This is a genomic window from Rhodococcus sp. 06-470-2 (assembly GCF_002258235.1).
Classification (GTDB): Bacteria; Actinomycetota; Actinomycetes; order Mycobacteriales; family Mycobacteriaceae; genus Rhodococcoides.
The window spans coordinates 1-57275 of record NZ_NOYB01000044.1 but is presented as its reverse complement, the minus strand read 5'-3'; the positions used below and the strand labels follow the sequence as shown (position 1 = coordinate 57275).

Annotated in this window: 54 protein-coding genes and 1 pseudogene (1 of these 55 running past the window's edge); 29 read left to right on the top strand and 26 right to left on the bottom strand. The window is 65.0% G+C overall.

Going from position 1 to position 57275, the window contains the following annotated elements:
* A protein-coding gene (locus CH276_RS25480; RefSeq protein ID WP_094629389.1) for an iron-containing redox enzyme family protein crosses the window boundary here: on the bottom strand, window positions 1-116 show its 5' portion. The gene continues 892 nt to the left of window position 1, outside the view; only the first 116 of its 1008 coding nucleotides appear in the window; its start codon is at window positions 114-116; its stop codon lies beyond the left edge, outside the window.
* 124 nt (window positions 117-240) lie between these two features.
* Here CH276_RS25480 and CH276_RS25475 point away from each other — a divergent pair, with 124 nt between their 5' ends.
* A complete protein-coding gene (locus CH276_RS25475; RefSeq protein WP_094629388.1) occupies window positions 241-1422 on the top strand; it encodes a zinc-dependent alcohol dehydrogenase in 1182 nt (393 codons plus the stop codon).
* Between the two features lie 65 nt (window positions 1423-1487).
* Here the strand turns inward: CH276_RS25475 and CH276_RS25470 are convergent, their stop codons facing one another.
* Window positions 1488-2441: a hypothetical protein gene (locus tag CH276_RS25470; RefSeq protein WP_094629387.1), complete on the bottom strand. Its 954-nt coding sequence runs from the start codon at window positions 2439-2441 to the stop codon at window positions 1488-1490.
* A 212-nt stretch (window positions 2442-2653) separates the two neighbouring features.
* Between CH276_RS25470 and CH276_RS25465 the strand changes: the two genes are divergently transcribed.
* A complete protein-coding gene (locus tag CH276_RS25465) occupies window positions 2654-3046 on the top strand; it encodes an OsmC family protein (RefSeq protein WP_032398274.1) in 393 nt (130 codons plus the stop codon).
* 39 nt (window positions 3047-3085) lie between these two features.
* Window positions 3086-3922, top strand: a complete 837-nt coding sequence (locus CH276_RS25460; RefSeq protein WP_094629386.1) for a YihY/virulence factor BrkB family protein — start codon at window positions 3086-3088, stop codon at window positions 3920-3922.
* On the opposite strand, the gene CH276_RS25455 is transcribed toward CH276_RS25460, so the two are convergent.
* The 4 genes from CH276_RS25455 to CH276_RS25440 form a co-directional block, all read right to left on the bottom strand.
* Complete coding sequence (locus tag CH276_RS25455) at window positions 3870-4694, bottom strand: CDP-alcohol phosphatidyltransferase family protein (protein WP_094629385.1); 825 nt, start codon at window positions 4692-4694, stop codon at window positions 3870-3872. The genes CH276_RS25460 and CH276_RS25455 overlap by 53 nt on opposite strands.
* A gap of 13 nt (window positions 4695-4707) precedes the next feature.
* The gene (locus CH276_RS25450; RefSeq protein WP_230596994.1) at window positions 4708-4938 is read right to left on the bottom strand and encodes a hypothetical protein; all 231 of its coding nucleotides are present in this window, start codon (window positions 4936-4938) and stop codon (window positions 4708-4710) included.
* Window positions 4939-5023: 85 nt separating this feature from the next.
* Window positions 5024-7345, bottom strand: a complete 2322-nt coding sequence (locus CH276_RS29130; RefSeq protein ID WP_254923935.1) for a glycosyltransferase — start codon at window positions 7343-7345, stop codon at window positions 5024-5026.
* On the bottom strand, window positions 7342-8277 hold the full coding sequence (locus tag CH276_RS25440) for a WcbI family polysaccharide biosynthesis putative acetyltransferase (RefSeq protein WP_254923934.1): 936 nt from the start codon (window positions 8275-8277) through the stop codon (window positions 7342-7344). The genes CH276_RS29130 and CH276_RS25440 overlap by 4 nt, the downstream gene beginning before the upstream one ends.
* Window positions 8278-8445: 168 nt before the next feature.
* Between CH276_RS25440 and CH276_RS25435 the strand changes: the two genes are divergently transcribed.
* From CH276_RS25435 to CH276_RS25415, 5 genes are read left to right on the top strand one after another with little or no spacing between them, the layout of a single operon-like run.
* Window positions 8446-9531 (top strand): glycosyltransferase, encoded by a 1086-nt coding sequence (locus tag CH276_RS25435; RefSeq protein WP_094629383.1) that lies wholly within the window; start codon window positions 8446-8448, stop codon window positions 9529-9531.
* On the top strand, window positions 9528-10637 hold the full coding sequence (locus CH276_RS25430; protein ID WP_094629382.1) for a glycosyltransferase: 1110 nt from the start codon (window positions 9528-9530) through the stop codon (window positions 10635-10637). Before CH276_RS25435 ends, CH276_RS25430 begins: the two co-directional genes overlap by 4 nt.
* Entirely contained in the window at window positions 10634-11641 is a 1008-nt protein-coding gene (locus CH276_RS25425; RefSeq protein WP_094629381.1) for a glycosyltransferase, read from the top strand. Before CH276_RS25430 ends, CH276_RS25425 begins: the two co-directional genes overlap by 4 nt.
* Window positions 11638-12468: a galactosyltransferase-related protein gene (locus CH276_RS25420; protein ID WP_094629380.1), complete on the top strand. Its 831-nt coding sequence runs from the start codon at window positions 11638-11640 to the stop codon at window positions 12466-12468. The genes CH276_RS25425 and CH276_RS25420 overlap by 4 nt, the downstream gene beginning before the upstream one ends.
* Before the next feature lie 34 nt (window positions 12469-12502).
* Window positions 12503-13525: an LLM class flavin-dependent oxidoreductase gene (locus tag CH276_RS25415; RefSeq protein ID WP_094629379.1), complete on the top strand. Its 1023-nt coding sequence runs from the start codon at window positions 12503-12505 to the stop codon at window positions 13523-13525.
* Between the two features lie 42 nt (window positions 13526-13567).
* Here the strand turns inward: CH276_RS25415 and CH276_RS25410 are convergent, their stop codons facing one another.
* Window positions 13568-14764 (bottom strand): esterase/lipase family protein, encoded by a 1197-nt coding sequence (locus CH276_RS25410; RefSeq protein WP_045196069.1) that lies wholly within the window; start codon window positions 14762-14764, stop codon window positions 13568-13570.
* A gap of 348 nt (window positions 14765-15112) precedes the next feature.
* Here CH276_RS25410 and CH276_RS25405 point away from each other — a divergent pair, with 348 nt between their 5' ends.
* On the top strand, window positions 15113-16372 hold the full coding sequence (locus tag CH276_RS25405; RefSeq protein ID WP_176459441.1) for a PucR family transcriptional regulator: 1260 nt from the start codon (window positions 15113-15115) through the stop codon (window positions 16370-16372).
* Window positions 16369-17097: an EAL domain-containing protein gene (locus CH276_RS25400; protein ID WP_094629377.1), complete on the top strand. Its 729-nt coding sequence runs from the start codon at window positions 16369-16371 to the stop codon at window positions 17095-17097. The genes CH276_RS25405 and CH276_RS25400 overlap by 4 nt, the downstream gene beginning before the upstream one ends.
* Window positions 17098-17179: 82 nt before the next feature.
* Here the strand turns inward: CH276_RS25400 and CH276_RS25395 are convergent, their stop codons facing one another.
* Window positions 17180-17377, bottom strand: coding sequence for a CsbD family protein (locus tag CH276_RS25395; RefSeq protein ID WP_027496220.1), 198 nt, complete (start codon window positions 17375-17377; stop codon window positions 17180-17182).
* A 120-nt stretch (window positions 17378-17497) separates the two neighbouring features.
* Between CH276_RS25395 and CH276_RS25390 the strand changes: the two genes are divergently transcribed.
* On the top strand, window positions 17498-17959 hold the full coding sequence (locus CH276_RS25390; RefSeq protein WP_094629376.1) for a hypothetical protein: 462 nt from the start codon (window positions 17498-17500) through the stop codon (window positions 17957-17959).
* Window positions 17960-18025: 66 nt separating this feature from the next.
* On the opposite strand, the gene CH276_RS25385 is transcribed toward CH276_RS25390, so the two are convergent.
* The 3 genes from CH276_RS25385 to CH276_RS25375 all read right to left on the bottom strand — a co-directional run bounded on the left by CH276_RS25385 (window position 18026) and on the right by CH276_RS25375 (window position 21290).
* Complete coding sequence (locus CH276_RS25385; RefSeq protein WP_032397614.1) at window positions 18026-18574, bottom strand: Dps family protein; 549 nt, start codon at window positions 18572-18574, stop codon at window positions 18026-18028.
* A gap of 79 nt (window positions 18575-18653) precedes the next feature.
* Window positions 18654-19721 (bottom strand): TerC family protein, encoded by a 1068-nt coding sequence (locus CH276_RS25380; RefSeq protein WP_032397613.1) that lies wholly within the window; start codon window positions 19719-19721, stop codon window positions 18654-18656.
* Window positions 19722-20075: 354 nt separating this feature from the next.
* Entirely contained in the window at window positions 20076-21290 is a 1215-nt protein-coding gene (locus tag CH276_RS25375) for a PucR family transcriptional regulator (protein ID WP_094629396.1), read from the bottom strand.
* 177 nt (window positions 21291-21467) lie between these two features.
* Here CH276_RS25375 and CH276_RS25370 point away from each other — a divergent pair, with 177 nt between their 5' ends.
* Complete coding sequence (locus CH276_RS25370) at window positions 21468-22910, top strand: amino acid permease (RefSeq protein ID WP_094629395.1); 1443 nt, start codon at window positions 21468-21470, stop codon at window positions 22908-22910.
* On the top strand, window positions 22907-23806 hold the full coding sequence (locus tag CH276_RS25365; RefSeq protein WP_032397612.1) for a universal stress protein: 900 nt from the start codon (window positions 22907-22909) through the stop codon (window positions 23804-23806). The genes CH276_RS25370 and CH276_RS25365 overlap by 4 nt, the downstream gene beginning before the upstream one ends.
* A 10-nt stretch (window positions 23807-23816) precedes the next feature.
* Here the strand turns inward: CH276_RS25365 and speB are convergent, their stop codons facing one another.
* Window positions 23817-24776: an agmatinase gene (speB, locus tag CH276_RS25360; protein WP_032397611.1), complete on the bottom strand. Its 960-nt coding sequence runs from the start codon at window positions 24774-24776 to the stop codon at window positions 23817-23819.
* A gap of 117 nt (window positions 24777-24893) precedes the next feature.
* Here speB and CH276_RS25355 point away from each other — a divergent pair, with 117 nt between their 5' ends.
* From CH276_RS25355 to CH276_RS25345, 3 genes are read left to right on the top strand one after another with little or no spacing between them, the layout of a single operon-like run.
* Window positions 24894-25526 (top strand): helix-turn-helix domain-containing protein, encoded by a 633-nt coding sequence (locus CH276_RS25355; protein WP_094629375.1) that lies wholly within the window; start codon window positions 24894-24896, stop codon window positions 25524-25526.
* A complete protein-coding gene (locus CH276_RS25350; protein ID WP_094629374.1) occupies window positions 25523-26374 on the top strand; it encodes a carbon-nitrogen hydrolase family protein in 852 nt (283 codons plus the stop codon). Before CH276_RS25355 ends, CH276_RS25350 begins: the two co-directional genes overlap by 4 nt.
* The gene (locus CH276_RS25345; RefSeq protein WP_094629373.1) at window positions 26371-28056 is read left to right on the top strand and encodes a flavin monoamine oxidase family protein; all 1686 of its coding nucleotides are present in this window, start codon (window positions 26371-26373) and stop codon (window positions 28054-28056) included. The genes CH276_RS25350 and CH276_RS25345 overlap by 4 nt, the downstream gene beginning before the upstream one ends.
* Window positions 28057-28061: 5 nt before the next feature.
* Here CH276_RS25345 and CH276_RS25340 read toward each other — a convergent pair whose 3' ends face one another.
* Together CH276_RS25340 and CH276_RS25335 are read right to left on the bottom strand one after the other, a co-directional pair.
* A complete protein-coding gene (locus CH276_RS25340) occupies window positions 28062-28772 on the bottom strand; it encodes a YoaK family protein (RefSeq protein ID WP_094629372.1) in 711 nt (236 codons plus the stop codon).
* Between the two features lie 28 nt (window positions 28773-28800).
* Entirely contained in the window at window positions 28801-30297 is a 1497-nt protein-coding gene (locus CH276_RS25335; RefSeq protein ID WP_094629371.1) for a PucR family transcriptional regulator, read from the bottom strand.
* A 130-nt stretch (window positions 30298-30427) separates the two neighbouring features.
* On the opposite strand from CH276_RS25335, the gene gabT reads away from it, so the two are divergent.
* Together gabT and CH276_RS25325 are read left to right on the top strand one after the other, a co-directional pair.
* On the top strand, window positions 30428-31792 hold the full coding sequence (gabT, locus tag CH276_RS25330) for a 4-aminobutyrate--2-oxoglutarate transaminase (protein ID WP_094629370.1): 1365 nt from the start codon (window positions 30428-30430) through the stop codon (window positions 31790-31792).
* A 1-nt stretch (window position 31793) separates the two neighbouring features.
* A pseudogene (locus CH276_RS25325) lies at window positions 31794-33245 on the top strand (NAD-dependent succinate-semialdehyde dehydrogenase).
* 84 nt (window positions 33246-33329) lie between these two features.
* Here the strand turns inward: CH276_RS25325 and CH276_RS25320 are convergent.
* From CH276_RS25320 to CH276_RS25300, 5 genes are read right to left on the bottom strand one after another with little or no spacing between them, the layout of a single operon-like run.
* Window positions 33330-34562 (bottom strand): NADP-dependent isocitrate dehydrogenase, encoded by a 1233-nt coding sequence (locus CH276_RS25320; RefSeq protein WP_094629369.1) that lies wholly within the window; start codon window positions 34560-34562, stop codon window positions 33330-33332.
* Window positions 34563-34603: 41 nt separating this feature from the next.
* On the bottom strand, window positions 34604-35725 hold the full coding sequence (locus CH276_RS25315; protein WP_094629368.1) for an ABC transporter substrate-binding protein: 1122 nt from the start codon (window positions 35723-35725) through the stop codon (window positions 34604-34606).
* Window positions 35726-37489, bottom strand: a complete 1764-nt coding sequence (locus CH276_RS25310) for an ABC transporter permease (protein ID WP_094629367.1) — start codon at window positions 37487-37489, stop codon at window positions 35726-35728.
* Window positions 37486-38601, bottom strand: a complete 1116-nt coding sequence (locus CH276_RS25305) for an ABC transporter ATP-binding protein (RefSeq protein ID WP_094629366.1) — start codon at window positions 38599-38601, stop codon at window positions 37486-37488. The genes CH276_RS25310 and CH276_RS25305 overlap by 4 nt, the downstream gene beginning before the upstream one ends.
* 28 nt (window positions 38602-38629) lie before the next feature.
* Window positions 38630-39664: an Ldh family oxidoreductase gene (locus CH276_RS25300; RefSeq protein WP_094629365.1), complete on the bottom strand. Its 1035-nt coding sequence runs from the start codon at window positions 39662-39664 to the stop codon at window positions 38630-38632.
* A 173-nt stretch (window positions 39665-39837) separates the two neighbouring features.
* On the opposite strand from CH276_RS25300, the gene CH276_RS25295 reads away from it, so the two are divergent.
* Window positions 39838-40755 carry a LysR family transcriptional regulator gene (locus CH276_RS25295; protein ID WP_094689137.1) on the top strand — a complete coding sequence of 306 codons (918 nt, stop codon included), beginning with the start codon at window positions 39838-39840 and terminating at the stop codon, window positions 40753-40755.
* A 49-nt stretch (window positions 40756-40804) separates the two neighbouring features.
* Here the strand turns inward: CH276_RS25295 and CH276_RS25290 are convergent, their stop codons facing one another.
* Both CH276_RS25290 and CH276_RS25285 read right to left on the bottom strand, forming a co-directional pair.
* The gene (locus CH276_RS25290) at window positions 40805-41920 is read right to left on the bottom strand and encodes a Glu/Leu/Phe/Val family dehydrogenase (RefSeq protein ID WP_094629363.1); all 1116 of its coding nucleotides are present in this window, start codon (window positions 41918-41920) and stop codon (window positions 40805-40807) included.
* 168 nt (window positions 41921-42088) lie between these two features.
* Window positions 42089-42568: an Lrp/AsnC family transcriptional regulator gene (locus tag CH276_RS25285; protein ID WP_094629362.1), complete on the bottom strand. Its 480-nt coding sequence runs from the start codon at window positions 42566-42568 to the stop codon at window positions 42089-42091.
* Window positions 42569-42702: 134 nt separating this feature from the next.
* Here CH276_RS25285 and pdhA point away from each other — a divergent pair, with 134 nt between their 5' ends.
* The 4 genes from pdhA to CH276_RS25265 are packed head-to-tail and all read left to right on the top strand — an operon-like array spanning window position 42703 to window position 48304.
* Window positions 42703-43785, top strand: coding sequence for a pyruvate dehydrogenase (acetyl-transferring) E1 component subunit alpha (gene pdhA, locus CH276_RS25280; RefSeq protein ID WP_094629361.1), 1083 nt, complete (start codon window positions 42703-42705; stop codon window positions 43783-43785).
* Window positions 43782-44777 carry an alpha-ketoacid dehydrogenase subunit beta gene (locus CH276_RS25275; protein ID WP_032397600.1) on the top strand — a complete coding sequence of 332 codons (996 nt, stop codon included), beginning with the start codon at window positions 43782-43784 and terminating at the stop codon, window positions 44775-44777. Before pdhA ends, CH276_RS25275 begins: the two co-directional genes overlap by 4 nt.
* Before the next feature lie 48 nt (window positions 44778-44825).
* Window positions 44826-46118, top strand: a complete 1293-nt coding sequence (locus CH276_RS25270) for a dihydrolipoamide acetyltransferase family protein (RefSeq protein WP_094629360.1) — start codon at window positions 44826-44828, stop codon at window positions 46116-46118.
* A 38-nt stretch (window positions 46119-46156) separates the two neighbouring features.
* Window positions 46157-48304, top strand: a complete 2148-nt coding sequence (locus tag CH276_RS25265; protein WP_094629359.1) for a thiamine pyrophosphate-dependent enzyme — start codon at window positions 46157-46159, stop codon at window positions 48302-48304.
* Between the two features lies 1 nt (window position 48305).
* On the opposite strand, the gene CH276_RS25260 is transcribed toward CH276_RS25265, so the two are convergent.
* On the bottom strand, window positions 48306-49775 hold the full coding sequence (locus CH276_RS25260; RefSeq protein ID WP_094629358.1) for an MDR family MFS transporter: 1470 nt from the start codon (window positions 49773-49775) through the stop codon (window positions 48306-48308).
* Between the two features lie 147 nt (window positions 49776-49922).
* Between CH276_RS25260 and CH276_RS25255 the strand changes: the two genes are divergently transcribed.
* Complete coding sequence (locus tag CH276_RS25255; protein ID WP_032397596.1) at window positions 49923-50540, top strand: TetR/AcrR family transcriptional regulator; 618 nt, start codon at window positions 49923-49925, stop codon at window positions 50538-50540.
* 68 nt (window positions 50541-50608) lie between these two features.
* On the opposite strand, the gene CH276_RS25250 is transcribed toward CH276_RS25255, so the two are convergent.
* Window positions 50609-51754, bottom strand: a complete 1146-nt coding sequence (locus CH276_RS25250; RefSeq protein ID WP_094629357.1) for an NAD(P)/FAD-dependent oxidoreductase — start codon at window positions 51752-51754, stop codon at window positions 50609-50611.
* Window positions 51751-52242: an Lrp/AsnC family transcriptional regulator gene (locus CH276_RS25245; protein ID WP_094629356.1), complete on the bottom strand. Its 492-nt coding sequence runs from the start codon at window positions 52240-52242 to the stop codon at window positions 51751-51753. Before CH276_RS25245 ends, CH276_RS25250 begins: the two co-directional genes overlap by 4 nt.
* Before the next feature lie 172 nt (window positions 52243-52414).
* Between CH276_RS25245 and CH276_RS25240 the strand changes: the two genes are divergently transcribed.
* Genes CH276_RS25240 through CH276_RS25230 form a run of 3 tightly spaced genes read left to right on the top strand, consistent with a single transcriptional unit; the run spans window position 52415 to window position 54324 of the window.
* Window positions 52415-52987, top strand: coding sequence for an antibiotic biosynthesis monooxygenase (locus tag CH276_RS25240; protein ID WP_094629355.1), 573 nt, complete (start codon window positions 52415-52417; stop codon window positions 52985-52987).
* Between the two features lie 25 nt (window positions 52988-53012).
* Window positions 53013-53783: a tyrosine-protein phosphatase gene (locus tag CH276_RS25235; protein ID WP_094629354.1), complete on the top strand. Its 771-nt coding sequence runs from the start codon at window positions 53013-53015 to the stop codon at window positions 53781-53783.
* A gap of 16 nt (window positions 53784-53799) precedes the next feature.
* Complete coding sequence (locus CH276_RS25230) at window positions 53800-54324, top strand: peroxiredoxin (protein ID WP_032397591.1); 525 nt, start codon at window positions 53800-53802, stop codon at window positions 54322-54324.
* Between the two features lie 13 nt (window positions 54325-54337).
* Here the strand turns inward: CH276_RS25230 and CH276_RS29125 are convergent, their stop codons facing one another.
* Entirely contained in the window at window positions 54338-54460 is a 123-nt protein-coding gene (locus tag CH276_RS29125; protein WP_254923930.1) for a hypothetical protein, read from the bottom strand.
* 82 nt (window positions 54461-54542) lie between these two features.
* On the opposite strand from CH276_RS29125, the gene CH276_RS25225 reads away from it, so the two are divergent.
* Window positions 54543-55670 (top strand): class I SAM-dependent methyltransferase, encoded by a 1128-nt coding sequence (locus tag CH276_RS25225; RefSeq protein WP_094629353.1) that lies wholly within the window; start codon window positions 54543-54545, stop codon window positions 55668-55670.
* Between the two features lie 4 nt (window positions 55671-55674).
* Here CH276_RS25225 and CH276_RS25220 read toward each other — a convergent pair whose 3' ends face one another.
* On the bottom strand, window positions 55675-56100 hold the full coding sequence (locus CH276_RS25220; RefSeq protein WP_032397589.1) for a hypothetical protein: 426 nt from the start codon (window positions 56098-56100) through the stop codon (window positions 55675-55677).
* 197 nt (window positions 56101-56297) lie between these two features.
* On the opposite strand from CH276_RS25220, the gene CH276_RS25215 reads away from it, so the two are divergent.
* Entirely contained in the window at window positions 56298-57146 is an 849-nt protein-coding gene (locus CH276_RS25215) for a Bax inhibitor-1/YccA family protein (RefSeq protein WP_032397588.1), read from the top strand.
* Window positions 57147-57275 lie beyond the last annotated feature (129 nt).

Genomic DNA, 57275 nt, shown 5'->3' with positions numbered 1-57275 from the left:
CCGGTCGGCACACCCGCGGCCAGCGACCGGGTGACGGCTTCCGAGATCGGCCCGCAGGGGGTGGGTAGGGCGGGAGATCGAGCGGTGGACGGATCGACGGAGAACAACGCGGTCATAGTGGTGGCTACCCGCTGCCGGGCGGTACCAACCACTCAGGCATATGTGTTTGTGACCTGTCACAACAGGCAATGCGCAATGCAGCGACATCGAACTTCGAAGTCGCTTCGATGGAAGGACGTCATGCGCGCAGTGACCTGGCAGGGCAAGAGAAAAGTCAGCGTCGACACCGTTCCCGATCCGCGGATAGAACTTCCGACGGACGCGATCGTGAAGATCACGACCACCAACATTTGCGGCTCGGACCTGCATCTGTACGAAACGCTCGGAGCCTTCATGGACGAAGGTGACGTTCTGGGGCACGAGCCGATGGGCATCGTCGAGGAAGTCGGCTCGCAGACAGGCGATCTGGCAGTCGGAGACCGAGTGGTCATTCCGTTCCAGATCTCGTGCGGACACTGCTACATGTGCAATTCGAGCCTGTACACCCAGTGCGAGACCACACAGGTTCGCGAACAGGGAATGGGCGCGGCACTGTTCGGCTTCTCCAAGCTCTACGGTCAGGTCCCCGGTGGGCAGGCCGAGTACCTCCGCGTGCCGCAGGCGCAGTTCACGCACATCAAGGTGCCGGAGGGACCGCCGGATTCGCGATTCGTATACCTCTCCGACGTACTGCCCACCGCCTGGCAGTCGGTCGAGTACGCGGCGGTTCCCGACGGGGGATCGGTGACGGTTCTCGGTCTCGGGCCCATCGGCGACATGGCAGCACGCATCGCGCAGCACAAGGGCGCACGGGTGATCGCCGTCGACCTGGTCCCCGAGCGCCTCGCCCGCGCCGCGGCACGGGGTATCGAGACGGTGAACCTGGCCGAGCACAGCGGTGGCGTCGGCGACGTCATTCGTGAGATGACCGACGGCAGGGGTACCGATTCCGTCATCGATGCGGTGGGCATGGAGGCGCACGGATCTCCGGTCGGCAAACTCGCTCAGCAGATCGTCGGCATGCTCCCCGATGCCGTTGCTGCGCCGATGATGCAGAAGGCCGGTGTCGATCGACTGGGCGCGCTGTACTCTGCGATCGACATCGTTCGACGCGGCGGAACCATCTCGATCATCGGTGTGTACGGCGGTATGGCCGATCCGCTGCCGCTGATGACCATGTTCGACAAGCAGATTCAGCTCCGCATGGGCCAGGCGAACGTCAAGAGGTGGGTGGACGACATCATGCCGCTGCTCGGCGACGACGACCCGCTCGGTGTCGATTCGTTTGCCACGCACGAGCTTTCGCTCGAAGAAGCCCCGCACGCATACGAGATCTTCCAGAAGAAGCAGGACGGTGCCATCAAGGTGTTGCTCAAACCCTAGCGGGTTGCTTCGAATACAGCGATGCGGCCCGGAAGTTCACGGGCCGCATCGGTATTCGCAGAAGGTCAGTCGATCGAGATGACATCCTTGGCGATTGCTGCCACGCGCGTCTGTCCTGCGGACACGACTCCGTGGCGGTTCTTGTGTGCCTCTTCGTACGCCACGACGGTGCGAACATCGGTCGGGTTCGTGAGGTCCTTGATGGCGGCAACGGCGTCCGAGACGTTCAGGTCGTCGTAGTCCGCGATCGGCAGCTCGTCGGCGTCCAGGGTTCCGCTGGCCGACCGTGCGGTGTGGATCGCGTCGGCGACGGTGTCGACTCCCTCGCTACGAGTGACGTCCTCGGCTGCCTCGAGTGCTGCATCGCGGCTCGCCGTCAGCGTCTTGACTGCCACGTCACCGGCGTGAGCTCCGCGGCCCAGCAGAGCGGCGAGGCGATCCGGGGTGGCTCGGGCTGCGTCCAGTGCGCGGTCGAGACCGCGTGCCGACCAGGTTGCCGGAGCATTGACGATCTTGACTGCGGTGCCCGTAGCGGCCTGGAACGGAGTGCGGCGCAGCGCTGCGGGTCCGCCGAGTGCGTCTTCGGCGAGCACGGTTTCGAGCCACTCCACCGTTGCGCTGTGTGCTGTGGCCAGCCGGGTGGCCAACGCGACGACGGTGGGCTCGTTCGCTGCCGTGGCCAGTGCCTTGATGTACTTGGCGCGGCCCAGCAGCTGCTGCTCGAGTGCGAGATCGCCCAGCAGGGCCTCGTCGAACGGCTGCGCCTGCTCCGCGACCGTCTTGACGGCGGCGAGTGTGCGCCCCAGGAACGGTGCGACCAGTTCGGGCAGTCCGCCGAGTCCGCGGATTGCTTCTTCGATGGCTGCCGCGCGCTCACGGCCGTTCGCGGCGTTCTGAGTCAACTCCCTGCGTACCGCCTCGGTGCGCGCCTGAACGACGCGAGTTTCCGCGATCTGGATTTCCGTGTTCGTCAACTGCAGTGCAACACGCAACTGCGCGATCAACGTGGATGTGCTCATGGTGCTCCCCTTTCGGTTCGGTGGTCGTTTGCTCTGGCCGATGCCTGTGGGTCACAGCGTGATGCTCGGCCCTGACAGCAGCGTTACCCGTCGGTAGGTTCGGTCAAACTGATGTATCCGATGTGTGAACATCGACACGTACCCCTCGGTCTCGACCCCGGCGCGTGGACTCCGCCGGTTTCGATCGGCTGCCGAGTGGACATCCGACGTCGATGAACACCGAGCTGTACACAGCAACTGTCTCTGCCACCGCGACGGGAGTCACCTCCGACGACGGGGTTCTGTCCCTCGGTGTGCGAGAACCGAAGCAACTCGGAGGGCCGGGGGAGCACACCAACCCCGAGCAACTGATGGCTGCCGCTCTGTCGAGCTGCCTGGTCGAGTCTCTGCGTATCGCGCTCGGAACCGTCGGCGGTAGCGTCGACGACCTCGCAGTGAAGGGCACCGTCGTACTCACCGACTCGGATGCATCCGGCTACGACGCCACGTTCGCCCTCGCAGTATCTCTTCCCGGCACCGACGATCCCGAAGCGGTACTGGCGCAGGCAACCTCGATCTGCCCGTTTCTCAAGGTCATCGATGGTGTGGACATCACCCTTGAATGACACCGTTGCGGTCGGCGCGTTACTCGGTGCTCGCGCGAGATGACCTCGATACGCACAAGGGCCACGCGCGCAGTCGGCGCGATCAAAGCCGGGTTCGCCCGCGAGGACACCACCTTGATCGCGGGCGGCTTGACCTTCTACGCCGTCATCGCTGTGGTGCCGCTACTGCTGCTGACCATCCGCGCCTGCACCCTGTTGGTGTCGGCGGACTGGGTGCGCGGCGGGTTCGACGCCATGTCGGCGTTGTTGCCCGACGCCCTGGGTGCTCGCGCGGCGGTGGATGGATTGGCCACGGCCGGAATCGAACTCGGTCCGATCGGTATCCTGATCGCCATCTTTCCCGCGACGTTCTACGGGGAGGGCCTGCGCCGGGCCATCGTGCGGTTCGCACCGACACGAGAGTCGTTCACCGGTTGGCGCGGTCGACTGGCGATGGTCCCGTTCTTCGCCGCCGCACCGGTCTTGCTGGCCGGGGTCCTCTGCGTCGCGCGACTGCTCGACGCGTCGACCGGCGGCGGCGGAATCGGTGCCATGACGCTGCGCGTGTTCCTCGGCTTCAACTGCCTGTGGGTGATCCTGTCGGTCCCCCTGGCTTGGACCTATCGCGTGATCGCGCCACGCGCGGTGAACTGGCGGGCGTTGATCGTCGGATCACTCGTCACCTCGTCCATCGTCACCGGATTCGTACACGGATTCATCTTGTTCCTGGCGATACCGGTGGACCTGGGTGCGCCGTTCGGAGGCCTCACCGCGATCGGCGGCGGGGTCGCAATCATGTTGTGGATGTTCGTGTTCCATGTACTGGCACTCGCCGGCTGGCTGGTCACCGCCGAATTCGATCGGCTCGACGATGCAGCCCGAACATCAACTGGGTGAACCCGACGGCGGCGAGCGCGCACGTCACCGACATCCCGATGGTCGCCGACGTTCCCGCAGCAGCAGGCGCTGCCCCGGCGACCGTCGCCGTGACCGCAGCCGCGATCACCCGCGAGGGACGCTCCCATATCGTCAGGAAGCCGACGTCCTCGATGCCGGAACCCACCGCGCGGGCACGGGCCATCTCGTGCAGCAACGTCACCACGCCGACCGCGACGACGAGCGGCATCGGGGCACCCAGAGCGAGACCGCTTGCCAACAGCAGCAGGTCGCTGCAGCGATCGGCGACGGTGTCGAGCAGGTACCCCCACTGAGATTGGGAACGGCCGATCATCGCGACCCCGCCGTCGATGCCGTCCAGCAGGCCGGAGATCACGATGAGCAGCGCCGCGATCAACGGTGCGGAGGTACCGGGTCGCGACAGCGCCACTGCAGCCCCTGCCACGACCACAGCGGTGAGGGTGACGGCGTGGGCGGAGACGGACGCGCGAACCAGCGGCGCGCTCAGCGAATAGACCACGCGAAGCCAACCCGAGACCAACGCGGACGAGGAAGGATCGATGCCGTTGTGCAGTGTCGACCACGTCGACAGATACTCGTCGCGAGTCGCCGGCCGTGCCGACGTTCCGTGCTGCTGCGACGTACTGCGCTGATTGACCATCGAGAACCCTTGCTCGCCACTGACTGAGAGGAACTCGACGAGCAGGTGACCGGCTGTTGCGCGTCGAGACTTCGGAGCGGAGTACCCGCCCACGGCGTTCTCAATCCGCACCTCGGCGGACTCGTCAGTCGTTCTCGGAATTGCTCGCTCTGCGGCGCGCTTTCAGTCGGGAGATCTTGATGCCCACGGCTGCGAGCACGATGAGCCATCCCGAGATCAGTACTCCGCCACCGACGAACGCCGCACGGCGCAGTGGGTGTTCATCGGCGTACACGTAACCGACTGTGCCCCAGATCAATGCAATGAGAGCGATGATCGCCATCATCCAGAGCATCGAATACAGCGTTCTGTTCATCGTCCACCCGACCTTGCTGTTCCGTCGTCCCCGACGACCGCCGATACATATTCTTCCATCAGTCGCCGCCGCGCCGTATTCGACGTCACCAGGACAGATCCGGTTGATGCTCACCGGTCGAGATCCCGAACTCGACGGCTGTGCGGTGCATGTGCCCGAAGAGATCCTCGGCCACGTCGAGCGGATCACGACCGAGTGCATCGGCCCACCGCGCCGCGCGCGTCCGCGAACGCGAACTGCGACACTCGACGACGCCGCTGCCGCCGACGTCCACGGTCATACGATCGGCACCGGTTGCCAGCATGCGGCGCAGAGAGTGCTCACCGAACAGTACGAGTCCGCGCACGTGCACGACGATATGGCTGCGGCCGGTGTCGCCGGGCCGACCCGAACGAATGCGCGGGTCGACGTCACCCCACTGCTCTCGCAACGACGCTGCGTCGGGACCGTCGATCCACACCGCGCAGTCATGTTGGCGCAGAACCGATCCGACGGTGGACAGCAGTGACGCCGAGCTGTGTCCGGTTGCATCGACGATCACGATCGTCTCGGGCACGGCATAGACGAGACCGTGGGTACGAGCGGCCGGGTCGGTGATGCGGGAAGACAGCATCAGCGCTTCGAGGTTCTTGCGTTCCCGATCCCCGCCCGTACGCTCGGCCCATTCGGGTCCGTCGTGCCAGGCGACGGCGGCAGGCAGGTGCGCCAGGACGGCACCGGCGTCGTACGCGCGATGCGCGAACTCCCAGTCCTCTCCGCCGTATCCGACGAAGGTCTCGTCGAATCCACCTATGTCGGAGAACAATTCACGGCTGCACGACATCACGGCGCTGATGACGAATCGGTACGAACGTCGATCCGCATCGAGCAAGTCGCGTGAGCGCGAGTACCCGTCCCGAAGCCACCCCGGCTCCGACAGTTCCGGCGGTCCGTGCAAACCTCCGCCGAACCACCCGGCCACGTCCTCGGCGGTCCAGCCCGTCAGATCGGCGTGGCGTCGCCGACCCACGGTGAGCGCATCGGGAACTGCCCCGGTCAGCCGCACCGACTCCGCGATGTACTCGGGTTCGGGGACCGTATCCGCGTCCAGAAAACACAGAATCTCCCCGTCGGCGACCGATGCACCGAGATTGCGCGCCGCCGCTGCACGGAAGCCGCGATCCTCCTGTCGAACGACGGTGATGTCGAGAGCGGGCAGGAAGATATCGACGTCCGGCGCGTCGGGCGACCCGTCGTCGGCGACGATCACCTGGAGCAGGGTGGCCGGATAGCTCTGCAACGTCAGCGCAGTGAGTACGAACTCCAGCTGACGCTGCTGACGAAAGTACGGAATCACCACGGACACTCGCGGGTTGCGATCGACAGACGGGGCGAGATCCCACCGATTGCCCGGTACCACCCACCGGCCGTCGGGCAGCTCCTTGGCCGCTTTCGCACGCTGTTCGTCGAACAATGCGCGGTACAGCACGGCCGCCTGCTCGAGCGTGGGGTAGGCGACCACGTCGTGCTGCTGCCATGTCATGTCGGGATGGCGTAGAGCCTCTGCCATCGCAGCGGCGAGGCCCTCGATCGAATTGTCGTGAATCCACAGGGCCCCGGGGGAGTTGGTCTCCATCTCCTCCACGTACCGACCCCGCGGGACGAGTGGTCGACGGCCTGCCGCGATCCAGGAATTGATCGAACCCGATGCCGACACATGTCGGTGGAACGCAACGGGAATGGCGACCGACCGCAGGATCTCGTCCAGCTCGGCGTCGGGAACGAAACCGGTCGAGGTGAACGATCGGCCGAGTTGCTCTGCAGCAGAACAGAGTTCGTCGATCATGGATTCGTGCCCCGGTGACGCGGAACCGATGGAGAGAACGTCGACGTCGGCGTCCAGCGACGTCATGGCACCGAGTACCTCCTCGTGCCCCTTACCCGGATAGACGAACCCGAGTACACCGACGACCTTTCGCGGGGCGACGCCGTCTGCTGTCCGCTCCGCCGCGCGTCCGATCGGGAGCGGGATGACCCGAACGTCGTGCCGGCGATCCAGGATGTCCTCGAGCAGTAGTCGCTCGTGCATGCTGGAGACCACCACGATTGCCGCGCAGTCGATCACCCGTCGGTAGCAGTCCTTCCGCGCCTCGAATGCGTGGCCGTCGGATGCCTGCGGCACATCGTGGACCGTGACGGTGATGGGCGCACGATGGCGTTCGGCGAGCGCGGCGAATGCGTCTGCGGCCTCGGTTGCGTTACGTCCGAACAGCCGGTCGGTGAAGTGCACGTGGAGTGCCGTGTCGGAGGGAGGATGCTCGAGGTCGGAGATCACCGGACTGCCTGTTGCGGAGGCCAATTCGCGGGCGCAGCGGACGACACCGTGCTCGTCCGGTCCCACCACCAGATGATGTACCGGCCCGGTCACGGTGCCAGCTCCAGGGTTCGGATCAGCTCGGCGTGTCGTTCGAGGGCCGCGCCGACGAATTCGGGACGAGCTGCGTACCACTGCAGGTGAGCGCGGTGAACGGAATCCGGCGTCAGGTCGGAGCCGTCGACCGACCAATTCGGCCGTGGATCGCCGTGCAGGCCGAGCGCATTCAGCACTCGACCCTCGACGGGCGCGCGAACACCTCCGAGCAGCTCCCGCCCTGGATCCCGCACCGTGCTACCGATGTTCAGGTGGTCGAGTACTCGCTGAGCCAGGCCGGTGAGCACCACGTTGGTCGCGTGGTTGATCGTGTGGGTGGCATGGCGGCCCGCGTCTCGAAACAGATCGGACGCAACGATATCGGTGTCTCGGTCCTCGCGTCGACGCAACTCGTCGAGACTCGCATCGGCTGCCCGACGTAGACCGTCGTCCGAGACCGGAACGTCCCAGTCCGCGTCGCTGCCGAGGCCGCGATGGACCGCGAGGATCGTGCGCAAGTCGTGATAGGGCACCATGTTCGGAACTGCAGCCGGGGCACTGGGGTGGCGAACGATGACCTGGAAGGGGTGCAACCCCGAATATCGGAGCACCGGCCAACGCACCACGGTGGCGTCGGGCGGTAGCGCGTCGACCAGATCGGGCACGCCCAGGGGCAGCGACCGATAGCCGGCTCGAACCGGTTGGGTGAGCAGCACCGACGCCTGCCGCACGAGTCGGTCGACGTGGGGCAGATCGGAGGATTCGAGTTCGTGCACCGGTGGAATGCGGACGGTCCGCATGGGCATGGCCGGATCGGAGGCAAGGAGGATGCGCAGCGCCTCGGCCTGGCAATTTCCCCAGACGAGGAGGAGCGGTCCGTCGTGCTCGGAGCGACTCGGCTCGTCCGATATGCCGTAGAAGTCGCCGTAGTGGCGGGTGCGCCCGTCCATGCTTGCCCCGACGTCGTGTGCTCGTTCGTGTTGGACCATTCTCTCGTCAACGTAGACCTAGGGGACGGGCTTCGCCAACCCCGATTGAACCTGGGTGCAACTGGGTACTGACTACGTATCGCGTGTCGGGAACAGGCACGATCCACCTGCCTGAACCCGAAGGAATTCATGATTCGCGTTGCATCGGTTCCGTCCTCGCACGCCTATGTCCGACACCTGCAGCCCGTCGTCGGCGACTCCGCACACGCGGCGTCGGCCGAACCGTCGGTGATCGTGCTGCCCGATCCGGCCCCTGTTCGAGTCGACGTACCCGACCAGTGGTGGCCTCCGCGGTTGCTCGATGCTCAGTGGCTCGCCGAACAGACTGACGTGGACTTCGACGTTCTGCACGTGCATTTCGGGTTCGAGTCCTTTTCCCCGGACGAGCTCACCCGTACCGTCGACCATCTACGCGCCCACCGGCAGCCGTTGGTCCTGACGGTCCACGACCTGCACAATCCCCATTTCGCGGACAACGCCGATCACCTGCGGCAGTTGGACGTACTGGTTCGCGCGGCCGCCGCCGTCATCACCCTCACCGCGGGTGCTGCTGCTCGGATTCACGATCGGTGGGGCGTCGAGGCAACGGTGGTCGAGCATCCGCACGTCGTGCCGCTCGAGCGGATGGCACTCCCGCGCCCGGTGTCGGATTCGTTCGTCATCGGTGTCCACGCCAAGAATCTGAGGTCCAACATCGACGCGTTGGCAGTGATGGACGCAGTGGTCGAGGCCGCTCGGGCGCTACCCGACGCAACGGTGAGACTGGACATCGACGAGGACGTCTTCGAGCACTCCAGCCACTGGTACAACCCGACGGTCGGCGCGAAGCTGCTGGACTACAACAGCTTTCCCGACGTCGACGTACGCGTGCACCGACGTTTCGACGACGACGCGCTCTGGGACTATCTGTCGTCGATCGATGTCTCGGTGCTGCCGTATCGATTCGGAACACACTCGGGCTGGCTCGAGGCCTGCCGCGACCTCGGTACCGCCGTCGTCGCATCCGACTGCGGCTTCTACGCAGATCAGGCGCGGGTGCACAGCTTCCGGATGGGCATCGACTCGTTCGATCCCGCCTCGCTCGTCTCTGCCGTGCGGGCATCGCACGCAGAACGCGTTCCGGCAGTCGATTCCGGAACCAGATCAGAACAACGTCAACGAATCGCAGCAACTCATGCGGCGATCTATTCAGCAGTGATCAAGGAGATGCGTTGAACGAGAACCCACTTCGCATCGCGGTGCTGGCGTCATCGAGTTTTCCGGTGGCACAGCCTTTCGCGGGCGGCCTGGAGGCACATGTCTACAACCTGGTGCGTGCGCTCACCGAGCGCGGGCATCAGGTGAGTCTGTTCGCTGCGGACGGGTCGAGCGTCGACCTGGATGCGACCCTGCTACCGGTGCGGACGTTGGATCTGACTCCGATCTCCATCGCCGACGTCGCGATCACACCCACCGCGATTCGTGAGCATCATGCGTATCTGGCGGTGATGCTCGAACTCGCCGGAACACTGTCTCGGTCCTTCGACATCGTGCACAACCACAGCCTGCACTACCTGCCGCTGGCGATGTCGGCGACGCTGTCGGTACCGATGGTGACGACACTGCACACACCGCCGTTCGCGTGGCTGGAGTCCGCAGTTGCGCTGGCCCCTCCCGGTGCCAACACGTTTGCCGCGGTCAGCGAGTTCGCCGCCTCGCAGTGGGCCGATGTCACCGCCGGGACCGTCGTCATTCGCAACGGAATCTCCCTGGCGGACTGGCCGTTCGGTACCGGCGGAGACTACCTGGTGTGGTCGGGTCGGGTGGTCCCCGAGAAAGGGGTGCACCTGGCCATTGCGGCTGCGAAGGAAGCAGGCCGCTCGCTGCGTATCGCCGGACCGCTGAGCAATCTCGAGTATTTCCACGAGTTCGTCGAGCCGATGCTCGACGAGAACATCCGCTACGTCGGTCACCTCGATCAGCCCGCTTTGGCGGCGTTGGTGGCCGGTGCCGAGGTAGCGCTCGTCTCACCGGTCTGGTCCGAGCCGTACGGCCTGGTGGTGGCGGAAGCACTCGCCTGCGGCACTCCGGTCGCCGCGTTCGCACGGGGCGGCATACCGGAGATCGTCGATGCATCGTCGGGAGTGCTGGTAGCGGCCGACGACGTACACGGCCTCGCGGCGGCGATCCCCGCGGCGGCAGCGCTGAGAAGGTCGGACGTCCGGGCGCGCGCGGAGCAGGTGTGCTCGATGGATCGGATGGTGGACGAGTACGAGGCGCTGTACCACTCGACATTGGCTGCGGCTGCGGACAAGCTCGACGACCGGCTCGCGATCGCATGATCGGGTATTACGCGCACCACCACGGGGTCGGTCACATCACCCGTTCCGATGCCATCGCGCGGTCGATGGCAGAGCCGATGACGGTGCTGTCCTCGCGCGCTCGACCGGCAACGCATGCGGCGGCCGAGTGGATCTCGCTTCCGCTCGACGTCGACGATTCCGTCGAAAGTGATGCCGCGGAGGACAGTTCGGCCGGAGGGGTGCTGCACTGGGCACCTCACGACGTGGACGGTCTGACCGAGCGGATGGCGATCATCGCGGAGTGGGTGGCGCGCGAGCGGCCGCGAGCGGTGGTGGTCGACGTATCGGTGGAAGTGGCGATGTTCTTGCGACTGATGGGTGTTCGGGTGATCGTGATGGCAATACCCGGGGAGCGGGACGATCCGATTCACGACCTCGCCTATCGCGCGGCGACCCACATCGTCGCGCCGTGGTCACGCGAGGTCTACGACCCGACCTGGCTGCGTCCCTTCGCGGAGAAGACCACCTATGCCGGCTCGATCAGTCGATTCGCCGAGCGCGAGCGAGTCACTGCCCATGCCGATCCGACGGTGGTGGTTCTGGGTGCCGCCGGTGGCACGGAGCTGACCCGAGACCTGGTTGACTCGTGGTCGGCGGTGGACGCCCGATTCGAGTTCCGCGCACTCGGTGTGGCAGGGGGCGACTGGGTGGACGACGTGTGGCCGGTGTTGTGTTCGGCAGCACTCGTCGTCACGCACGCCGGCCAGAACGCCGTCGCCGACGTCGCCGCCTCGGGCGTGCCCGCCATCGTCGTGCCGCAGGCTCGACCTTTCGACGAACAGTCGGCCACCGGACGGGCCCTGGCCCACGGGTCGGTCGCCGAGGTGCTCGATACGTGGCCGTCCGTCGCGCGGTGGCACGCAGCGGCGAACCGCGCTCTCGACATCGGTGGCGGTCGGTGGTCGGCTTTGCGCACCGCGGGTGCACCTGCCCGCGCCGCCAGGGCGATCGAGCAGGCCGCACCTCGCGCGGTGCGACAGTGAAGACCGTCGTCGTCACCGTGGTGTCCGGACGACACGAGCACTTGGCCGCGCAGGTGCGTGGTCTGGGTACATCGACCGCAGAGCAGGTCGAGCACGTCGTCGTGTCCATGGGCGACAACACGATTGCCGACCTGCTCGACCGAACCGGTTCGCCCGCCACCTATCTCGAGATGCCTGCGCAGCATCCGCTGCCGCTGGCGGCTGCTCGCAATCTGGGTGCGGCCGCGGCAATCGATCGCGGCGCGGAGTTGCTGGTGTTCCTGGACGTGGACTGCATCCCCGGTCCGGAGACGATCGAGCGATACCGGCGTGCGGCAACACTGCCCGGCAACGAGCGATCGCTGCTCTGTGGTCCGGTGACCTACCTGAAAGAGAAGGACATCGGTGCCGAGGGTGAGGTCCTGAACTCTCTGACCGCGCCGCATCCGGCGCGGCCGAATCCACCGGTCGACACCGTCGAGCACGGAGACAACTTCGACCTGTTCTGGTCGCTGTCCTTCGCGGTCGGGGCGGCGACCTGGGCCGAACTCGGCGGCTTCTGCGAGGACTACACCGGCTACGGCGGTGAGGACACCGATTTCGCAGCGACCGCGGAGGCGTCGGGCATCGGGTTGCGGTGGGTCGGCGGGGCGCACGCCTACCACCAGTTCCATCCGGTCTCCGATCCTCCGGTGGAACATCTCGACGACATCGTCACCAACGCGCGCACGTTCTTCGATCGATGGGGTCGGTGGCCGATGATCGGCTGGCTCGACGCCTTCGCCGCACGCGGCCTCGTCGAGTTCGACGGCTCCCGGATTCGCCGCACGGCCGACCGATTCGTTTAGGCTGGGTCCAAATTCGGTCGAATGGAGTCTGGACGTGCCTACGCCTTCTCACCCGTTGCTTTCGCTCGGATTTCTCACGATCGGGCTCTTCGACGAGTCCGATCCAGCACGCGGCCACGAATCGACGTTGAACATCATCGAACTCGGCGAGCAGCTCGGCTTCGACAGTGCATGGCTTCGGCATCGCCACCTGCAGTTCGGAATATCGTCGCCCATCGCAGTCATGGCTGCGGCGTCGCAGCGGACCCATCGGATAGCGCTCGGTACAGCAGTGACGCCACTGGGTTGGGAGAACCCACTGCGACTGGCAGAGGACCTGGCGACGGTCGACGTGTTGTCCGGTGGGCGGATCAATCCCGGAGTCAGTGTGGGACAACCGATGCAGTTCGACCGGGTCAAGCATTCGCTCTATCCCGACACCGCGGATACCGAGGATTTCGGGTACGAACGGGTATCGAGGCTACTCGGGTTCGTCGCCGGGGAGCCGGCGTCGACGTGGTCGGGGACCGAGGGCATCGAGTCGTATTCCGCTCGCGTGCAGCCGCATTCACCCGGTCTGCGTGGTCGGATGTGGTACGGGGGAGCGAGCCTGCGGTCGGCGCAGTGGGCCGGTGAGAACGCGATGAATCTTCTGGTCAGCAGCGTGGTGCGCGCCGAGGAGTCGACCGATTTCGACGACATCCAGCTCTCCCACATCCGGCGCTTTCGTCGGTTTCACCCGGCCGGGAACGATGCGAGGGTCTCGCAAGGGTTGGTGGTGATCCCGACCGACAGTGCGAGCCCGTCGCAGACGGCCAAGTACGAGGAGTACGTGCGTGGGCGATCGGCACGCACGCTCGAGCCACAGGGTCCGGCTCGGATGATGTTCGCGCCCGACCTCGTCGGGACTTCGGACGTGATCGCCGAGAAGTTGTACGCAAACAAGTCTTTTCGTGAGGTGGACGAGGTGGCGTTCGCACTGCCGTTCAGCTTCGACCACGAGGACTACGTGCAGATTCTGACCGACATGGCACACACGCTCGGGCCCGCACTCGGATGGGCACCTGCACAGCAGTGAGGGCGATCGGGTCGGTGCCCGATCGCCCTCACCCAGGTGTGACTAGCCGCCGGTGATCGGTGAGTTGAAGGCACACGGGATCGACTTCGTGGGGAAGCCCTTCGGATCCAGTGCGTTCTTCACGATGCCGATCGCTCGAGGCGAGACGGAGATCGACAGGTGATCGGACAGATCGATGCCGCAGCCGTCCTGCAACGTGACGTTGTTGACGGTGGCACCGGGACCCGCGGTGAGGAACGTCGTCTTGTAGGGGGTCACCACCTCGTCGTACTTGGTACCGATCACGGTGTACTTGATGCCGGGGTCGGTGTCGCCGCCCACTGCCAATCCCTTGACCAGAGCGGAATCGATGACCTGGTCCGAGGCTGCGGGTCCGGCGATGGCACCGACAACGCCGAGCACGTTCAGACCCAGGTTGTTGATCGTGCGACCGAGCGTGCCGATTCCGACGAGAGTGGTGCCGTGGTTGGACCCGGCGACGCTCACGACGGTGTTCACCTTGTTCTTGGTCGGATCGGCGGGGTTGGCACCACCCTCGAAGCGAAGGTACTGGCGGGTGACGAGTCCGCCCTGGGAATGGCCGACGATATCGACCTGCGCAGAACCGGTCGCGGTACGCACGGCGTCGATGTACGTGGCGATCTCCTTCGCGCTGGATGCAACGGATGCGGTACCGCGCAGTGACGGGAGGTTGCCGACGATGCTCGGGTCGCTGTCACCGTAGTTCAGCGCGAAGATGCAGTAGCCCTCCTTCTTGAGCGCAGGCGACATCCGCGCGAAGTTGTTGTAGGCGTTCTCCCAGGTGCCGTGCAGCAGCACGACCGGACGCGGATGTGCCGCCGACGGCTTGCAGTTCCAGTCGTTGGCACCCTGAGGTGCGACATTGGGATTGACGATGCTGTAGAGGAATCCGGCCAGGAAGTTCTTCTGTTCCGGTCCGTAACCCGTGGTCTCGGTCCGTGGGTCGTAGGTGACGGTCGCGGGAGCGGCCGATTGGATGTTCGGCTGGGCTATTCCCTGGTCGGCTGCCTTCGGTGATGCCTCGGTCGGGCCGGGGGGAACGACAGTGGCACCCTGCACGGTGGCAGGCGGGGCAGGCGGGGCAGGTGCGGGCGCGGGCTGTGCCTGTGCTGCGACACCGGCACCGAGGGTGAGTGAGCACGCCATTGCCGCGATCATCGCAGCGCGCACCGTCGCTGCCTTCCGCGTTGCGCGGAGGGTGGACCGAGAAGTGGTCATGGAGCCTGACTTTCGACGAGGGTTGATGGACAAGGCGGAACAGTAGGTGCGGATTCGGGTCGTATGCGCCCTCCTGCCAGGCGTTTGGAATCTGGCCGCAACCGACGCGTCATCTGTGAGAAATCGTCACAATTGAGCTCCGGGGGACGAATCTGGATGGACTGCCGGATATATTCGGTAAAACAATCCACAGGTTTGATTTTTGTTCTACTGTTCGTGTGTCTGCCGCCCGGTCTCGCTCGATGTGGCTGCACGCGCGACGGTGAGACCGAGCGATCCGTCGAGGAGCCGGTCGGACGGGGAAGCGAACCCGAAGAGGGTGTCGAGTTTCGAGGGGTGGGGTCTTCGGTGACGGCAGCAGAGAGCGTGCACGTGTCGCAAGAGGAGTACGTCAGCGGGCGGCGGGCCTCCGACCGTCTGCGGACGCCGAGAGAGACAGCCGCGCGCATGTTGGACCAGTACTTCGGTGAACCCGAGGACACACCACCACCACCGCGCGAGTGTGCCCGCGGTGAGCTCGACGACATGACGACGACCTGCTGCGAACTGGCGACCGGTGTCCTCGAATCCGGTCGGCTACCGATACCCGGTGCCATGGACGTCTTTCGCGACGCGGCAACCCGATGGGCCCGAGACGGTGTACCGCTCGGCCGGATCCAACATGCCATCAACGAGGGCTGCGCACTCGCTGTGCGACAGGCGTCCCGTTCGGTCGACGAGGACGCGGGCGATCGGCTGGTCGAGGGAACCGTCCTGGTCATGGAACTGTTGGACGTCGTCACCGCGGCGGTGTCCGATGCCTACCTGGTCGAGTTTCGGACGCTGACCCAGAACGGTCCCCGTCACGACGTGGAACTGCTCGACGCGCTGCTGACCGGTGACGGCACGGCTCGTAAAATCGCCGACCGGATGGGTACGCTGCTTGCCGAGGATTATCACGTTGTCGCCCTGCACATTCCGGCGCACGCCGAAGAGGGTGGCCGACGGATCGACGCGGCGATGACGGCGGCTCGAAAGCTGCGAAGAATGCACTCGGCGCTGGCGACGTTCGACGCGGAGTACCTGCCCATCGCCTCGATCAGCCCCACCGGCGGAACCGTCCTGCTGCCCGATGTTCCCGGTGTCGACATCGGCGAACTCGTCGATCGTCTCGCCGACGCGGGTCAGGTGGTGATGACCGCGACGACCGGGTCGGCCGCGGTCGACGACATCGCCACGACCGCGCCCCACCTGTACGAACTGCTCGGTCTGGTGCGTCGACTCGGATACGCACCCGGGACGTACCGGATGTCGGATCTCGTGTTCGAGTACCAGGTGAGCAGGCCGGGCCTGGGTCGCAAACATCTCGTGACACTGATCGATCCGCTGCGCGATTCCGTCGATCTGTTGCCGACGCTGCAAGCGTTCGTCGACTCGGACTCCAACCGAAAGAAGACGGCCACCTGGCTGACGGTGCATCCCAACACCGTCGACTACCGCTTGAAGAGGGTGGTGCAGCTCACCGGGCTCGATCCGATGAAGCCGTCCGGACTGCGAAGACTGCATGCCGCGCTGATCGCCGACCGCCTCGAGGCCCGCCGCGTTCCGGTGGACGAGCGATCACTGTGACTGCGCCGGACGGCGCGGTGCTGGCAGCATCGGCGGCGCTCGATTCGGTGGAGTCCGTCGCTGCTCTGTTTCAGCCCGTCGTCGAACTCGCCACCGGTACCGTCGTGGGATACGAGGCCCTGGCCAGGTGGCCGTCTCCGAGCCTGGCCGTTCCCGAAGACGTCTTCGCGCTGGCCCGAGAGCGTGGGATGGTGGGTCGCGTCGATGTGGCGTGTCGTGCCGCCGCGTTGCGGGCAGCACGCGAGTGCGCGTATTCGCGTCGGGTGCGCTTCTTTCTCAACATCGAGCCGGGTTGTTTCGCCGACGAACGTGACGTCGCCACCCACCTCGATGCGATCGGTGACGATCTCGACGTCGTACTCGAGATCACCGAGCGAGACCTCGACCGAAACGTCCCGTTGCTGATGGCCCTGGTTCGAGGAGCCCGCGCTCGCGGCATGTCGGTGGCCATGGACGACGTGGGTGCCACGCCCGCGACGTTGGAACTGCTGGCCGCCGTCGCGCCGGACATCGTCAAACTCGACGCGTCGATCATCCGATCTCCGTATCGGTCGCGTGCCGCGGTGCGGCAGGTGCGCGCGTACGTACGCACGAGCGATGCAGTCCTACTGGCCGAAGGAATCGAAACCCACAGGCATCTGCGTCGTGCCAAGTCTCTGGGAGCAACCCTCGGTCAGGGTTGGTTGTTCGGCCGTCCATTGCCGTTGCCGAATCCGCCGATCTGATCGGTGGCCTGCAACGAGGAAACCCCGCACCTGCGACGGCCGAGGCCTGGGTGCGGGGTTTCGATTCGACCGATCGAGACGATCAGTTCGTGAACTTGTCCTTGATGTTGCCTGCAGCGTCCGAGACGTCGTCGCCGACCTGCTTGGTCTTGCCCGACGCCTGATCCTTTGCGCCTTCGGCAGCAAGATCGTCGTTGTCGGTCTTGTGGCCGATCTTTTCCTTGGCTTCGCCCACGAGCTCTTCTGCCTTGTGCTTTGCCTTGTCGATGAAATCAGCCATGAGAACTCCTCGAAATCGATTGTCTTCGTCCGTTCGGGGAGAGCTATACCCGCGATCGGAGTCGGTAATCATGCACAGCGCGTCCGGGTTGTGCCGGGCCGATTCGGGTAAGCGCGCTCCATGGATCAACACAACGACGCCGAGTCGGCCTCCGAGACGCCCTCGCCCGAACACCAGCGCCCGAGCGGCGTGGACGACGCGACAGTGGCCGCGGTGGGAAAGCTTTCCGAGGCCCTCGAATGTGTCGAGCGTGCTCGTGGGCATCTCTACTCGTTTCACCAGCTGATGGGGCACGCAGATCTGCTGCTCGGCGACGCGGTCGATGCACTTGCCGATGCAGGCCACACCACTGCATCCGAGCGGATCGACACGGACATGGTCGGTCGTAACATCGCACCGGGGCGGTGGACCTTTCAGCTGGTCGAAGAATTCGACGACGGATATTGGGGCCCGTTGCGCGAACACGATCGTGCGGTGCGAAACGAGTTGATGGACGGGCGTCGCCACGTCTTCGAGGCCGAGATGAAGGAGAAGCGTCGAACCCACGGCCGCAGCGGGCACGAGGCCAGGCCGACCGACTGACCCTTCGAAACGACGAACACCGACCTCGCCGGCTCACGGCGAGATCGGTGTTCGGATGGACGGTGTCTAGCCTGCTTGCTTCGCCGCGTCGACCTCGCTGGTCGCGTTGGCGGTGGAGAGCTGACCACCGGAATTCTCCAGGTGTGCCCGCACGAACCAGTGGAAGAGTTCGAGTTGCGCGCTCTGACCGATCAGCATGTCCTCGGTCACCGGGTCTATCTCGCCGACCTCTTCGATGTTCTTGCGAGTGGTCTCGATGACCCCGGTGTACACCAGGTCGAGTGCACCGAGGTGCTCGATGGCCGTCGCGCGACCGATCGAGTAGTCGTCCCAGCTGCGCTCGGAGACGATGGTGCCCGGTGTGCCCTTGGCCGAGGAGCCGAGGGTCGCGATGCGCTCGGCGACGTCGTCCGCGAAACCGCGAACTGCTTCGACCTGAGGATCGAGCATCTCGTGTACCGAGATGAAGTTGGGTCCGACGACATTCCAGTGAATGTGCTTGAGAGTCAGATGGAGATCGTTGTAGGCGTTCAGTCGATCCTGAAGGATCGCGGCGACGCGCGCGCCCACTTCCGAGGTGAGTCCGGGAACGGTGTACGAGTTCTTTTCAGCCATGCGCGTTGTTTGCCCCGTCCCCTCGGAACACAAACATGCCCCGCCGAATCGAATTCGGCGGGGCATGTGTGGTGAGCGGTCAGGACTTGTCGAGTCTCGGCGAGTCCGTGCCCGACGTTCCGGTCGACGAGGTGCCGGCCGAGGAGGTTCCGTTCGTCGGATCGACGATCGGGCTGTCGGCAGCGACCTGGTCGATCGCGTCTGCCGTGTCTTCCTCGGGAGGATTCTTCAGGCTCAGGATGATCGAGCCTGCCAGGACCACGATGATGACCACCAGGCTGACCAGAGACGGGATCTCGGGGATCGATGTGCTGATCACCTTGTGTCCGGCCTGCAGGATCAGCTTGACGCCGATGAAGGCGAGGATGATCGCCAGTCCCTTGGACAGGTAGTGGAACTTCTCGAGCAACCCTGCGAGCAGGAAGTACAGGGCGCGGAGGCCGAGGATGGCGAACGCGTTCGAGGAGTAGACGATGAACGGGTCGTCGGTCACCGCGAGGACGGCAGGAACGCTGTCCACGGCGAAGACCAGGTCGGCGGCTTCGATCGCCACCACGACGGCGAGAAGTGGTGTGGCCACCCGCTTGCCGGCTTCCTTGACGAAGAACTTGGTTCCTTCGTATTCGTCGCGGACAGGAATGATCTTGCGAAGCAGGCGAACTGCGATCGAGGTACTCGGGTCGTACGAGTCGTCCTCGTCCTTCATCAGCTTGTAGGCGCTGTAGAGCAGGATCGCTGCGAAGACGAACAGAACGGCAGCGAACTTGCTGACGATGGCCACACCTGCGGCCAGGAAGATCGCGCGGAAGACGAGGGCACCGATCACACCGAAGAACAGCACCCGGTGCTGGTACTCACGGGGAACCTTGAAGTAGCCGAAGATCAGCGCGAAGACGAAGAGGTTGTCGACGGACAGACTCTTCTCGAGCAACCAGGCCGTCGTGTACTCGACTCCGGCCGTGGTTCCCAACGTGAAGAACACCACGATGCCGAAGATGATCGCCACGCCGACCCACAGTGCGCTCCACCATGCGGCTTCCTTGAAGCCGATGATGTGCGCACCGCGGTGCGCCAACAGGTCGATGGCCAACAGGATGAGGACGACGGCACCGAATGCCGCCCATGCCCACCACGGGACGACGTTCATGAACGGCCACCTCTATTCGTGAATTTGCTGCCGAGTTGCTTCAACTTCGCCTGATTCTCGGGCTTGGTTGCGTACCGACGTGCTTGATCGATCATCTTCTTGCCCTGTGGGCTGCGAGCGAACGATGTCAATTTCTGTGTCAACGACGCCATCTGTCACACGCTCCTTTTCGTTCTCGTCTGTCTTCGTCCTACCGGTGTTCCGGCCGTGCGTTCGGGCCTCTGCGGAAAACGCTCGGTCATTCCGCGACTACTCCAGTGTGACTGTTCGCTTTCCTGCAGGCATGGTCGTTTTGCGGACACGTTTCGACCGATTTAGTTGCCTGGTTACGGCAATTCGAGCAGTCTGTACCCGTTACGACGGCGAGCGAACCTCGGGCCAGTCGAGCAGCTTCGCTCCGAGTACCGCCGTGTGCAGCGCGAATGCCTCGACGGGGTTGCCCACATTCTGCCCGGTCAAATCCTTTATTCGAGACAATCTGTAGGTCACTGCCCGCACCGACAGATGCATCCGGCGTGCGGTGGACGCGGTGTTCGCGCCGGTGTCGAAGTACACCTGCAACGTCTCCAACAGGGGACCCGCCCCGCCTCGCGCGCCCAGCAACGGTGTCAACAACGTGTCGACCAGATCGGCGATCGCCGCACGGTCACTGATCAGGACGCGGTAGACGAGCAGATCACGCGCATCGATCACTGATGCGTCGAACCCGAGCGAGGCGGCGAGATCGAGCGCGTCGAGGGCTTCCCGATATGACGCGGCGACACCGACCGCCCCGCTGCGTGAACGGCCGATCCCGATCTGCGTCCGGCCGTATTCCCCTTTGCGCCGGAGGTCGACCGATTCGCTCGACGCCGAGTTGGACGTACCGAGGGCGCGTCCGACCCGGTCGAGGACATGGTCGACGGCGTCGAGGTCGGGTGCCGGGAACACCAGAATCAACCGGTCCTGCTTGGTGGCCACGAGCAATTCGGCGTCTCCCTTGCTGCCCTGCACGCTGCGCTCGACGAGGGAGATGGCAGAGCTGGCGTCGGTGAACGGCTTGGTCGACGTCACCACGGCCACCACGTGCGGGCTCGACAGGTCGAGGCCGAACGTCTGCGCGCGCCCGAGGACCCCGGCGACATCGGAGGTGCCCGAGAGCAGATCGTCGACGAATTCACGGCGGGCGAGTACTTCGGCTCGCACGAGAGTGCGCCGGGCGAGCTGAAATCCCTCGGCCAGTTCGGCCACCGCGTCGTCGACCGCGCGCAGCATGACCTCGCCTGCGGTGACGACTCCGGCCGGGTCGTCCGCGGCGGCGACGACAGCGGGTAGTTCCCGCCACAGTCGCCACGCAGAGGTCAGGTACAGGTCCAGCAACGCCCGCAGTGCGACGCCTGCGCGGGCAGCAGCATCACCCTGCGCTCGAAACTCCTGCAGCTGCCCGCGGTTCAGTGGGACGCCTGCATCGACGGCGTCGGCAAGGACGTCGAGGAAGCTGCCCAGTAGAGCGACGTCGAGTCCGCCTGCGTCCGACGCGGCCTGCGCAGCGACCGAATCGAGCGGTAGCGCATCGCGCTGTGTGGCCATCTGTTCTCGTGTCTCCCATCCGACTCGAGGCCAATGGTAGGCATCGAGGCTGCGGCGAAGAAACGGACCGGTGTGGGAATCGACCGATTCCACCGCGTGTTCGGCGTGCGAGAGGCGGTATCGGGGAGCACAATCAGCCGATCCGCACCGTTCGTCTCCACGTTGGGAGTGCCGGCCATGACATCGTCGAACAGACCTGCATCGAGTCTGCGATCTCAACTGCTTCGCAGGAAGCCGATCGTGGATCCGGACCAGCAGAGCAGTGGCGGGCTGGAACGGACCATCGGCACCTTCCAACTGACGATGTTCGGCGTCGGTGCCACCATCGGTACCGGCATCTTCTTCGTGCTCTCGCTCGCGGTCCCCGAAGCCGGTCCCGCGGTGGTGCTCTCGTTCCTGGCCGCGGGTGTGGCGGCCGGTCTCGCAGCCATATGTTACGCCGAAATGGCCTCGGCGGTACCGGTTTCCGGCTCGACCTACTCGTACGCGTATGTGACGATGGGCGAGGTTGTCGCGATGGGCGTCGCCGCCTGTCTGTTGCTCGAGTACGGAGTGTCCAGCGCTGCCGTCGCCGTCGGGTGGAGCGGGTACCTCAACGAGCTGTTGAACAACCTCGTCGGCTTCACCATCCCGCACGCGCTGTCGGCTGCGCCGGGTGACGCCGACCCCGGCATCATGAATCTGCCTGCAGTCGTGCTGATCGTGCTGTGCGCCGTTCTGCTCATTCGTGGCGCGAGCGAGTCGGCGGCGGTCAACGCAGTCATGGTCGTCATCAAACTCGGTGTGCTGGCTCTGTTCGCGATCGTCGGATTCACCGCCTTCGACTCCGGCAACTTCTCGGACTTCATGCCCCTGGGCGCAGCAGGGGTGACGGCGGCCGCGGGCACGATCTTCTTCTCGTTCATCGGACTCGACGCGGTGTCCACTGCGGGCGACGAGGTGAAGGATCCTCAGAAGACCATGCCGCGGGCCATCGTTGCGGCGCTGATCGTCGTCATCGTCTTCTACCTCGTCGTGGCCGTGGCCGCTCTGGGGACGCAGCCGTGGACCGACTTCGCCGGCCAGGAGGAAGCCGGGCTGGCGGAAATCCTGCGCAACGTCACCGGGCAAGCCTGGCCGGCAACGATTCTGGCTGCAGGTGCGGTCATCTCGATCTTCTCGGTGACGTTGGTGACGATGTACGGGCAGACTCGCATCCTGTTCGCGATGGGCCGAGACGGCATGTTGCCCAAAGCTTTCGCCAAGGTCAGCCCCCGCACGCACACGCCGGTCAACAACACGATCGTCGTCGCCGTCGTGATTTCGATCCTCGCCGCGTTCATTCCGCTCGACAAGCTGGCGGACCTGGTGTCGATCGGCACCCTCGTCGCTTTCATCGTCGTATCCATCGGGGTGATCGTGCTGCGCCGTTCGATGCCCGATCTCGAACGGCCGTTCAAGGTCCCGGGATACCCGGTCACTCCGGTGCTGTCGGTCCTCGCCTGCCTGTACATCCTGTCCGGACTGCACTGGACCACGTGGTTCTGGTTCGGGCTCTGGCTCGCGGTGGTGTTGGCGTTCTACTGGTTCTGGGGTCGGCACCACTCGACGCTGCGCGGAGCAGAGCAGGACCTGCGATGAGTGTCCTGATCGCATTCGCGCCGGGGAAAGGCAGCGTCGGTGCCCTCGATCTCGGTGCCCAGCTCGCTCGGTCGCTCGGCACCGACATCGATGTGGCGACGGTGGTGCCCAAACCGTGGTCGACTCCGTCGATGGCACGGGTGGATGCGGAGTTCGCCGACTGGGCCGCGACGACGGCAGCCGAGTCGGAGGCGAAAGCGCGCCACTACCTCGAAGACCGGGCACCCGACATCACTGCATCGTTCCACCGATTCGCACACCGCTCGGTCTCGACGGCGTTGACCGAGGCGGCCGAGAGCATCTCGGCCTCGATACTGGTTCTCGGCTCCTCGGGCGACGGCGCTCTCGGGCAGGTGGTCGTCGGGTCGACGGCAGACAAGCTTCTGCACTCGTCCCCGGTGACCGTGGCGCTCGCTCCCCGCGGCTATCGGATGCGCGAACGCGCCACACTGACCCGGATCACGTGCGCGTTCTCCGGCGACAGCGAGGCGTCGCGCGTCGTGGGTCCGACCGCCGAACTCGCCCGAGACGCGGGTATCCCGCTCCGCTTGGCGTCGTTCGTCGTCCGGGGAGCGACGATGTATCCGCCCGAGGTCGGCCTACGCGTCGAGGACGACGTTGCCGCAGAACTCGCCGTCGGGTTGACCGAGGCACTGACCGCGGCGATGGACGACGCAGTCGCGGTTGGGCTTTCGGCCGAGCAGGTCACGACCGAACTGGCCATGGCCGGCAGTTGGCGCGAGGCCCTCGACGAGGTTCACTGGCAGGACGGCGAAGTACTGACCATCGGATCGTCCGGGCCGCTGGGGCCGATCGCTCGGGTGTTCCTCGGTTCGCGCGCCACCAAGATCATCCGCCATTCGCCGGTGCCGATCCTGGTGTTGCCGAAACGGTGAGGCGGGCGTCCTACCGGTTGAGGGCGAGCACCGACAACAGCTCGTAGGCGACATGTGCCGCTGCAATCCCGGTGATCTCGGCGTGATCGTATGCGGGTGCCACCTCGACGATGTCGGCCCCGACCACGTGAAGGCCCACGAGTCCGCGCAGGGTGTTGAGCAACTCTCGGGACGTCATGCCACCGGCCTCGGGCGTGCCGGTGCCCGGCGCGTGCGCCGGGTCGAGAACGTCGATGTCGACCGAGACGTACACCGGACCGCCGTCGAGGCGTCGACGCATCCGTTCGACGATGCTGGCCACGCCGTCGACCTCGTAGTCGTCGGACCGAATCACCTGGAAGCCCAGTACACGATCGTCCTCGAGATCCTGCTCGCTGTAGAGCGGGCCGCGGATGCCGATGTGCTGTGAGCGTTCGAGATCGATCAGACCTTCCTCGCTGGCTCGTCGGAACGGCGTGCCGTGGGTGTAGGGAGCACCGAAGTACGTATCCCACGTGTCGAGGTGCGCGTCGAAGTGCAGTACCGCGATCGGCCCGTGATCGCGTGCGAGCGAACGCAGAATCGGCAGGGCGATGGTGTGGTCGCCGCCGAGGGTGAGAACCGAGGAGCCGTCGGCGCGCAGGTCCGTCACCGCGTCGTGCACCGTGGTCAAGGCCTCGGTGATGTCGAACGGATTGACGCCGATGTCACCGAAATCGGCCACCTGTTGGCGGGCGAAGGGTGAGACCTTCAGCGCGGGGTTGTACGGACGCAAGAGTTTCGAGGCCGCCCTGATGTGACCCGGGCCGAAACGTGCGCCGGGGCGGTAACTGACGCCGGAATCGAACGGCACACCGAGGATGGTGACGTCGGCGCGGGACACCTCGTCGAGACGGGGCAGCCGCGCGAACGTGGTCGGCTCGGCGAAGCGAGGGACCTTGGTCGCGTCGACCGGACCGATCGGCGGGTGTTCGGGATTGCTCGGGTTCATCGAGAATTCCTTCCGAATTTTCATCAGTCCGGTGACGTTCGAGTCGACCAGTTCGCCCGGCAAGCGTTACTCTGATGCTCGATCTTGTCAACACAAGTTTCCTGGAAGGCGAGAGCGGTGTCCCTTGCTACGTCGGTCGTCGGCGATGCGCCGCGTATCGGCGCACGGCTCAAGGAGGCTCGGCAGAAGAAGCGACTGACCCTCGACGCACTCGCCGACGCCTGCGGAGTCACCAAGGGATATCTGTCCAAGCTCGAACGCGACCAGGTCAATGCGTCGGTGGCGTCCCTGGTTCGAGTCTGCGCCGCCCTGGAGCTTCCGGTCGGCTCGCTGTTCGACGACGCGCCATCCGGTGAGGTGGTCCGGGCGCAGTCGTTGCCGCGCATCATGTTCGGCGGGGAAGCGATGACCGAGTACCTGTTGACGCCGGTGGGGGAGCGCCGGGTGCAGGTGTTGCTGGGTCACATCGACGCCGGTGGCGGCAGCGGAGCCGAGGCGTACACTCTCCCGCTCGACGTGACGTTCGTGCACGTGATCACCGGCGAGTTGCGGGTGACCTTCGACGCCGAAGCGGACGGCACCTTCGCGGGCGACGAGGTGCTGCTCGGTCCGGGAGATGCGTTCACCTTCTCGCCGCGTCGCAGGCACAGTTTCCGAGCCGAAGGCGCAGACGGTGCTCAGGTCCTGTGGGTACTGGCACCCGCGCTACCCGAGGAGTTGCCGACGAGGAAACAGGAGTTGCAACCATGACCGTCACCGTGTCTCTCTATCAAGGGCCGGAACTGGCCGGCGATGTCCACGCGAACCTCACCGCACTCGACGACGCAGCGAGAAACGCGGCCGCAGCAGGTGCATCGATCCTGGTGACCCCGGAGATGTCGGTCAGCGGATACGACATCGGTGATCTGGTGCTCGAACGAGCAGAACCGTTCGACGGACCGATCTTCGAGAAGGTGTCGACGATCGCTCGATCCCACGGCCTCGCGATCGTCTACGGATATCCCGAACGCAGTCGATCGACGCTCGGTGGCGAGGTGGTGTTCAATGCGGTGCAGGTGGTCGATGCATCGGGACGGTCGGTGGCGCGCTACCGCAAGACCCACCTGTTCGGTGAACTCGATCGCGCGCACTTCACTCCCGGGTCGGAACTGTTGGTGCAGTTCGACTTCGGCGGACTGCGCTGCGGTCTGCTCACCTGCTACGACGTCGAATTCCCGGAAACCGTTCGCGCCCACGCCGACGCCGGAACGCAGTGGTTGATCGTCCCGACCGGCCTGATGACCCCGTTCGAGATCATCGCAACCCACGTCGTTCCGACGCGCGCGTACGAGAGTCAACTGTTCGTCACCTACGTCAATCGCTGCGGCACGGAAGCGAGTCTGACGTACTGCGGACTGACCTGCGCCGTCGCGCCGAGTGGCACCGACCTCGCGCGGGCAGGCGCGCACGAACAGCTTCTGACGGTGGATCTGGATCCGGCCGAACTCCTTCGATCTCGCGCCGTCAACACTCACCTGGACGATCGTCGCCACGATCTGTACCGGACAGTTCTCGACCCGACAGGACCCTCGCGGTCCGAGCAGGAGACCGACCGATGACCACACCCGTCACCCCGGACAGCGCGATCGAATCCGAGGACGACCAACCGCTCACGATGTTCGGTCCTGATTTCCCGTTCGCCTACGACGACTATCTGGCGCACCCGGCCGGCCTCGGGAGCGTTCCCGACGCTGCCCTCGGTACGAAGGTCGCGGTGATCGGGGGCGGACTCGCGGGTATGGTCGTCGCGCGCGAGTTGCTCAGGCTCGGCCTGGAACCCGTTGTGTACGAATCGGATCGAATCGGCGGCCGGATGCGGTCGGTGCCGTTCGAGGGGCACCCGGGTGTGGTGGCCGAGATGGGTGCGATGCGGTTTCCGCCGTCGTCGACGGCACTGTTCCACTACCTCGACGCAGTCGGGCTGGAGACCACGCCGTTTCCGAACCCGTTGGCAGAAGCGACCCCCAGCACGGTGATCGACCTCAAGGGCGAGAGCCACTACGCCCAGAAGCTCGAGGATCTACCGCCGGTGTTCGCCGAGGTCGCCGACGCGTGGAACCGGACGCTGGAGGAACACGCCGAACTGATCCCACTGCAGCGGGCCATCCGCAGGCGCGACGTTGCCGAGATCAAGCGAATCTGGAACGAGCTGATCGTGAAGTTCGACGATCAGACCTTCTACGGATTTCTCGCTGCATCCGAACACTTCTCGTCGTTTCGGATGCGAGAGCTGTTCGGCCAGGTCGGCTTCGGAACGGGCGGATGGGACACCGACTACCCCAACTCGATCCTCGAGATCCTTCGAGTCGTCATCACTGCGGCGGACGACCACCACCGCGGAATCGTCGGCGGCTCACAGCAACTGCCGATGCGGCTGTGGACCGATTCGCCGGCGATCATGGCACACTGGCCCGCGGGAACGTCGGTGGCGTCGCTGAACGGCGGCACCACTATGTCGCGTGTCACCGAGATCAGATGTACCGACGGCGGCACCACGATCCACGACGACCGCGGCAACATTCGTACCTACGCGGCCGCCGTCGTGACCGCCCAGAGCTGGATGCTGCTCAGCAACATCAGGTGTGACGACGATCTGTTTCCCATCGACCACTGGACCGCCATCGAACGCACCCACTACATGGGGTCGACCAAGGTGTTCGCACTCGTCGACCGGCCCTTCTGGAAGGACAAGGATCCGGTCACCGGCCGCGATGTGGTCAGCATGACGCTGACCGACCGGATGAGCCGTGGCACCTACCTACTCGACCAAGGGGAGGGCAGGCCTGGGTTGATCTGCCTGTCCTACACGTGGTCCGACGATTCGCTCAAGCTGCTGGCCCTGGACCCGACCGAGCGAATGAACATCATGCTGCGCTCGCTCGAGGAGATCTATCCCGGCGTCGATTTCCGCAGTCACATCATCTCCACGCCGGTGACGCTGTCCTGGGAAACCGAACGCGATTTCATGGGTGCCTTCAAAGCCAACCTGCCCGGCCACTACCGCTACCAGGAGAGGCTGTTCACGCACTTCGTGCAACACCGACTCGACCCGCGACATCGAGGAATCTTCCTTGCCGGCGACGACATCTCGTGGACGGCGGGGTGGGCCGAGGGTGCCATTCATACCGCACTGAATGCGGTGTGGGGCGTCGTGCATCATCTGGGAGGAAAGTCGGCAGAGGGCAATCCGGGGCCGGGCGACGTCTTCGATGCCATCGCACCACTTCGATTGGGTGACTAGGTCGCTCAGTGTTTCGGCGATCGCGGCCGGGGAGAGCGCTCGTCGAACACGAACAACGCCAGGGCGATCGTCAGCATGAGGGCAACCACCCAGATCGCCCGTAGCCCGAACAACTCGACCGCAACCGCCCCGAGCAGCGCCCCGCCGAAGAATCCCGAGATCACCGCGCCGAACCGTCGGGCGCGGGTTCCGGCCTCCAGGTCGTGTTCGACCACCCGATGGAATGCGGCCATCGCCATGCTGCGGAGATTCCCGGTCGTCATAGTGGTGTTGTACGGCGAATCCACCAGTACGCGAAAGGTGGTCACCTGCACGCCGGCAACGTGAGCGAGAATCACCGAGACCACCGCATCGGGCACGGTCGCCGGCAGAAAACCGACGACGAGGATCACGAGGATCTCGAACACCAGCACCGCCCGTACCGGTCGTCGCACGATCTTCGCAACCGCGGGCAGCGCGATGAACTCTGCGGTCGCGACGCCCAGGACGAAGGCAGCCAACGGCGGCAGAAAAGCCAGCGCCTCGACCCACCGGCCACCGGCGACATCGACGCCGAGCAGCACCACGTTGCCTGTCTGCGCCCCGGCGAACACCCCGCCACGGGTGATGAAGGTGTACGCGTCGAGGAATCCACCGACTGCCGCCAACAGAACACCGAGTCGGACCGATTTCGCAGTTGCGACGGCGATGTGGGGTTCGGGACGAGGCGTGGTCATCGGGAGATCCTGACACGATCGCCGATAGTCACGTTGTCGAGGCAAGCAGTGAGAGCAACAGTTCGGCTCGTACCCGCGCCGACGTCAGATCCACCGCGAGCAGTTCCTCGCACCGCGTGATGCGGTTTCGCAGCGTGTGACGATGAACGGACAGATGCGCCGCAGCGGTTTCCCAATGCCCGTTCGCCTCGAGGAAAGCCCGAAGCGATCCCACCAGATCGGCGGAATGGGTGCGGTCGTACTCGGCCAGTACCGCGATGGTGACTGCAGCCATGGCACGCAACGACTCCTGCACCGGTTCGGACGCCAACAGCATCGATCCGGTGAACTCGACGATCCGATCGCTCGCGCCGGCTGCGGCGCACGCGAGCGAAGCCTGCTGCAGAGCAACAGGGGTCTCGGAGATGTGACGGCTGGAACTGAGGCCGACGCACACCGACCTCGGCAGTGAATCGAGCAGTCGAGCAACGACATCGGAGTCATCGCTACCGCGCAACAACACCGCGACACCGGCGTCGGTCGTGCGCGCGAACGTGGGCCGCGCCCGGGCTCGGCACTCGGCATCGACCGCCTCGACGACGCGCTCGGCGGGTCCGCGGACCATCGCAACCCTGACGCGAGAGTCGTCGTCGGCCGCGTCCACGAGGTAACTCGGTAGCGCGGTGCCGTCGGGGGCAGGCAGATGGCCGTCCAGTAACAACCCGAGCGCGAGCGTGTTGAGTCGGGACTGTTCGGCGCGCAGACGTGTGGGCTTCTCGAGCTCGAGGGTCACCAGCGACACCGCGTGCCCCAGCAGGATCTGCTCGACACCCGTCACCGGGCCTGCGGTACGGATGGCGAGAAAGCTCGACGCCCCGCCGGAGATCGCGACGGAGTGCAGAGTGACGGTGCACCCCGGTTCGCTGACCGAGACCGTGGCCGGTGACGACGACGGGCGAATGCTGCGGGCGACCTCGCGGGCGCGCTCGACGAGATCGGCTGCGGCGGCGGGATGAAACGATTCGGTGCGATTGCCGATCAGCGCCACCGACGTGGATGTGGCGACGGCCAGTTCGCGAACGATCGCGTCGACGCCGCCGTGCAACGCTGCCCGAGTGATACGGGTCTGGACCGAGGCCGCACGAAGAACCTGCTCGTATTCCTGCTCGGCTATGCGCTTCATGACCGCCCTGATCACGGCGGCGAACGGGGTGTCGTACGGGACCTCGACGACGGGAAGGCCGACGGCCTCGGCCGTGTCGAGAATGTGACGCGGGATCGTGCTGTGGGACAACCCGACTCCGAATCCGAGGCAGGCGACACCCGCGGCCGCCAGGGTCCGGACGTAGGTGGCGAGAGCCGGGCCGTCGGCGTCGAAGCCGAGCCCGGTCGTGAGAATCAGTTCACCGCCGGACAGCCAGGGGCTCGGATCGGTGAGCTCGGTCGCCTGCGCGAACGTGATCGGCACACTGCTGCGCTCCGGTCCGCCGCGATGACTCAGGCGGAGGTGTTGCTGCCTCAGCAGCCAGGACATCTGCACGCTCACCTGTGGAACTGTAGCGCTGTGCCTGCCGAAATGGAGTGTGATCCAGCCCTGATGTGTACGAAATGGCGTCGCGCTGTCTCGCTCGGAGAGTCGCATACTGACTGCACAAGCCCACACGAAAGGTGCGACCATGGCCTCGATCGAGTACCGACTTCCGCAGGAACGCAAGATCGTCACCGCCTTCCCCGGTCCGAAGTCGGCGGCGTTGGCGCAGCGCCGCAAGGCCGTCGTCGGTGCAGGCGTGGCGTCGACGCTGCCGGTGTACGTGGCCGATGCCGACGGTGGCGTCGTGGTCGATGTCGACGGGAACTCGCTGATCGACCTCGGGGCCGGAATCGCAGTGACGACAGTCGGTGCCTCGAACCCGGCAGTCGTTGCTGCAGTGCAGGATCAGGTCACACACTTCACCCACACGTGTTTCATGATCGCGCCGTACGAGGGGTACATCGAGGTCGCCGAGAAGCTCGCCGAGTTGACGCCGGGGGATCACGACAAACGCAGCGTGCTGTTCAACAGTGGTGCCGAGGCAGTCGAGAACGCCGTGAAGATCGCACGGCACGCCACCGGGCGGTCGGCCGTCGTCGTGTTCGACCACGCCTACCACGGTCGTACCAATCTGACGATGGCGCTGACCTCCAAGTCGATGCCGTACAAGAGCGGGTTCGGGCCGTTCGCCCCCGAGGTCTATCGGGCCCCGATGTCCTACCCGTTCAGGGAGGGCCTGAACTCCGACGGTTCCGCGGTCACCGGTGCCCAGGCGGCGGCGCGAGCGATCTCCGTCATCGACAAGCAGATCGGCGCGGGCAATCTGGCCGCGATCCTGATCGAACCCATTCAGGGTGAGGGCGGCTTCATCGTGCCCGCAGAAGGATTCCTGCCTGCACTGGCGGACTGGGCACGCGAGAACGGCGTGGTGTTCATCGCCGACGAGGTACAGGCCGGATTCACCCGCACCGGCGCGTGGTTCGCGAGCGAACACGAGTCCGTCGTGCCGGACCTGATCACCATGGCGAAGGGGATAGCAGGAGGAATGCCGCTGGCCGCGGTCACCGGCCGGGCCGATCTGATCGACGCCGTGCATCCCGGTGGACTCGGTGGAACCTACGGCGGAAACCCCGTCGCCTGCGCCGCGGCCCTGGCGTCCATCGAACAGATGGAGACACTGAACCTCAACGCCCGAGCCCGCGACATCGAACGAATCGTGTTCGAGCGACTGAATGCGTTGAGTGCCGAGGTCGGCATCATCGGTGAGGTGCGTGGCCGGGGAGCCATGCTTGCGATCGAGCTCGTCGTGCCGGGTGGACGTGAGCCCAACCCCGAGGCCACCAAAGCCGTTGCGGCGGCGGCACTCGCGGCCGGGGTGATCGTGCTGACGTGCGGTACCTACGGCAACGTCATCCGGTTGCTGCCGCCACTGGTGATCTCCGACGAGTTGCTCGGTGAAGCGCTCACCGTGCTCGAAGACGCGCTGCGCGCCGTGGCACAGGAGAACTGACATGTCGGCTGTCGACCTGATCTCCAAGCTGCCCACCGAACTGTGGCTCGGTGGCGTGCAGACTCCCTCTGCGTCGGGCGCGCGATTCTCGGTGCTGAACCCGGCGACCGGCGAGGAGTTGACCACTGTCGCCGACGCCACCGCAGCCGATGGCATCACCGCGCTCGACCTTGCCGCCGAGGCGCAGCCGGGGTGGGCGGCGACGCCCGCTCGTGAGCGAGCCGAGGTTCTGCGGCGCGCCTTCGATCTGCTGCAGGAGCGTGCTGCCGACTTCGCTCTGCTGATGACACTCGAAATGGGAAAGTCGTTGGCGGAGAGCCACGGCGAGGTGAAGTACGGCAGCGAATTCCTACGCTGGTTCGGTGAGGAGGCCGTCCGGATCGGCGGTCGGTTCACCCCCGCTCCTGCGGGCAACGGTTCGATCCTGGTCACCAAGTCGCCGGTCGGTCCGGTCCTGGCGATCACCCCGTGGAACTTCCCGTTGGCCATGGGCACACGCAAGATCGGGCCGGCGCTGGCGGCGGGGTGCACCGTCATCGTCAAACCGGCCGAGGACACCCCGCTGACGATGCTTCTGCTCGGGCAGGTGTTCGCCGACGCCGGGTTGCCGCGTGGCGTGCTGTCGATACTCCCGGCCTCCGACGCCGCGTCCGTCACCGGACCGTTGATGGACGATCCGAGGCTGTGAAAGATCACGTTCACCGGTTCCACCGGAGTGGGAAAACTGTTGTTGCGCAACGCTGCCGATCGTCTGTTGAGGACGTCGATGGAGCTCGGTGGCAATGCCCCGTTCATCGTGTTCGACGACGCAGACGTCGACGCCGCTGTCGACGGAGCGATGCTGGCCAAGATGCGCAACGGCGGCGAGGCGTGCACGGCAGCGAATCGTCTGTACGTCGCGAACTCGGTGCGCGAGGAATTCACCGCGAAGCTGACCTCACGGATCGACGCGCTGACCGTCGGTCCCGGTGATGCGGACGGTACCGACATCGGGCCGCTCATCAACGACAAGCAGCGTCGAACGGTCACCGCACTGGTCGACGACGCCGTCGCGAAGGGAGCCCGAGTGCGCACCGGCGGAGCCGCACCCGAGGGACCCGGATTCTTCTACGCGCCGACGGTGCTCGACCGAATCCCGGCCGACGCGAATCTGTTGCAGGACGAGATCTTCGGGCCCGTCGCGGCAATCATCGGATTCGACACCGAGGACGAGGCCGTCGCCGCAGCCAACGACACCCGGTACGGGTTGGTGGCCTACTTCTACACCGAGAGCCTCGACCGAGCACTGCGGGTGTCGGCAGCACTGGACACCGGCATGGTCGGGGTCAACCGCGGTGCGATCTCCGACGCGGCCGCCCCGTTCGGTGGGGTGAAGGAATCGGGTTTCGGACGCGAGGGCGGGTCGGAGGGCATCGAGGAATACCTCGAGCCCAAGTACATCGCTCTACGGTAGAGCCGCACGTTTCGCTCCACCCCAGGCCGTGGGTGCAGGATGCCCCTCGATCCACGACCGGGAGTGGAGCGTCGTGTGCCGAGATCATCGCCGCATTTCTCGGTCCAATTCGTAGCGGACCGCGTCGAGGAACTGCTCGGTGGTCAGGTAGTGCTGGTCTTCACCGATCAGTGTTGCGAGGTCCTTCGTCATTCGACCGTCTTCGACGGTCCTCACGACGACGTGTTCGAGTGTGCGGGCGAACCGGCCCACGTCGGGCGTTCCATCCAACTTGCTGCGGTGTTCGAGGCCGCGAGTCCAGGCGAAGATCGACGCGATCGGGTTGGTCGACGTGGGTTCACCGGCCTCGTACCTACGGAAGTGGCGTCGCACGGTTCCGTGGGCAGCTTCGGTCAGGCATGTTCTGCCGTCCGGTGTGAGCAGGATGGACGTCATCAAGCCAGGTGAACCGAATCCCTGTGCGACCGAGTCCGATTGCACGTCTCCGTCGTAGTTCTTGCAGGCCCACACGTACCCGCCTTTCCACTTCATGGCCGACGCGACCATGTCGTCGATGAGGCGGTGTTCGTACGTCAGTCCGGCTGCCTCGAACTCGGTCTGGAACTCGGTCCGATAGATGTGCTCGAAGACGTCCTTGAATCGGCCGTCGTACGCCTTCAGGATGGTGTTCTTCGTCGACAGGTAGACCGGATAGTTCTGCTGCAAACCGTAGTTCAACGAGGCCCGCGCGAAATCGATGATGGACTGGGTGAAGTTGTACTGACCCTGCACCACTCCGCCCAGGCTTTCGTCGGTGAACCTCACCAACTCGTGCTGTATCGGTTCGCCTCCGTCGTCGGGGGTGTAGGTGATGGTGACGGTACCCGGCCCGGGCACGGTGAAATCGGTGGCGCGGTATTGGTCGCCGAAGGCGTGACGCCCGATTACGATGGGTTCGGTCCACCCGGGCACGAGTCGGGGAACATTCGAGATGATGATGGGGGCTCGAAAAATAGTCCCTCCGAGTACATTCCGAATGGTGCCGTTGGGCGAGCGCCACATCTGTCGCAGAGCGTACTCCTCCACTCTGCCGGCGTCGGGTGTGATGGTGGCGCACTTCACGCCGACACCGTGGTTCTCGACAGCTCGTGCAGCGTCGACGGTGATCTGATCGTCGGTGGAGTCGCGGGACCGTATTCCCAGGTCGTAGTACTCGAGGTTCACGTCGAGATACGGAAGGATCAGATGATCCCTGGTGTAGTGCCAGATGACTCGGGTCATCTCGTCGCCGTCCAGTTCGACGACGGTGCCCTCGACTCGGGTTTTCGGCTTCGGCATGAGAGGTAGGTCCCTTCAGTGGACTCTGCACTGCGGCAGGGTCATTCGTTGTATCGGAAGATCGAGTTCCACGCAGTCTGATCCTCGGCGGAGTGGGTGGTCGATTCCTCCGGGGTGATCCGGTGCACCTTGGGATCGGTGAAGTCGGGGAGCTGAACACCGAGAATGTTCGGCGGATCGACGTCGGTCCGTACCGAGTATTCGCCGAGGTCGGTGAACACCCGCTGGCCGCGGGTGGAGAGGTTCCAGTTCATGAATACCTGTGCGGCAGCAAGATTGCGTGCGGTGTCGGCAACTCCCGTGTAGTAGTCGTACGAGGTGACTCCCTCGTCCGGTACGACGAAATCGACAGGAGCGTTCTCGTTGTTCGCGATGTTCACGCTGCTCACGACGACGGTGCCCGCGTTGATCTCGCCGCGGGCCAAGGCATCGAGCTGGGCACCGATCGAGTCGAACACTCGCGCCTCCGAGGAGTATCTGCGGAGGTAGTCGTCGCCGAGAACATCGCGCTGAAATCGAGTCAGAGCGAGCGCGCTTCCGCCCGAACCGGCCTGCGCGATACCGAGTTTGTCGTCCCAACGATCCTCGAGAAGAGAATTCCACGACGTGGGGGCGTCGGCGTCGTCGACGACAGCGCGGTTGTAGCCGAAGGTGTAGATCGGGTTGAACGTGCGGAAATATCGGTTGTCGTCGAACGAGACGTCATCCTGCAGATTGTCCGCAGTACCGGGCAAGTAGGGCTGGAACAGTCCGCGCTCGGCCAGACCCCGAACGAATCCGGGGTCGGAAATCCGGATGACGTCTGCATCGAGGCGACCGGTACTGTATTCGGCCGTGAGGCGTTCGTAGAGCCGATTGGAGGTCAAGCGAACGAGTTTCACCTCGATACCGGTGTCGGCCTCGAACTGTTCGAGCACCTCGGATTCGGTGTCCTGGGTGTATCCGCTGTACAGCGTTATCGTGCCCTCGGATTCTGCGCGCGACCACAGATCCGGGTCTGCGATCTGCTCGCCGTCGATCACCAGAGCCCCACCTGGTTCGGTGATGGACGCGGCCGACCGTGCCAGCGATGGGGCCTGCGGTGGTGGACTGCATGCGGTCACCGCGGCGACCGCGATCGCGCACACTGCGGCCCCGAACCGCCGGATCGTCGATGTGGTCATCTACTTGGACTCCTTTGCGCCGAATCGGCGGGACAGTGCAGCAAGAACGCCGATCACGACGCAGTAGAGCAACCCGAGTTCGGCTGCCGATCGGATGGATCCGTTGTCGTAGGCGTCGAAGATCGCTATGGACAGCAGTCTGGTGTCAGAGGTGAAAAGGAACAGGGCCGCAGTCAATTCGCGCATCGACAACATGAGCAGCAGCAGAAAGGTCGAGGACAGCCCGATTCGGAGCAGGGGCACTGTCACGAATCGGATGGCCTTTGCTCGGCTCGCGCCGAGCATCACTGCGCTGTCCTCGAGGTCCTGGTCGAGCTGAACGATGGAGGAGGACACTCCGCGGTATCCCTGCGGCAGGAAGACTGCGATGAATGCGACGACGAGGACGGCGAGAGTTCCGTAGATCGGCACCGGCAACGCCAGCCAGGTCCAGAGCAAACCCAGCCCGAGCACGATGGCGGGAACTGCCAACGGCAGCATTGCCAGGTACTCCAGCACCGATCGTCCGGGCGACCTGGTCCGGTACCGGGTGTACGCCAACGCAAAACAGAAAGTCGTGCCTATGGCCGCGGTCGACACACCGACGATGACACTGTTGAGCACAACGTTGTGGAAGTCCGGGTCCTGAACTGTTTGCCCCAGGCTCCACAGGGACAATGCGCCTGCGTCGAACAACTCCCCGAATCGGGCCAGGTACGGGCTGGTCTGGAGCGACGCCACCACGAGGGCTCCCATCGGGAGTGCCACGGCGAGAACGAAGTACAGCCATGCGAGAGCGGCGGCCGGCCAACGCCAGCCCCGAAGTGGCACCTGTCGTGCGCGCACTCCCTTGCCGCTGACGGTGGTGTATTCCTTGCTGCCGGTCACTCTGTTCTGCAAGGCCACGACGATCACGAGCAGAACGGTGAGGACGACGGCGATGGCTGCCGCGTCGTTACTGCGGGCAGGCGCAGCGTTCATGAGTCGATAGATGAGGGTGGGCAGGGTGTCCACGCCGCCGGGTACACCGATGACCTGTGCGACGGCGAAGTTCTCGACGGTCAGGGCGAACACGAGTATGCCGGATCCGATCGTGGCAGGAAGCACGAGCGGAAAGGTGATCTTGCGGAGCATCTGGGTGAGCCCTGCCCCGTGCAGGCTGGCTGCATCTTCCAGATCCGGATTCATCAACGACAACGCCGAGTGAATCATCAGGAACGGATACGGAGCGTAATACAGGCCGAGAACGAAGATCATTCCGGCGAAACTGTAGATGTCGACGAATCCGGGGAGTCCGAGGGCAGTCAGGGCGAGATTGAGGTAACCGGTTGCGGGGCCGGCGAGCAGAGCCCACGCCAGCGCACCGACGAGCGACGGCAGGAACAGTGGGGCAATTCCGATGCCGTAGATCAATTTTCGACCCGGGATGTTGGTTCTTGCGGCCAGGAACGCCAATGTCGCACCGATGAGGAGGGCGAGAATCGACGATCCGATTCCGACGATCGCGGAGCTCCACATCGCCTCTCGAGCCGACTGGCGTCCCAGTAGAGCGAAGTTGTCGAAAGTGAAGTGACCGAAGTCGAAGACGTTGCTGCGGTCGGGATTGTCGGTGAAGGCACCCATGACGATGAAGAACATCGGGCACAGGACGATGAGCGCGAGAAGCGCGAGTTGGACGAGTGTCGGAAGGCTCCGCCGCAGCCGACGGTTGCGGGTGCGCGACACCGAGACGCTCGGCGTCGGTGCCGGTGCGTGCCGCGGACGGTCGGTGGTGGGGGCGCTCACGAGTGAGCCCCGACGAGTTGCGTGCGGTCGTCGACCAGCAGCTGTGCGGCTCCGGGTGTGATGTCGACGGCGACCCGTTCTCCCACGTGCAGCGCCCGTTTCGCGGCCCCGGTGGCGAGGGCCTCGATGTTCGGCCCGCCGTCGAGAGTGATGCGGTAACGAATGGACGCCCCCTGGTAGCTCGCGACGTCGACACGCCCTGCCCAACCCACTCCCGTAGCCGGCTCGTCGTGTACGGGCGTGACGGTCATGTCCTCGGGACGCAGGCACACGAGCAGTCGGTCGGCATTGTCGGGCACGGTGGCATCGATTCGGACCGTGAAGTCGTGGTCGGTGAGCGTGACTGCTCCGGACATGCCAGGAGTGGGTGAGCACGCGAACAGGTTGCCCACGCCGAGGAACTCTGCGATCGACCCACTGGCGGGCGCGGTGTAGATCTGATCGGGTGCGCCGCTCTGGACGATTCGGCCGTTCTGCATCAGCGCGATGCGGTCGGCCAAGGCGAATGCTTCCACCTGATCGTGCGTGACGTAGATCGTGGTCAGGCCGAGTCGCAGTTGTAGTTCACGTAGTTCCATTCGCAGGCGTTCGCGCAGACGCGCATCGAGATTGGACAACGGCTCGTCGAGCAACAGGACGTTGGGGCGCATGACCAGGCTCCGTGCGAGGGCTACCCGCTGCATCTGGCCACCGCTCAACAAGCTGGCTCCGCGCTCGGCCAACTCACGCAGCCCGACCAGATCGAGTGTCTCGTACACGCGGGAGACGAGTTCGTCCTTACCGACTTTCTGCATCTGCAGCGAGAATGCGACATTCTCGAACACGGTGCGATGAGGCCATACCGCGTACGACTGAAACACCATTCCGACGTTGCGCTTGTTGGGCGGTACGGTTCGGCCACTGGATGAATCGTGCATCACGTTGTCGCCTATGGTGATTCGTCCTTCGTTCGGACTTTCGAGACCTGCGACGCAACGCATGGTGCTGGTCTTGCCGCAGCCGGATTGACCGAGTAACACGAGCGATTCTCCGTCGGCAATCTCGAGATCGAGGTCGCGGACGACGGTGTTCTTTCCGTAGGCGAGGGTCAAATTCTCTATCGATACCTTCATGGGAATTCCTTCGACTTGTCGGTTCTTCTCAGACCCGAGACTCGACGAGCTGATGCAACGCTCGAATATCACTGTCGTCGAGCGTGATCCCGTCTCGGATCTGCTCGTGGTAACGCGCCATCTCGTATTCGCCCGGTAGTCGAACGGGATCGGCGGGATCTGTTGCCGGAACCGAATGCAACCGATCCCCGAAGTCCTGGACGCGCTCGTGCAGATCGGGCCCGGAGAGCAGCAGCTCGGTGTCGACGAGGACGAAGAAGTGCCCCAGGTTCTGGGCCCGCTCGGGTGAGACGCTCCATGAGCTGACCTTGTCCAGATATGCCGCACCGGAAAGTAATCCGGCGAACAGGTCGACCATGACCGCCAGCCCGTATCCCTTGTGGCCCGCGATGGGCTGCAGGAACCCCGAGAGCGCAGCGCTCGGATCGGTCGTGGGGTGGCCTGCGCTGTCGGTGGCCCACGTGGTGGGAATGGTGCGGCCATCGGTTTGCGCGGCCCGAATCTTCGCTCGTGCTGCGACGCTCAACGCGATGTCGAGAAGAATGGGGTCGCCACCCGGATTGGGGACACCCCATCCCATCGGGTTGTTGCCCACCCGGGTGGCCTTCCCTCCGGACGGTGCGATGGTGGTCGTCGCATTACTGGCGATGATCGCCGCGAATCCCTCCGAAGCAGCCTTGAAAAGGTACGGCATGACCGGCCCGAAATGGTTGCTGTGCCGTGCGAACGCCGCTCCCACACCGCATGTTCGGGCACCGTCCATGGCTGCGGTGAGTGCAGCACTACCGACCAGAGGTCCCACTGCGTTGGCACCGTCGATCAGCGCGAGAGCGGGGGCAGGTCTGGTGGTGGTGACGTCGGCGCGCGGATCCATGCCCCCGATCGCGGCGCGGTCGAGGTACTGGGGGACCCGTTGGATTCCGTGTGTGTGGATGCCGAACAGGTCGGCCAACACGAGGACTTCTGCGATGGTCCGAGCTGACGCCTCGGACATGCCGCACGTGATCAGTGCTCGCGATGCGAGATCTTCGAGTTGGGCGGCGGAAACCGTAACTGTCGACATGGTGCCATGGCTTTCTGTGCAGTCGGGGAGTGTCGAGGAACGTTCGCGGAACAGGTCCGGTGAACGGTGGCCTATGGCCTGGATCACTCTCGAAAGCCACTATGGCAGCGCCGATAGATAAGTAGTAGTCAAGGTTTCTTGAGTCCGACATAAGTGATGCTAAAGTTGGGTAGATGAGGGCCGATTTGACCCGGCTGCAGATCTTGTCGGCTGTCGGACGACACGGATCTATGGCCGCGGCAGCCGACGAGCTGAGATACACCTCGTCGGCCATCTCGCAGCAAATCAGCAAGTTGGAGTCCGAACTCGCCGTCGAGCTCGTCAAGCGACATGCACGCGGTGTGCGCTTGACCGAGGCCGGGCGAGCGGTTGTCGTGAGGGCACGCGCCATCGACGAGCAACTCGACGGGATGAAAGACGATCTCCGTGAGCTCGCCGAAGGGTTCACCGGGACAGTTCGCTTCGGAGTATTTCCCACGTTTGCCGCGTCGTTGTTGCCCGACGTCGTCATCGGACTACGTGAGGCGCACCCGGGAATTCGTCTGTCGATACATTCGAGCCAAATCGCACCTTTGCGGGAGTTGCTCGAGACGCGGCAGCTCGATCTGGCGCTGACGTGGGACTATCCGTGGAATCGAACCGTCGACGAAGGTCTGACCGTTCGCGAAATTCTCAGCGACTCAACGGTATTGATTGTTCGGCGTGATCACGAACTGGCGCACGCGGATACGGTCGAGCTCTCGGATCTGAGCAACGACGACTGGATCGTGCGAGCTGGAGGTCACCCCACCACAGAGCATCTCTGGCGCTGTGCCGACACCGCCGGCTTCACGCCGACGGTGGCGGTCGAAGCGAGCGACTATCAGGAAACGCAGGCCATGGTCGCCGCGGGTCTCGGTGTCACGCTGTGCCCCCAACTCGCCACCAGCTACGTCCGCGGCGAGGTCGTCGTCAAGCGGCTCGCCGCGTCCGTACCGGCACGGCGGATCTGTACGGCTCGTCCGTCGGACGTCAAACCGTCCGTTGCCAGTCTCCGCCTGGAAGGGCTGCTTCATCGGGTCGTGAAGGGATACAACCTTTCTCAGGGGTAGTCCTCCGACAGGCCGTCGTCGGTGCGGGATGCCGGAGGGATACCACCTCTCAGCCCTGGGCGGCCGCGATTCGATCCTCGGCCAGACGATCGGCCGCTGCCCCGAGCAGGATGCCCTCGGCGCGGGCGATGGCGAAGATGCCCGTGACGGTGTCGCGGATCTTGCCGATCGTGGCCATCACCTGAGCCGAATCCTTGCCGCGCAGTTCGCCTTCCACCTGGATCAGGCCGCCGGCGTTGGCGACGTAGTCGGGTACCCACACGATTCCGCGGGCAGCCAGCATCGCTTCGACGTCGGGTGTGAGCAGTTGATTGTTGGCCGCGCCGCAGACGATGGACGCCGACAACCGGGCCACCGAGGACGCGTCGAGAGTGGCACCCATGGCGCACGGCGCATAGACGTCGATGTCGGCACCGATGATGTCGGATCCCACGGTGACACCGGGGAAGTCGGCGACGATGCGATCGAGGGCAGGCGGATAGGAGTCGCTGACGACCACCTCGGCACCGGCTTTGCGAAGCAGTGAGACGAGGTTGTAGCCCACCTTGCCCGCGCCCTCGACGCCGACACGCTTGCCGGTCAGATCGTCCGAGCCCCATGTGGATTCGGCTGCGGCCAGGAGTGAGAGAAAGACTCCGAGCGCAGTCTGGGGGCCGCTGTCGCCGGTGCCGCCGGCGGTGGTGTTCTTGCCGACGACGTGCGCCGTCTCCTCGGCGATGATGTCGAGATCGTCGCTGTTGGTGCCCACATCGCCCGCGGTGACGTACGTTCCGCCGAGCGACTCGACGAATCGGCCGTACGCGCCCAGTAGCGTCGGGGTCTTGATGGCGTTGGGGTTACCGATGATCACTGCCTTTCCGCCGCCGAGATCGACTCCCGCGACGGCCGCCTTGTACGTCATTCCGCGGGAGAGGCGCAGCACGTCGGTCAACGCTTCCTGCTCGGAAACGTAGGGGTAGAAGCGAGTTCCGCCGAGAGCCGGACCGAGGACCGTGGAGTGGACCGCGATGATCGCGCGCAGACCGGTGTCGGGGTCCTGGCAGAACACGACGCGTTCGTGCGTGCAGTCGCGCGGCATGTCGGGACGATCGAAGACGCCGGTCGCGGCGGAGAAGGAATCGGACGAGGTGCTCGATGCGGCGGGGCGGTCGGCAACGACGGACACAGGCGGTCTCTTTCGGGTGATGAGGCGGCGGTACCGGAAATGGGTGGTATCCGGAATTCGTGTCCCCGAAGAGTGTCGTGAACGTGCACGCTGGTCAACCGCTGTAACCGAGAATGTGCATGTTGCACGGTGCATCTCGGATCGACCGAGCCGGGATGGTCGGGCTGCTCAGCGTCGGCCCTCCTCGGCGAGTTGCTCGAGCAACGGCTTGGTGCGGTACTGGATCAATTCGCTCATCGCAATGGACATGTTGGTGCGCTCCACCCCGGGGATGTCCAGAATGAGACCTGCGATGCGGTACAGGTCGTCGGCATCGACGGCCGCGATGCGGATGTGCATGTCCGCGGCCCCGGACAGTCCGAACACTTCGAGCACTTCCGGGATGGTGCGAAGGTGTTGGGTCACTGCGGCGAGCGTGTGTTGGTTGACCTGCGCGGTCACGAACGCCTGCAACGGGCGTCCCAACGACTTCGGTGGGATGCGGTGATCGATGGGCGTGAGCGATCCCTTGTCGTCCCAACGGCCGAGGCGCGCCTGCACGGTGTTGCGGGACAGCCCCAACGTGGTGGCGAGTTCGACGCCGGTGGCGCGCGGTTTGGCGCAGAGGGCGAGGAGGAGTCGGGCGTCGGTCTTGTCCAGATCGGTCATTGCGCACTTCCTGTCGCTCGGTCGTTACCCAATATTGTGCACACTGCGCAGTTGTGAAGTCATCACTTGTGCAGGGTGGATGTCGGTGGTGTTCTTGTGAAGGACATCACATCACGACGGAGAGTGCGACGATCATGACTACCACCTCGCTGGTACAGCTGATAAAGGAATCTGGGACGGTGGTCCGCAACGAGACCTACTCGCCGCTGGTCGCCGACATCGACACGGCCGCGATGATGGACTTGTACCGAGATCTCGTGGTCGTTCGCCGCATCGACACCGAGGCGACCGCACTGCAGCGACAGGGCGAACTGGGGTTGTGGGCACCGCTGCTCGGTCAGGAAGCGGCGCAGGTCGGTTCGGCCCGCGCTCTCGACACCGAGGACTTCGTGTTCGCCAGCTACCGCGAGCACGGGGTCGCCTATTGCCGGGACGTCGACCCGACGCAGATGCTGCGCTTCTGGCGCGGATCGACCCTCTCCGGTTGGGACCCGTACGAATACCGCATGACGACGCCGGCCATCATCGTCGGATCTCAGGGCCTGCACGCCACCGGGTACGCCATCGGCATGCAACTCGAGGGGGCCGAGGGCGCAGCCATCACCTACTTCGGCGACGGCGCGACCAGCCAGGGCGATATTTCCGAGGCACTCGGCTTCGCCGCGAGTTTCCACGCACCGGTGGTGTTCTTCTGCCAGAACAACCAGTGGGCCATCTCCGAACCGGTCACGGTGCAGACAAAGGCCACGATCGCCGCTCGCGGTGAGGGATACGGCATCCCGTCGGTGCGCGTCGACGGCAACGACGTTCTCGCCGTCCTGGCCGTCACCAGGGCAGCGCTCGCCCGCGCCCGCGAAGGTAGCGGCCCGACGCTCATCGAGGCCGTCACCTACCGCATGGGCCCGCACACCACCTCCGACGATCCGACGCGATACCGCTCGGGTGCCACCGACGACGAATGGCGCGCCAAGGATCCGATCGATCGAATCGAGAAGTTGCTCAGGCGAATCGGCGTGTTCGACGACGCATTCGCCGCCTCGGTGAAGCGCACCGCCGACGAGGTCGCAGCCGAGCTTCGCCGCGGCTGCCTCGAAACCGTCGAGCCGACCGCGATGTCGGTCTTCGACAACGTCTACGCCGATCCCCACCCCCTACTCGACGACGAGCGCGCCCAATTCGCCTCGTACCAGGCCGGATTCGAAGGAGCTACGTCATGACCACCCTGGAACGGCCCACCAGTCTCCCGTTGGGCAAGGCCATCAATGCAGGTCTGCGACGAGCGATGGAGAACGACCCGAAGGTCCTGCTGATGGGCGAGGACATCGGCAAGCTCGGCGGTGTCTTCCGCATCACCGACGGCCTGCAGAAGGACTTCGGTCCCGGTCGAGTACTCGACATGCCGCTGGCGGAATCGGGAATCATCGGCACCGCCGTCGGCCTCGCGATGCGAGGTTTCCGGCCGGTGTGCGAGATTCAGTTCGACGGTTTCATCTATCCGGCGTTCGACCAGATCGTCTCGCAGGTGGCGAAGTTGCACTACCGCACCAGTGGCAACGTCAAGATTCCGATGACCATCCGGGTGCCCTACGGCGGCGGTATCGGTGCCGTGGAGCATCATTCGGAGTCTCCCGAAGGATACTTCGCGCAGACCGCGGGTCTTCGCGTGGTCACCTGCAGCAACGCCGCCGACGGCTACTCGATGATTCAGCAGGCCATCGCAAGCGACGATCCGGTGTTGTTCTTCGAGCCGAAGCGTCGGTACTGGGAGAAGAGCCCCATCGACCTCGATGCCGACGCGTCGTACCCGCTGCATCGGGCACGGGTGGTCACCGAAGGCACCGACGTCACCCTGATCGCGTACGGACCACTCGTCGCCACCGCACGCAAGGCCGCCGAAGTCGCTGCCCACGAGGGAGTGTCGATCGAGGTCATCGATCTCCGCTCGCTCTCGCCCATCGACTTCGAGACCATCGAGGCCTCGGTACGCAAGACCGGGCGTCTCGTCGTCACCCATGAGGCACCGGTGTTCATGGGACTCGGTTCGGAGATCGCAGCTCGAATTTCCGAACGGTGCTTCTACAACCTCGAGGCGCCGGTGTTGCGCGTCGGTGGCTTCGGCACTCCGTACCCGGCATCGAAACTGGAGAGATTCTTCCTTCCCGATGTCGACCGGATTCTCGACGCAGTCGACCGCTGCCGCTCGCACTGACCTCGCGCTCACCGACCGCCGCCGATACGTACCGAACAGGATTCGACGATGCCCACCATCAAGAGCTTTCCGTTGCCCGACCTCGGGGAAGGACTCACCGAAGCCGATCTGCTGACCTGGCTCGTCGCCGTCGGTGACACCATCGAGCTGAATCAGAACATCGCCGAGGTCGAAACGGCCAAGGCCGCCGTCGAACTTCCCTCACCGTTCGCCGGGGTCGTTGCGGCCCTTCACGTGTCGGAGGGTGACACCGTCGAGGTCGGCGTACCGATCATCGACATCAGGGTCGGTGGCGACGACGAGGGCGGTGCCGAGCCGGAGCCTGCCGTTCCCGATGTGGACATGACGGTTCCCGCCGAAGACGGGGACGAGCGTGTTCCGGTTCTCGTCGGCTACGGCGTGGCGAAGGAAGGCTCCAGTCGACGCGGTGGCCGAGGTGCAGCACCGGCCACCCCGACACCGACCGGACAGAACGGGAAACCGCTGGCTGCGCCACCGGTGCGAAAGATGGCCAAGGACAACGCCGTCGACCTCGCCGAGGTGCCGGCCACCGGAGACCGCGGCGACGTCACCCGTGAGGACATCGACACCTACCTCGCGGGTGACAACCCGGTTGAGGAGCGGACAGCGGGACGGGCCGGTCGCGAGGAGCGCACACCGATCAAGGGAGTGCGCAAGCACACGGCGGAGGCGATGGTGCGCAGCGCGTTCACCGCTCCGCACGTCACCGAGTTCGTCACCGTCGACGTCACCGAAACTCTCACTCTGCTGGACTCCCTCCGTGCGTCCGCTCTCTTCGCCGACGTTCGTCTGACCCCGCTGGCTCTGGTCGCCAAGGCGGTTCTCGTTGCGCTCAAATCGAATCCGTCGCTCAACTCGTCCTGGGACGAGACGAGTCAGGAGATCGTCACCAAGCATTACGTCAATCTCGGTATCGCCGCCGCGACTCCGCGCGGGCTGATGGTGCCGAACATCAAGGACGCTCACGAGAAGTCTCTGGTGGACATCGCCCGCGCGCTGTCGGATCTGACGCGGACGGCCAAGGAAGGCAAGAGCAGTCCGGCCGATCTCGCCGACGGCACGATCACCATCACCAACGTCGGGGTGTTCGGAGTCGACGCCGGTACGCCGATCCTCAACCCCGGCGAGGCTGCCATCCTCTGTTTCGGCTCGATTCGCCGCATGCCGTGGGAGTACGAGGGCGAGATCGCACTACGGTCGGTGACGACACTGTCGCTCTCGTTCGACCATCGCCTCGTCGACGGGCAGCAAGGATCGCAGTTTCTCGCGCTCGTCGGCCGGTTGCTGAGCAGCCCGGTGGATATGATCGCGCTGGGCTGAATTTCCCGGCTCGTACCGTGTGAAGAAAAGGGGCTTGCGTGGCGGAAGCGATCGACGCGCATTTCCTGGACCGGATTCGGGTCGCGGCGACGAGCGGGCCGGAGCTCGCCGATCCGGATCGTGTGCTGAGGTACTTCGATGCGCAGCTGGCCAGTCGGCACCTGGACTTCGCAGCCCGCTGGTTGCAATCGACGGGCTTCGGCTACTACACCATCGGATCGTCCGGGCACGAGTCGAATGCAGCGGTCGGTGCCGCGACGACGGTCACCGACCCGGCTCTGCTGCACTACCGCTCCGGCGGCTTCCATGCCGCACGCGCACAACAGCATTCGGGGTCGAAACCGATCCACGACGTGCTGGCCGGCTTGGTCGCCTCCACCCGCGACCCCATCTCCGGCGGGCGGCACAAGGTGTTCGGGCACCCCGATCTGGGCATCGTACCGCAGACGTCCACGATCGGGTCGCAGGTCCCGCGCGCGGTCGGTCTGGCATTCGCGCTGGGGCGAGCGAAGGCGCTGCGCCACCGAACGCCATGGCCCGAGGACGCCATCGTGGTGTGCAGCTTCGGCGATGCCTCCGCCAATCATTCGACGACGGTGGGTGCGCTCAATTCGGCTGCGTACTGTGCCCACCAGTCGATTCCGATGCCGATCCTCCTCGTCTGCGAGGACAACGGCATCGGAATCAGTACCCGGTCACCGCGGGGCTGGATCGGGCGGTCGCTCAGCCGATTTCCGTCGATCGAGTACGTGCGAGCAGACGGGACCGACCCGGTCGCGCTGATGCGAACCGTGGACGCCGCTGTCGCCGCGGTGCGGTCGGGGCGTCGGCCGGTGATGGTGCATCTCGAGACGGTGCGGTTGATGGGCCACGCCGGATCCGACGCCGAGCTTGCGTACCGCACCAATGCGGACATCGTCGGCGACTATGCACGAGATCCGTTGCTCGCCTGCGCACGTGCGCTGATCGGGGCCGGTGTGCTCTCGGCAGCCGACGTCGAGGGCCGCTACGAGGCAATGCGCGAGACCGTGATGAGCGAGGCCGAGGCGATGGTCGAGTCGCTGCGGTCCGGGGCGTCGTCGCGCCTGGCCACCGCCGAGGCGGTGATGGCTCCGCTCACCGAACGGAGACCGATCGCGGTGGCCGCAACCGAGCAGAGCCTGCGACCGGCACCGGGCGGGCCGCGGCTGACGCTCGCCGCCATGATCAACAGGACGCTCACCGACATCATGGCGGCGCGGCCGGAGGTCCTGGTGTTCGGGGAGGACGTGGCCGTCAAAGGCGGCGTCTACGGCGTCACGAAGGGCTTGCGTAAAAAGTTCGGCGCAGCACGAGTTTTCGACACGCTTCTCGACGAGCAAACTGTGCTCGGCACCGCCCTCGGTGCTGCGCTCGCAGGATTCGTCCCGATACCCGAGATTCAGTATCTGGCGTACCTGCACAATGCCGAGGATCAGCTGCGCGGTGAGGCGGCGTCGCTCGAGTTCTTCTCCGATTCGCAGTTCAGCAACGGGATGGTCGTGCGCATCGCCGGTCTGGCGTATCAGCGCGGTTTCGGCGGGCACTTTCACAACGACAACGCGGTTGCGGTTCTGCGTGATGTTCCGGGCATCGTCGTGGCGGTTCCGAGTTCCGCGGCCGAGGCCGCCGCGCTGCTGCGGACGTGTGTCGCGCTGGCCGTGGAGGAGGGACGGGTCTGCGTCTTTCTGGAGCCGATAGCGCTGTACCACCGCGTCGATCTGGACGACGGCGACGGAGAGTTGCGGTGCGCCGACGACGCGTCCGCCGAGTTCGCCACCACCGCAATCCATTCGGACGGTGACGATCTGGCCATCGTCACCTTCGGTAACGGGGTGGTGATGAGCAGGCGTGCGGCATCGAGGTTGCGTGAGCGCGGGATCGGCGCGACGATCGTCGATCTGCGCTGGATCGTTCCGCTGCCGGTCGACGACCTTCTGCGCCGGCTCGACGGCTTCGATCGCGTGTTGATCGCCGACGAGACCCGGCACGACGGGGGAGTGGGAGAAGGCGTCGTGACGGCGCTCGTCGAGGGTGGCTACGCGGGTACGGTCCGCCGAGTGGCGAGCAAGAATTCGTTCGTACCGCTGGGCGCCGCAGCCGATCTCGTCCTCCTGTCGGAAGACGAGATCGTCTCTGCGGCGTTGGAGATGGTCGAATCGGATTGACTCAGTGCACCGGCTGTACGGGAGCGACCTCGTCGACATCCTTGCGTGCCGGAGCGCGGATGAAGAACGACGCCGCCACCGCCATTAGAGATACCGCGCCGCCGTAGAGGAACGCGGCATGGATGCCGGCCTCCGAACCGCCGAGCTGGGTTGCGCCGTCGGAGATTCGGGCCGCCGCGGTGTTCGACATCACGGTGACGAAGAGCGCGGTTCCGGCAGCACCTGCCAACTGCTGCACCGTGTTGAAGATTGCGCTTCCGTGCGAGTACAGCGGGGTGGGCAGCGAACCAAGTGCCGATGTCATCAGTGGCGTCATGATGAAGGCGAGTCCCGCCGAGAGAAGCATGTGGATGCCGATCACCACAGGCAGGGCGGTCTGCGCGTCGAGCACGGTCATCGACCACAGGGCGGCGCTCATCACGATGGCTCCAGGAATCACCAACGGGCGCGGCCCGACTCGGTCGAAGATGCGGCCGACGAACGGAGCGAGCAGGCCCATCAGCAATCCGCCGGGGAGCAGCATCAGGCCGGTGTCGAGTGTGTCGAGGCCGCGGACGTTCTGCAGGTACATCGGCAGCAGGATCAGCGCACCGAACAGGGCCATCATCGAGATCGCGATCATGCCGAGGCCGATGCTGAACGTGGTGGTGCGGAACGGTCGCATGTCCAACAGTGCGCCGCCACGGTCCTGGCGCGAGATCTGACGCAGCACGAACACCAGCAGTGCGATCACACCGACCGCCAGTGGTAGCCATACCGGTACCACCGATTCTTCGGCCGAATGTCCCAGGCTGCTCAGGCCGTAAACGATGCCGCCGAACGCCAACGCGGACAACACCACCGATGGGGGATCGAACGAAGGCCGACCGGTTTGCGTCACGTTCTTCACCAGCGTGGTACCGATCGCGAATGCGATCAGTGCGATGGGGAGAACGAGCCAGAACATCCAACGCCAGTTCAGCGAATCGAGGATGACTCCCGAGATCGTCGGGCCGACGGCCGGAGCGACGGCGATGACGATCGAGATGATTCCCATCATCGCGCCGCGCTTGTGCGCAGGGACGACGGTGAGCACCGTCGTCATGAGCAACGGCAACATGATCGCCGTGCCGCTGGCCTGGGTGATGCGTCCGAGCAGGAGCAGCTCGAAGCCCGGGGCGGATGCCGCGAGCAGCGTGCCGACGGTGAACAGCGTCATCGCTGCCACGAAGACCTGACGCAACGTGAATCTCTGGAACAGATACCCCGTGATGGGAATGACCACGGCCATGGTCAGCAGGAATCCGGTGGTGAGCCACTGCGCCGTCGTTGCCGTGATGCTCAGGTCGACCATCAGGGTAGGGAGCGCCACGCTCATGATCGTCTCGTTGAGGATCATGACGAACGCTGCGATGACGAGGATGCCGATCAGCAACTTGCTTCCCGGCGCGAGCTGCGCGTCGGGTGCGTGGGCGGTCTCAGGTGTGGTCATGTGTCGGGAACTTTCGCGTATGGGTTCAAGTGTGGAGAAAAGGTCGTGCTGCGACAGCCTGACTCATTGTGACAGTGACTGTCAACTTGAACATTGCTGGTAAGTTGACGGCGAGAATACGAAGAAGTAGGCGATGGGTGGAGGATAATGAGCGAGCACGTGCCGGACCTGCGAGAGCGACGTCGCCGGGAAACCCAGCTCGAGATCACCCGTGCCGCGCTCGAACTGTTCGAGACGCAGGGTTGCGCAGCAACGACGGTCGACCAAATCGCACGTCGGGCCGGAGTATCGCCCAGCACGTTCTTTCGTAGCTTCGCATCCAAGGAAGAGTCGGTTCTCGGGCTCGCCCCGGAGTTCGAGCTCGACATCGACGCCTGGCTGGCATCGACGGCCCCCGCGAACATCACCCTTGCAGCTATCGAAGCACTGTACGAGCGATCCGTCGAACGATTATCCGCGGCACCGCACGAAGCGCGAGATCGACTACTGCGTACCCGACGGCTGATCGGGCGCGACGATCACCTGCGGTCCGCCGCCTTCGCGACCGACGCCATGACGCTGTGTCGCGTCACCGACTCGGTGGCCGCCAAGCTCGATGGCCACGAATCACGTTCGTACGCACGATTGCTGATCGAGGGTGCCGGGATGGCCATGCGAATCGCCTTCGACGACTGGGCCGAGCGCATCGATGCCGGGCAGGACGCCGACCTGGTGGATATCTACCGAACCACGCTGCGCGATCTACGACGCGTAGTCGCCGGCTGACGGTAGACGTCGTGAGTGGAACTTCGTAGCAGGGGTCGAGTTTTCGTGCACGTGGCGCGAAGCGCCTCTCACCCGAAGCGCTGCGGAGCCAAGTCTTCCGCCCGCAGTCCGCGCGCAGTCACGTCGATCGGAAGCGGTTCTCCGCGAACGATTGCCGCGCCGACTCGTGCCAGTGCCGCACAGGTCTGGATTCCGTACCCACCCTGACCGGCGCACCAGAAGAAGCCTTCGATGCTCGGGTCGAAGCCCACGACCGGGGTGCGATCGGGAACGAAACTGCGCAGACCCGCCCAGGACGAGCGCAGATGCCGGCCCGTCAGTGTGGTGGCCTCGGCGATGTCGTCGAACGCCCGCGCGATCTCCAACTCGTCGGGGCGCGCGTCACTCGGCTCGGTGGGTGTCTCGTCTGCAGGGGAGCACAAGAGTTGTGTGCCTTCGGGTTTGATGTAGAACTTCTCGTCCATATCGCTCAACGTCGCCAGATTCGCGGTGTCGAGATCGTCGGGCGCGGCGATCATGAACACCGACCGACGCATCGGGACGAGTCCGATAGGATCGGCACCCGCCATGCCGCCCACGACGTCCGCCCACGCGCCTGCTGCGTCGACGACGAGGGGAGCAGTGTGGACCGACCCGTCCGTGGTGTGCACGTGCCACAGTCCGTCGACGCGTCCGAGCTGCGTCACGCCTGTCCCGGTGTGGACCTGTCCACCTCGATCGCGCAACCCCCGTACGAAACCCTGGTGCAGCGCGTGGACGTCGACCTCCATCGAATGTGGTTCGTAGAGTGCACAATCGATCAGGTCGGGGCGCAGCGGCGGGAAGAGTGTGCGCGCGTCGGTCGGGGTGACCAATCGGGCGTCGGGTGTCAGTCGGCTGACGTCCGCATACATTGCCTCGAGCGCGTCGCCTCGCCCGATGGCCGCGAACTGCAACAGCGGACGCGGGGCCAGCAGCTCGGTTCGGAAGTGCTCCGGCGGGTCGACCAGAAAGGCCCGGCTGGCCGTCGTCAGGGCCCGAATGGTGCTGTTGCCGTAGGTTTCCAGGAACAGGGCGGCCGAACGTCCGGTGGTGTGGAAGGCCAGGGTCGATTCGCGCTCGAGCAGTGTGACGCGTCGGTCGCTCGCGAGTTCGTAGCCGAGCGAGACACCCCCGATTCCGCCGCCGATCACGATGACGTCGGTGGAGTTCCGTTGCCGCTCGGACGTGGTCATGGATTGCTCCCGTTCGTTGTCTCTGCGGTCCACTGCGCGCCGGGTCCGATCGCCTCGTCGAAGATCAGCCAGGTTCGCGTCGACAGTATCCCGTCGAGTCCCTGCAGTTTGTCGAGCACCAGGTGTCGTAGCGCCGAGGTGTCCGGAGCTCGCACCAGAACGAGGGCGTCGAAGTCGCCGCCCATGAGGCTGACGTGTTCGACGAAGGGGAAGGTGCTCAGATCGTCGGCGACGGCGCGCCAGGAATCCTGCCGAATGGACAATGCCACATACGCCGACGCGCCGAACCCCGCTTTCTCGTAGGCGATGCGTGCGGTGAATCCCTCGATGACCCCTTCGTCGACGAGACGGTCGACGCGCACGTAGGCGTGTGCTCGCGAGATGTGGGTGGCCTCGGCCAGGGCGCGCATGGACATTCGGCCGTCACGGCTGAGCTCGGTGACGATACGTCGGTCCACATCGTCGAGCTCGTATTCCTTCTGTGCCATCCGTCCACTCCAGCCGGTTCGTCAGGGGTCTGTGTGGACGAATTGTCACATTCTTTCCGGCATTGAGCCATCGATCTCTGATTCGGCTCCCGATTTGAATGTCGGTCCATATGGCCGCACTCTGTGTAGAACACATCGATCCGCGACGAAACACGCGCAGGAGGGGTACCGCATGACCACGACCGACACGCTCGATCACGTCACGACCTCGGTCGCGCGACGCGTTCGTCGGGGATACGAAGCCGACTTCGTGGAGTGGACCGATCGCGGGATGGACATCGTCCGAACCTTTCCCGGATTTCTCGGTGGCGGTTGGCTGCGCAGTTCCGGCGATTCCACCGACTACCACGTGGTGTATCGCTTCGAGACACACGCCGAACTCGACGCCTGGCTGCACTCGGATGCCAGGCGCACCTGGCTCGGCACCGGCCGTCCCATCGCCGACGACGTTGCGACACATCGACTCTCCGGTGTGGAGGGATGGTTCGAGCCGCAGTCCAACCTCACCGACGCCGTCCGGGTGATCGGTGGTCCGCCGCCGCGGTGGAAGCAGGCGGTCTCGATCGGGGTTGCCTTCTACGCCGTCAGTCTGCTCGTCAACATCGTTGTGACGCCACACCTGACCGACCTGAACGTGGCCCTGCGTACCGCGCTGGTAGTGCTGATGTGCACGCCGCTGATGGTGTACGTGGTGATGCCGTTCGTCACTGCCCGGCTGCGTCGCTGGCTGGTACCGCGCTCGTAGCCTCGCTTTCGATAGGGTCGAACCCATGCCCGACGCCCCGGTACACGATCAATTCGCCCTCGACGGGGCCTGGAACTTCCGTGATCTCGGCGGTGCGCGCACCACGGACGGGGCGACGGTTCGGCCTGGATTGTTCTATCGCGCTTCCGAATTGAGCGCGCTGTCCGAGAGCGGTCAGCGTTCTGTCGGTGACCTCGGGATCCGCACGGTGTTCGATTTTCGTAGCGGTTCGGAGATCGATCGCAGTGGCGCGGACCTAGTTCCGCCGGGCGTCGAATCGATCTCGGTTCCCTTCGAGATCGTTCGAGGAGTGCGCGCCCCCCACGAAGCTCCCATGCAGGACGAGCAGAGCCAAGTCGAGTACATGATGCGGGCGTACGCGTCCTTCTCGGCTCTCGACGGCGCATCGCACGCGATCAAGCGGGTGGTCGACGCGATCGTCGAGGGGCGCGGTGGCGTCCTGGTGCACTGCGCAGCGGGCAAGGATCGGGCCGGGTGGACCGTCGCGACGGTGTTGCGGGCGGCCGGTGTCAGCGAGGACGACATCGTCGCGGACTACCTACGCAGCAACGACGGGATCGAGCCCCTACTCGCTCACGTGCGCCGAACCTGGGTGGGGGCGGCCGACACGGAGGTCCGACCCACCGAGGCGATACTGGGTGTTCGCGCGTCCTACCTGGAGCACGGGCTGGACGTCATGAAGTCGACGCACGGATCGTTCGACGGGTATCTGACGCACCTGGGTATCGATCGGGACCTCCGGCATCGCCTGACCGCCGCCCTCGTGAACGCCTGAGCGGTAGCCTCGCCCCATGCGTATCGGACATACCGCCCCGGATTTCGAGCTACCGGACCATTCCGGGGAACTGCGTGCGCTGACCGACCTGACTGCGTCGGGCCCGGTCGTTCTGTTCTTCTACCCGGCGGCCAACAGCCCCATCTGCACGGCCGAAGCGTGTCATTTCAGGGACTTGGGTACGGAGTTCGAGAGATTCGGCGCGCAACGTGTCGGCATCAGTACCGACACCCGAGATCGCAACCAGCATTTCGCGCTGCAGAGGTCGTTCGACTATCCGTTGCTGTCCGACTCCGACGGTGCGGTGGCCGAGCAGTTCGGAGTGCGACGAGGCGGGTGGTTCACCCGGCGGCGTCGGCTTCGTGAGCTCGAACGCGGGCGGGCGCATGCAGCCAACCGTGGGTATCTGCGGCAGCTACTGTCCGTGAAGCGGACGACATTCGTGATCGATCGGAACCGAGTGGTGCGGATGGTGGTGCAGAGCGAACGCGGTCACGTACATGCGACCAAGGCGTTGGAGTACCTGCGCTACCTGTCGTGAAGGGCTGTTCTCGTTATTCGTTCGCGCCGCTGAACAGGGCGGTGTAGACGGCAGGCTTCGATGTTTCGGCGTGCGCATCGGTCGATGCGTCGTCGGGATGGCTGAAGAGCGCCTCGTTCTTGTCCTTGTGTTCCATTCCCCGAGCATGCCCCTGATTCGCGGCAATAGCCACTCGCCGCGCGGGCTGTCCGGGCTCGGCCGGGTGGGATACTGCTCGAGTGCCCGATGAATCCCTGTTCGACGCCCTTCGTCGCGAGCCCGACGCCGAGGCACCCAACCTTCACGCCGTCGACGCCGCGGACCGCCTCGTCCTCGATACCGTCGACGAACTGACCGGAATCGACAGGACCAGGCCGATCGCGGTGATCGGCGACCGGTACGGAGCCCTGACCCTCGGGGCCGCCTCTGTCGGGTTCTCCGCGATACGCGTGCATCAGGACGCCGTCACCGGAGTGCGCGCGCTCGAGCTGAACGCCGCGCGGGTCTCGATGGCCGGGACTTACACCCAGCACGCGCTCGGTGCCGAACTTCTCGACGGCGTCGGCGTGGTGCTGATGCAGTTGCCGCGAGGTCTGGCCGAACTCACCGAGATCGCCGAGCACATCGCCGCACACGCATCGTCGGACGTCGTCGTCCTCGCGGGGGGACGAGACAAGCACATGACCCCGGCGATGAACGACGTCCTGCGGAAGTCGTTCGAGACGGTGACGGCCGGCCGCGGACGACAGAAGGCCCGAGTGCTCACCGCACGTGGGGCGGTGGCGTCGGGAATGACGTATCCGGTGAGCAAGAGGATTGCCGACCTGGACTTGACGGTGGTGGCGCACGGGGCAGTGTTCGCAGGTGCGGGCCTCGACATCGGGACCAGGTATCTGCTCGAGTTCGTTCCGAAGATGCTCCCGCGAGCTCGGGTTGCCGTCGACTTGGGCTGTGGCACAGGAATTCTCGCCACCGAGCTGGCGCGCACCAGGCCCGACCTCGAGGTGATCGCCACCGACCGCTCGTCCGCAGCGATTGCATCGGCGGCGGCCACGGCCGAGGCCAACGGGACGCGTGTGTCGGTGCTCGCCGACGATGCGATGTCCACGGTGGAATCGGAGTCGGTCGATCTGGTGGTGTGCAACCCGCCGTTCCACGAGGGTGCTGCGGTGCACACGGGCGGCGCGAGCAAGTTGTTCGCGGCGGCGGGCCGCGTGCTGAGGCCGGGAGGACAACTGTGGACGGTGTTCAACACCCATCTGAACTATCGGCGCGAACTGGCCGACGCCGTCGGCCCCACCGACCTGATGGGGCGCAACGGCAAGTTCACCGTTGCTCGCTCGGTGCGTTCGAGCGAGCAACGGTAGACGGTCAGGTGACCGGGCCGCCGTCTTCGGGAGCTCCGTCGATCTGTCCCCGGTTGCGTCCGAGGTCCTCGACGAGAGTGCCTTCGACTATTTCGGCCTGACGCTGGCCTTCTGCGTAATCGACGTCCGGATCCTCGTCGGATTCCTCGATGACGTGGTCGACCAGTTCCTCGGTCAACTCGTCGTCGGGGGTCTCGGTGATCGGGCGGTCGAGATCGTCTTCGACGGCGATGTCGGGTTCTTCCTCGCTGAGCTTGAGGTCCAGACTCTCGCCCTCGGCTGCTTCGCGAGCAGTGGTGCCGAAGCTGTTGGCCTCGCTCCAGTGATCGGGGGGATCGACCACGGTGTCACCGTCGTCGTTGCGCACCTCGTCGGAGTCGACGCTCTCGCTGGGGTCCAAGGTCTGGTCGGGTCCGTCTTCGATTGCCATTTCCTCATAGTGCCCGTTTCGATTCGGTGTCACACACGCCGTCGTCTCCGCGTGTCGAGCCCCCACCCGGTAGAGTCCGATTTGTCCGTCGTAGAAGTTCTCCTCCTGGGAACTTTTGTCCGGATGTCAGACGTTCTACTGATGACCGACGGGGAGATCCCCGGTGGGGATCAGAACTTACGAAGGGAAGAGACACGGTGCGCACCTCCAGCAACCCGGTGTTCCGCAACCTGCCCAAGCAGCAGGGCGGCGGCTACGCCACATTCGGATCTGCGACGGCTGGAGCCTCGCAGGCCGCCACCTTCGGCCAGCATCCCGGAACGCAGGCCGACCCGTACACAACCCAGCCCGCACAGCGGGCAATGACCATCGACGACGTGGTCACCAAGACCGGCATCACCCTCGGTGTGCTGAGCGTCACGGCGATCATCTCGTACCTGCTGGTCTCCAACAACACCGCGTTGGCCGCTCCGTTCGTCATCGGCGGTGGCTTGATCGGCTTCGGCCTGGTCATGTTCGCGACCTTCGGTCGCAAGATGGACAACAAGGCCATCGTCCTCGCCTACGCCGCAGCGGAAGGCGTGTTCCTCGGCGCACTGTCGCTGATGTTCACCGGTGTCGCGTTCGGTGGGGTCGGCGGATCGGCCCTCATCGGTCAGGCCGTCCTCGGCACGTTCGGCGTGTTCTTCGGCATGCTGATCGTCTACAAGACCGGCGCGATCCGCGTGACCCCGCGCCTGACCCGCATGGTCGTCGGTGCCCTCATCGGTGTCGTCGTCCTCATGCTCGGAAACCTCGTCGCCAGCTTCTTCATGGAGGACGGTTTCGGTCTTCGTTCCGGCGGACCGCTGGCCATCATCTTCAGCCTCGTCTGCATCGGCATCGCCGCGTTCAGCTTCCTGCTCGACTTCGACCAGGCCGATCAGCTGATCCGCGCACAGGCACCGGAGAAGGCAGCCTGGGGCGTCGCCCTCGGTCTGACCATCACGTTGGTCTGGCTGTACGTCGAGATCCTGCGACTGCTGAGCTACTTCCAGAACGACTAGTACTCACGAGAAAAGCCCCGCCACTCCTTCGGCGGGTTCTAACGATCCCCGCAACACCCTCGATTTGAGGGAGTTGCGGGGATCGTGGCATGTGCTGGGTTGAAGGTGCGGTTTTTCGAGGCGTTGGAC

Excerpts from the sequence above, each read along its gene's own strand:
- CH276_RS25220 (WP_032397589.1), bottom strand. The coding sequence starts at position 56,100 with ATGGCAATCGAAGACGGACCCGACCAGACCTTGGACCCCAGCGAGAGC.
- CH276_RS25465 (WP_032398274.1), top strand. The coding sequence starts at position 2,654 with ATGAACACCGAGCTGTACACAGCAACTGTCTCTGCCACCGCGACGGGA.
- CH276_RS25425 (WP_094629381.1), top strand. The coding sequence starts at position 10,634 with ATGATCGGGTATTACGCGCACCACCACGGGGTCGGTCACATCACCCGT.
- CH276_RS25260 (WP_094629358.1), bottom strand. The coding sequence starts at position 49,775 with ATGACCACACCTGAGACCGCCCACGCACCCGACGCGCAGCTCGCGCCG.
- CH276_RS25410 (WP_045196069.1), bottom strand. The coding sequence starts at position 14,764 with ATGACCACTTCTCGGTCCACCCTCCGCGCAACGCGGAAGGCAGCGACG.
- CH276_RS25460 (WP_094629386.1), top strand. The coding sequence starts at position 3,086 with ATGACCTCGATACGCACAAGGGCCACGCGCGCAGTCGGCGCGATCAAA.
- CH276_RS25440 (WP_254923934.1), bottom strand. The coding sequence starts at position 8,277 with ATGGACGGGCGCACCCGCCACTACGGCGACTTCTACGGCATATCGGAC.
- CH276_RS25320 (WP_094629369.1), bottom strand. The coding sequence starts at position 34,562 with ATGCCGAAGCCGAAAACCCGAGTCGAGGGCACCGTCGTCGAACTGGAC.
- CH276_RS25245 (WP_094629356.1), bottom strand. The coding sequence starts at position 52,242 with ATGGCACAGAAGGAATACGAGCTCGACGATGTGGACCGACGTATCGTC.
- CH276_RS25240 (WP_094629355.1), top strand. The coding sequence starts at position 52,415 with ATGACCACGACCGACACGCTCGATCACGTCACGACCTCGGTCGCGCGA.
- CH276_RS25315 (WP_094629368.1), bottom strand. The coding sequence starts at position 35,725 with ATGACCACATCGACGATCCGGCGGTTCGGGGCCGCAGTGTGCGCGATC.
- pdhA (WP_094629361.1), top strand. The coding sequence starts at position 42,703 with ATGACTACCACCTCGCTGGTACAGCTGATAAAGGAATCTGGGACGGTG.
- CH276_RS29125 (WP_254923930.1), bottom strand. The coding sequence starts at position 54,460 with ATGGAACACAAGGACAAGAACGAGGCGCTCTTCAGCCATCCCGACGAC.
- CH276_RS25350 (WP_094629374.1), top strand. The coding sequence starts at position 25,523 with ATGACCGTCACCGTGTCTCTCTATCAAGGGCCGGAACTGGCCGGCGAT.
- CH276_RS25475 (WP_094629388.1), top strand. The coding sequence starts at position 241 with ATGCGCGCAGTGACCTGGCAGGGCAAGAGAAAAGTCAGCGTCGACACC.
- CH276_RS25250 (WP_094629357.1), bottom strand. The coding sequence starts at position 51,754 with ATGACCACGTCCGAGCGGCAACGGAACTCCACCGACGTCATCGTGATC.
- CH276_RS25275 (WP_032397600.1), top strand. The coding sequence starts at position 43,782 with ATGACCACCCTGGAACGGCCCACCAGTCTCCCGTTGGGCAAGGCCATC.
- CH276_RS25345 (WP_094629373.1), top strand. The coding sequence starts at position 26,371 with ATGACCACACCCGTCACCCCGGACAGCGCGATCGAATCCGAGGACGAC.
- CH276_RS25370 (WP_094629395.1), top strand. The coding sequence starts at position 21,468 with ATGACATCGTCGAACAGACCTGCATCGAGTCTGCGATCTCAACTGCTT.
- CH276_RS25385 (WP_032397614.1), bottom strand. The coding sequence starts at position 18,574 with ATGGCTGAAAAGAACTCGTACACCGTTCCCGGACTCACCTCGGAAGTG.
- CH276_RS25390 (WP_094629376.1), top strand. The coding sequence starts at position 17,498 with ATGGATCAACACAACGACGCCGAGTCGGCCTCCGAGACGCCCTCGCCC.
- CH276_RS25255 (WP_032397596.1), top strand. The coding sequence starts at position 49,923 with ATGAGCGAGCACGTGCCGGACCTGCGAGAGCGACGTCGCCGGGAAACC.
- gabT (WP_094629370.1), top strand. The coding sequence starts at position 30,428 with ATGGCCTCGATCGAGTACCGACTTCCGCAGGAACGCAAGATCGTCACC.
- CH276_RS25365 (WP_032397612.1), top strand. The coding sequence starts at position 22,907 with ATGAGTGTCCTGATCGCATTCGCGCCGGGGAAAGGCAGCGTCGGTGCC.
- CH276_RS25305 (WP_094629366.1), bottom strand. The coding sequence starts at position 38,601 with ATGAAGGTATCGATAGAGAATTTGACCCTCGCCTACGGAAAGAACACC.
- CH276_RS25295 (WP_094689137.1), top strand. The coding sequence starts at position 39,838 with ATGAGGGCCGATTTGACCCGGCTGCAGATCTTGTCGGCTGTCGGACGA.
- CH276_RS25450 (WP_230596994.1), bottom strand. The coding sequence starts at position 4,938 with ATGAACAGAACGCTGTATTCGATGCTCTGGATGATGGCGATCATCGCT.
- CH276_RS25380 (WP_032397613.1), bottom strand. The coding sequence starts at position 19,721 with ATGAACGTCGTCCCGTGGTGGGCATGGGCGGCATTCGGTGCCGTCGTC.
- CH276_RS25375 (WP_094629396.1), bottom strand. The coding sequence starts at position 21,290 with ATGGCCACACAGCGCGATGCGCTACCGCTCGATTCGGTCGCTGCGCAG.
- CH276_RS25435 (WP_094629383.1), top strand. The coding sequence starts at position 8,446 with ATGATTCGCGTTGCATCGGTTCCGTCCTCGCACGCCTATGTCCGACAC.
- CH276_RS25235 (WP_094629354.1), top strand. The coding sequence starts at position 53,013 with ATGCCCGACGCCCCGGTACACGATCAATTCGCCCTCGACGGGGCCTGG.
- CH276_RS25470 (WP_094629387.1), bottom strand. The coding sequence starts at position 2,441 with ATGAGCACATCCACGTTGATCGCGCAGTTGCGTGTTGCACTGCAGTTG.
- CH276_RS25270 (WP_094629360.1), top strand. The coding sequence starts at position 44,826 with ATGCCCACCATCAAGAGCTTTCCGTTGCCCGACCTCGGGGAAGGACTC.
- CH276_RS25300 (WP_094629365.1), bottom strand. The coding sequence starts at position 39,664 with ATGTCGACAGTTACGGTTTCCGCCGCCCAACTCGAAGATCTCGCATCG.
- CH276_RS25395 (WP_027496220.1), bottom strand. The coding sequence starts at position 17,377 with ATGGCTGATTTCATCGACAAGGCAAAGCACAAGGCAGAAGAGCTCGTG.
- CH276_RS25340 (WP_094629372.1), bottom strand. The coding sequence starts at position 28,772 with ATGACCACGCCTCGTCCCGAACCCCACATCGCCGTCGCAACTGCGAAA.
- CH276_RS25285 (WP_094629362.1), bottom strand. The coding sequence starts at position 42,568 with ATGACCGATCTGGACAAGACCGACGCCCGACTCCTCCTCGCCCTCTGC.
- CH276_RS25230 (WP_032397591.1), top strand. The coding sequence starts at position 53,800 with ATGCGTATCGGACATACCGCCCCGGATTTCGAGCTACCGGACCATTCC.
- speB (WP_032397611.1), bottom strand. The coding sequence starts at position 24,776 with ATGAACCCGAGCAATCCCGAACACCCGCCGATCGGTCCGGTCGACGCG.